This window comes from Rhizobium sp. BK251, assembly GCF_004345245.1.
Taxonomy (GTDB): Bacteria; Pseudomonadota; Alphaproteobacteria; order Rhizobiales; family Rhizobiaceae; genus Rhizobium.
The window spans coordinates 569,048-623,900 of record NZ_SLUQ01000003.1 but is presented as its reverse complement, the minus strand read 5'-3'; the positions used below and the strand labels follow the sequence as shown (position 1 = coordinate 623,900).

General features: G+C 60.5%; 53 protein-coding genes, 5 tRNA genes and 1 pseudogene (1 of these 59 only partly in view). 34 read left to right on the top strand and 25 right to left on the bottom strand.

Annotation, left to right across the window (positions count from 1 at the left end; all coding sequences use genetic code 11):
- The first annotated feature begins 506 nt into the window (after positions 1 to 506).
- On the top strand, positions 507 to 737 hold the full coding sequence (locus EV286_RS10050) for a hypothetical protein (RefSeq protein WP_132956867.1): 231 nt from the start codon (positions 507 to 509) through the stop codon (positions 735 to 737).
- A 943-nt stretch (positions 738 to 1,680) separates the two neighbouring features.
- Here EV286_RS10050 and EV286_RS10040 read toward each other — a convergent pair.
- The 5 genes and pseudogenes from EV286_RS10040 to phaC all read right to left on the bottom strand — a co-directional run bounded on the left by EV286_RS10040 (position 1,681) and on the right by phaC (position 7,297).
- Positions 1,681 to 2,922, bottom strand: a complete 1,242-nt coding sequence (locus EV286_RS10040) for a site-specific integrase (protein WP_132956866.1) — start codon at positions 2,920 to 2,922, stop codon at positions 1,681 to 1,683.
- Between the two features lie 184 nt (positions 2,923 to 3,106).
- Positions 3,107 to 3,808, bottom strand: a pseudogene (gene radC / locus EV286_RS10035) (DNA repair protein RadC); the annotation flags it as partial.
- A 12-nt stretch (positions 3,809 to 3,820) separates the two neighbouring features.
- The gene (gene map, locus EV286_RS10030; protein WP_132956864.1) at positions 3,821 to 4,651 is read right to left on the bottom strand and encodes a type I methionyl aminopeptidase; all 831 of its coding nucleotides are present in this window, start codon (positions 4,649 to 4,651) and stop codon (positions 3,821 to 3,823) included.
- A 9-nt stretch (positions 4,652 to 4,660) separates the two neighbouring features.
- Positions 4,661 to 5,404 (bottom strand): DNA/RNA nuclease SfsA, encoded by a 744-nt coding sequence (gene sfsA / locus EV286_RS10025; protein ID WP_132956863.1) that lies wholly within the window; start codon positions 5,402 to 5,404, stop codon positions 4,661 to 4,663.
- A gap of 45 nt (positions 5,405 to 5,449) precedes the next feature.
- Positions 5,450 to 7,297, bottom strand: a complete 1,848-nt coding sequence (phaC, locus tag EV286_RS10020) for a class I poly(R)-hydroxyalkanoic acid synthase (protein WP_132956862.1) — start codon at positions 7,295 to 7,297, stop codon at positions 5,450 to 5,452.
- A gap of 201 nt (positions 7,298 to 7,498) precedes the next feature.
- Here phaC and EV286_RS10015 point away from each other — a divergent pair, with 201 nt between their 5' ends.
- The 9 genes from EV286_RS10015 to EV286_RS31920 all read left to right on the top strand — a co-directional run bounded on the left by EV286_RS10015 (position 7,499) and on the right by EV286_RS31920 (position 16,798).
- Positions 7,499 to 7,864, top strand: a complete 366-nt coding sequence (locus EV286_RS10015) for a hypothetical protein (protein ID WP_245500660.1) — start codon at positions 7,499 to 7,501, stop codon at positions 7,862 to 7,864.
- Positions 7,865 to 8,087: 223 nt separating this feature from the next.
- Positions 8,088 to 9,305, top strand: coding sequence for an LL-diaminopimelate aminotransferase (locus tag EV286_RS10010; RefSeq protein ID WP_132956860.1), 1,218 nt, complete (start codon positions 8,088 to 8,090; stop codon positions 9,303 to 9,305).
- 51 nt (positions 9,306 to 9,356) lie between these two features.
- Positions 9,357 to 10,682: a homoserine dehydrogenase gene (locus EV286_RS10005; protein WP_132956859.1), complete on the top strand. Its 1,326-nt coding sequence runs from the start codon at positions 9,357 to 9,359 to the stop codon at positions 10,680 to 10,682.
- Positions 10,683 to 10,828: 146 nt separating this feature from the next.
- Positions 10,829 to 11,041, top strand: coding sequence for a hypothetical protein (locus EV286_RS10000; protein WP_132956858.1), 213 nt, complete (start codon positions 10,829 to 10,831; stop codon positions 11,039 to 11,041).
- A gap of 86 nt (positions 11,042 to 11,127) precedes the next feature.
- Positions 11,128 to 12,933 carry a single-stranded-DNA-specific exonuclease RecJ gene (gene recJ / locus EV286_RS09995; protein ID WP_132956857.1) on the top strand — a complete coding sequence of 602 codons (1,806 nt, stop codon included), beginning with the start codon at positions 11,128 to 11,130 and terminating at the stop codon, positions 12,931 to 12,933.
- Between the two features lie 122 nt (positions 12,934 to 13,055).
- Positions 13,056 to 13,487: a hypothetical protein gene (locus EV286_RS09990; protein WP_132956856.1), complete on the top strand. Its 432-nt coding sequence runs from the start codon at positions 13,056 to 13,058 to the stop codon at positions 13,485 to 13,487.
- Position 13,488: 1 nt separating this feature from the next.
- The gene (locus tag EV286_RS09985) at positions 13,489 to 14,748 is read left to right on the top strand and encodes a hypothetical protein (RefSeq protein ID WP_132956855.1); all 1,260 of its coding nucleotides are present in this window, start codon (positions 13,489 to 13,491) and stop codon (positions 14,746 to 14,748) included.
- Positions 14,749 to 15,224: 476 nt separating this feature from the next.
- Positions 15,225 to 16,499 (top strand): methylamine utilization protein MauJ, encoded by a 1,275-nt coding sequence (gene mauJ / locus EV286_RS09980; protein ID WP_132956854.1) that lies wholly within the window; start codon positions 15,225 to 15,227, stop codon positions 16,497 to 16,499.
- Between the two features lie 155 nt (positions 16,500 to 16,654).
- Positions 16,655 to 16,798, top strand: a complete 144-nt coding sequence (locus EV286_RS31920) for a hypothetical protein (protein ID WP_165932814.1) — start codon at positions 16,655 to 16,657, stop codon at positions 16,796 to 16,798.
- A gap of 53 nt (positions 16,799 to 16,851) precedes the next feature.
- Here EV286_RS31920 and EV286_RS09975 read toward each other — a convergent pair.
- From EV286_RS09975 to gloA, 5 genes are all read right to left on the bottom strand, one after another.
- Positions 16,852 to 16,926, bottom strand: a tRNA-Glu gene (locus tag EV286_RS09975).
- Between the two features lie 215 nt (positions 16,927 to 17,141).
- Positions 17,142 to 17,216: transfer RNA gene (locus EV286_RS09970), tRNA-Glu, on the bottom strand.
- A gap of 71 nt (positions 17,217 to 17,287) precedes the next feature.
- Positions 17,288 to 17,362: transfer RNA gene (locus EV286_RS09965), tRNA-Glu, on the bottom strand.
- A 221-nt stretch (positions 17,363 to 17,583) separates the two neighbouring features.
- On the bottom strand, positions 17,584 to 18,648 hold the full coding sequence (locus EV286_RS09960; protein WP_348633533.1) for a D-Ala-D-Ala carboxypeptidase family metallohydrolase: 1,065 nt from the start codon (positions 18,646 to 18,648) through the stop codon (positions 17,584 to 17,586).
- Between the two features lie 152 nt (positions 18,649 to 18,800).
- Entirely contained in the window at positions 18,801 to 19,241 is a 441-nt protein-coding gene (gene gloA / locus EV286_RS09955; RefSeq protein ID WP_132956853.1) for a lactoylglutathione lyase, read from the bottom strand.
- Positions 19,242 to 19,433: 192 nt separating this feature from the next.
- Between gloA and EV286_RS09950 the strand changes: the two genes are divergently transcribed.
- From EV286_RS09950 to EV286_RS09940, 3 genes are all read left to right on the top strand, one after another.
- Positions 19,434 to 20,012 (top strand): cold-shock protein, encoded by a 579-nt coding sequence (locus tag EV286_RS09950; protein WP_132956852.1) that lies wholly within the window; start codon positions 19,434 to 19,436, stop codon positions 20,010 to 20,012.
- A complete protein-coding gene (locus EV286_RS09945) occupies positions 20,012 to 20,503 on the top strand; it encodes a DUF192 domain-containing protein (RefSeq protein ID WP_132956851.1) in 492 nt (163 codons plus the stop codon). The genes EV286_RS09950 and EV286_RS09945 overlap by 1 nt, the downstream gene beginning before the upstream one ends.
- Before the next feature lie 164 nt (positions 20,504 to 20,667).
- The gene (locus tag EV286_RS09940) at positions 20,668 to 21,405 is read left to right on the top strand and encodes a DUF1194 domain-containing protein (RefSeq protein WP_245500659.1); all 738 of its coding nucleotides are present in this window, start codon (positions 20,668 to 20,670) and stop codon (positions 21,403 to 21,405) included.
- A gap of 96 nt (positions 21,406 to 21,501) precedes the next feature.
- On the opposite strand, the gene EV286_RS09935 is transcribed toward EV286_RS09940, so the two are convergent.
- The 8 genes from EV286_RS09935 to EV286_RS09900 all read right to left on the bottom strand — a co-directional run bounded on the left by EV286_RS09935 (position 21,502) and on the right by EV286_RS09900 (position 27,401).
- Positions 21,502 to 21,963, bottom strand: a complete 462-nt coding sequence (locus EV286_RS09935; RefSeq protein WP_132956850.1) for a cupin domain-containing protein — start codon at positions 21,961 to 21,963, stop codon at positions 21,502 to 21,504.
- A 302-nt stretch (positions 21,964 to 22,265) separates the two neighbouring features.
- Positions 22,266 to 22,342, bottom strand: a tRNA-Arg gene (locus EV286_RS09930).
- 74 nt (positions 22,343 to 22,416) lie between these two features.
- Positions 22,417 to 22,722: an ETC complex I subunit gene (locus tag EV286_RS09925; RefSeq protein ID WP_132956849.1), complete on the bottom strand. Its 306-nt coding sequence runs from the start codon at positions 22,720 to 22,722 to the stop codon at positions 22,417 to 22,419.
- Positions 22,723 to 22,812: 90 nt separating this feature from the next.
- A tRNA-Pro gene (locus EV286_RS09920) sits at positions 22,813 to 22,889 on the bottom strand.
- Positions 22,890 to 23,121: 232 nt separating this feature from the next.
- Entirely contained in the window at positions 23,122 to 23,895 is a 774-nt protein-coding gene (locus EV286_RS09915; RefSeq protein WP_132956848.1) for an amino acid ABC transporter ATP-binding protein, read from the bottom strand.
- Positions 23,896 to 23,914: 19 nt separating this feature from the next.
- Complete coding sequence (locus EV286_RS09910) at positions 23,915 to 25,069, bottom strand: amino acid ABC transporter permease (protein WP_132956847.1); 1,155 nt, start codon at positions 25,067 to 25,069, stop codon at positions 23,915 to 23,917.
- Position 25,070: 1 nt separating this feature from the next.
- Complete coding sequence (locus EV286_RS09905) at positions 25,071 to 26,270, bottom strand: amino acid ABC transporter permease (protein WP_132956846.1); 1,200 nt, start codon at positions 26,268 to 26,270, stop codon at positions 25,071 to 25,073.
- Positions 26,271 to 26,375: 105 nt separating this feature from the next.
- The gene (locus EV286_RS09900; RefSeq protein WP_132956845.1) at positions 26,376 to 27,401 is read right to left on the bottom strand and encodes an amino acid ABC transporter substrate-binding protein; all 1,026 of its coding nucleotides are present in this window, start codon (positions 27,399 to 27,401) and stop codon (positions 26,376 to 26,378) included.
- A 373-nt stretch (positions 27,402 to 27,774) separates the two neighbouring features.
- Here EV286_RS09900 and EV286_RS09895 point away from each other — a divergent pair, with 373 nt between their 5' ends.
- On the top strand, positions 27,775 to 28,965 hold the full coding sequence (locus tag EV286_RS09895) for a cystathionine beta-lyase (protein WP_132956844.1): 1,191 nt from the start codon (positions 27,775 to 27,777) through the stop codon (positions 28,963 to 28,965).
- Between the two features lie 9 nt (positions 28,966 to 28,974).
- Here EV286_RS09895 and EV286_RS09890 read toward each other — a convergent pair whose 3' ends face one another.
- On the bottom strand, positions 28,975 to 30,138 hold the full coding sequence (locus EV286_RS09890) for an FAD-dependent monooxygenase (RefSeq protein WP_132956843.1): 1,164 nt from the start codon (positions 30,136 to 30,138) through the stop codon (positions 28,975 to 28,977).
- Positions 30,139 to 30,166: 28 nt separating this feature from the next.
- The gene (locus tag EV286_RS09885) at positions 30,167 to 30,412 is read right to left on the bottom strand and encodes a zinc-finger domain-containing protein (RefSeq protein WP_132956842.1); all 246 of its coding nucleotides are present in this window, start codon (positions 30,410 to 30,412) and stop codon (positions 30,167 to 30,169) included.
- 196 nt (positions 30,413 to 30,608) lie between these two features.
- On the opposite strand from EV286_RS09885, the gene EV286_RS09880 reads away from it, so the two are divergent.
- Positions 30,609 to 32,018: an adenylate/guanylate cyclase domain-containing protein gene (locus EV286_RS09880; protein ID WP_132956841.1), complete on the top strand. Its 1,410-nt coding sequence runs from the start codon at positions 30,609 to 30,611 to the stop codon at positions 32,016 to 32,018.
- A gap of 124 nt (positions 32,019 to 32,142) precedes the next feature.
- Complete coding sequence (locus tag EV286_RS09875; protein WP_132956840.1) at positions 32,143 to 32,928, top strand: alpha/beta hydrolase; 786 nt, start codon at positions 32,143 to 32,145, stop codon at positions 32,926 to 32,928.
- 32 nt (positions 32,929 to 32,960) lie between these two features.
- On the opposite strand, the gene EV286_RS09870 is transcribed toward EV286_RS09875, so the two are convergent.
- Positions 32,961 to 33,737, bottom strand: a complete 777-nt coding sequence (locus tag EV286_RS09870; protein WP_245500658.1) for an enoyl-CoA hydratase-related protein — start codon at positions 33,735 to 33,737, stop codon at positions 32,961 to 32,963.
- A gap of 126 nt (positions 33,738 to 33,863) precedes the next feature.
- Here EV286_RS09870 and cysE point away from each other — a divergent pair, with 126 nt between their 5' ends.
- The 5 genes from cysE to clpA all read left to right on the top strand — a co-directional run bounded on the left by cysE (position 33,864) and on the right by clpA (position 39,002).
- The gene (gene cysE / locus EV286_RS09865) at positions 33,864 to 34,697 is read left to right on the top strand and encodes a serine O-acetyltransferase (RefSeq protein ID WP_132956838.1); all 834 of its coding nucleotides are present in this window, start codon (positions 33,864 to 33,866) and stop codon (positions 34,695 to 34,697) included.
- Between the two features lie 144 nt (positions 34,698 to 34,841).
- Positions 34,842 to 35,045 carry a DUF3126 family protein gene (locus tag EV286_RS09860; RefSeq protein ID WP_132956837.1) on the top strand — a complete coding sequence of 68 codons (204 nt, stop codon included), beginning with the start codon at positions 34,842 to 34,844 and terminating at the stop codon, positions 35,043 to 35,045.
- Between the two features lie 433 nt (positions 35,046 to 35,478).
- The gene (locus EV286_RS09855; RefSeq protein WP_132956836.1) at positions 35,479 to 35,847 is read left to right on the top strand and encodes a phasin family protein; all 369 of its coding nucleotides are present in this window, start codon (positions 35,479 to 35,481) and stop codon (positions 35,845 to 35,847) included.
- A 253-nt stretch (positions 35,848 to 36,100) separates the two neighbouring features.
- Positions 36,101 to 36,454, top strand: a complete 354-nt coding sequence (gene clpS, locus EV286_RS09850; protein WP_132956904.1) for an ATP-dependent Clp protease adapter ClpS — start codon at positions 36,101 to 36,103, stop codon at positions 36,452 to 36,454.
- Between the two features lie 10 nt (positions 36,455 to 36,464).
- Positions 36,465 to 39,002, top strand: coding sequence for an ATP-dependent Clp protease ATP-binding subunit ClpA (gene clpA, locus EV286_RS09845; protein ID WP_132956835.1), 2,538 nt, complete (start codon positions 36,465 to 36,467; stop codon positions 39,000 to 39,002).
- Between the two features lie 99 nt (positions 39,003 to 39,101).
- On the opposite strand, the gene EV286_RS09840 is transcribed toward clpA, so the two are convergent.
- From EV286_RS09840 to EV286_RS09825, 4 genes are all read right to left on the bottom strand, one after another.
- Positions 39,102 to 39,539 (bottom strand): HIT family protein, encoded by a 438-nt coding sequence (locus EV286_RS09840; protein ID WP_132956834.1) that lies wholly within the window; start codon positions 39,537 to 39,539, stop codon positions 39,102 to 39,104.
- Positions 39,540 to 39,587: 48 nt separating this feature from the next.
- Entirely contained in the window at positions 39,588 to 40,778 is a 1,191-nt protein-coding gene (locus tag EV286_RS09835; RefSeq protein WP_132956833.1) for a GNAT family N-acetyltransferase, read from the bottom strand.
- Between the two features lie 79 nt (positions 40,779 to 40,857).
- The gene (locus EV286_RS09830) at positions 40,858 to 41,577 is read right to left on the bottom strand and encodes a glycerophosphodiester phosphodiesterase (protein ID WP_132956832.1); all 720 of its coding nucleotides are present in this window, start codon (positions 41,575 to 41,577) and stop codon (positions 40,858 to 40,860) included.
- Complete coding sequence (locus EV286_RS09825) at positions 41,574 to 42,041, bottom strand: RidA family protein (protein WP_132956831.1); 468 nt, start codon at positions 42,039 to 42,041, stop codon at positions 41,574 to 41,576. The genes EV286_RS09830 and EV286_RS09825 overlap by 4 nt, the downstream gene beginning before the upstream one ends.
- Before the next feature lie 134 nt (positions 42,042 to 42,175).
- Between EV286_RS09825 and EV286_RS09820 the strand changes: the two genes are divergently transcribed.
- The 13 genes from EV286_RS09820 to EV286_RS09760 form a co-directional block, all read left to right on the top strand.
- Positions 42,176 to 43,015 (top strand): cell envelope integrity EipB family protein, encoded by an 840-nt coding sequence (locus EV286_RS09820; protein WP_132956830.1) that lies wholly within the window; start codon positions 42,176 to 42,178, stop codon positions 43,013 to 43,015.
- Between the two features lie 191 nt (positions 43,016 to 43,206).
- Complete coding sequence (gene rpsB, locus EV286_RS09815; RefSeq protein ID WP_132956829.1) at positions 43,207 to 43,971, top strand: 30S ribosomal protein S2; 765 nt, start codon at positions 43,207 to 43,209, stop codon at positions 43,969 to 43,971.
- A 232-nt stretch (positions 43,972 to 44,203) separates the two neighbouring features.
- A complete protein-coding gene (gene tsf, locus EV286_RS09810; protein WP_132956828.1) occupies positions 44,204 to 45,130 on the top strand; it encodes a translation elongation factor Ts in 927 nt (308 codons plus the stop codon).
- 94 nt (positions 45,131 to 45,224) lie between these two features.
- The gene (pyrH, locus tag EV286_RS09805) at positions 45,225 to 45,947 is read left to right on the top strand and encodes a UMP kinase (protein ID WP_132956903.1); all 723 of its coding nucleotides are present in this window, start codon (positions 45,225 to 45,227) and stop codon (positions 45,945 to 45,947) included.
- A gap of 55 nt (positions 45,948 to 46,002) precedes the next feature.
- Complete coding sequence (frr, locus tag EV286_RS09800; protein WP_132956827.1) at positions 46,003 to 46,563, top strand: ribosome recycling factor; 561 nt, start codon at positions 46,003 to 46,005, stop codon at positions 46,561 to 46,563.
- A gap of 47 nt (positions 46,564 to 46,610) precedes the next feature.
- Complete coding sequence (locus EV286_RS09795; RefSeq protein WP_132956826.1) at positions 46,611 to 47,354, top strand: isoprenyl transferase; 744 nt, start codon at positions 46,611 to 46,613, stop codon at positions 47,352 to 47,354.
- On the top strand, positions 47,354 to 48,187 hold the full coding sequence (locus tag EV286_RS09790; RefSeq protein WP_132956825.1) for a phosphatidate cytidylyltransferase: 834 nt from the start codon (positions 47,354 to 47,356) through the stop codon (positions 48,185 to 48,187). The genes EV286_RS09795 and EV286_RS09790 overlap by 1 nt, the downstream gene beginning before the upstream one ends.
- Before the next feature lie 26 nt (positions 48,188 to 48,213).
- The gene (rseP, locus tag EV286_RS09785; protein WP_132956824.1) at positions 48,214 to 49,347 is read left to right on the top strand and encodes an RIP metalloprotease RseP; all 1,134 of its coding nucleotides are present in this window, start codon (positions 48,214 to 48,216) and stop codon (positions 49,345 to 49,347) included.
- A gap of 196 nt (positions 49,348 to 49,543) precedes the next feature.
- Positions 49,544 to 51,868 (top strand): outer membrane protein assembly factor BamA, encoded by a 2,325-nt coding sequence (gene bamA, locus EV286_RS09780; RefSeq protein ID WP_132956823.1) that lies wholly within the window; start codon positions 49,544 to 49,546, stop codon positions 51,866 to 51,868.
- 51 nt (positions 51,869 to 51,919) lie between these two features.
- Complete coding sequence (gene lpxD, locus EV286_RS09775) at positions 51,920 to 52,984, top strand: UDP-3-O-(3-hydroxymyristoyl)glucosamine N-acyltransferase (RefSeq protein WP_132956822.1); 1,065 nt, start codon at positions 51,920 to 51,922, stop codon at positions 52,982 to 52,984.
- The gene (gene fabZ / locus EV286_RS09770) at positions 52,977 to 53,444 is read left to right on the top strand and encodes a 3-hydroxyacyl-ACP dehydratase FabZ (RefSeq protein ID WP_132956821.1); all 468 of its coding nucleotides are present in this window, start codon (positions 52,977 to 52,979) and stop codon (positions 53,442 to 53,444) included. Before lpxD ends, fabZ begins: the two co-directional genes overlap by 8 nt.
- Positions 53,441 to 54,259: an acyl-ACP--UDP-N-acetylglucosamine O-acyltransferase gene (gene lpxA, locus EV286_RS09765; RefSeq protein WP_132956820.1), complete on the top strand. Its 819-nt coding sequence runs from the start codon at positions 53,441 to 53,443 to the stop codon at positions 54,257 to 54,259. Before fabZ ends, lpxA begins: the two co-directional genes overlap by 4 nt.
- Positions 54,260 to 54,263: 4 nt before the next feature.
- A protein-coding gene (locus EV286_RS09760) for an LpxI family protein (protein ID WP_245500657.1) crosses the window boundary here: on the top strand, positions 54,264 to 54,853 show its 5' portion. The gene runs 292 nt beyond the window's last position; only the first 590 of its 882 coding nucleotides appear in the window; it begins with the start codon at positions 54,264 to 54,266; its stop codon lies off the right edge, out of view.

The following is a 54,853-nucleotide window of genomic DNA, read 5'->3' as shown; positions in this document are numbered from 1 at the left end:
GCCCACTAATTGACGGTGCGGTCCGCACATCCGGATGGCCGGGGCTCGCCGATAAGAATATTCAAGAAGAGGCGGGCGAGCCCTGTAAGAAACCGCTCACTCGACAATCCTCCATTGATACGAACCCGTACCATTGAGCTTTTGAGGCGTTTCGGGAACCCCATTGCGAAGAAAGCGGCCCCACGCTGAGCCGTGCGCCACGAACGATGAGCCGTCGAGGTCTTTTAGTTAGGGCAGCGTCAATGTGGAAGCCTGCCAGTCACTGCAGGCCTCCTCGTTGTATGCGATCATGGCCTCCATCAACGCTCTCGCGGGGGCAGGAAGCCTTTTACAGTCGATACGTCGGGCCACCGCAGCACAGTCTCGCCATCCACGCGCCTCAGCCGCAGTTCGTAGAACGCCGGAGATGCGCGCTCGCTCACCCGAAAGGCCATTAGTTTTCCACCGATCCTTGACACCGCCCTCTATAGCATCATTTGTTCGCAGGTGCAGCAATGGAGGCCAACATGACCCCAGCTCGCTTCAGCGAATGTCTTCTGCGTATCCGGTGGACGCCGATAAATCTGGCTAGCGCACTGCAGTGCGACCTTTCATGGATCGAAGCGCTGGAAGAAGGAAATTCTGTTGTACCACAGGCGCTCGCAGCATGGCTGGAAACTTTGGCCCAATGCCATGAGGCGGCCGGGGTGCCTATGTGCTTTCGCGGCGCGAGCATGATTAACATCAAGAACTTTTAGGCGCGTTCTGTGAGACCGCCGCCAGTTCCGACTAGATGTTCGCGGCCCTGTAGATCTCGAACGGCAGAATGTGCTGCGAGACCATCGGCGTTCTGTGCGTATCCAGAGCTTCGGCCATTGCCGGACAAGCGTGTCGCCAAGTTGCTTGGCAGGATGTGAGAGAACCCCCTTGATCACGCCGTCCGCAAGCCCGGCACGGGTCTCGTTCGTCAGCTCGTGAGCGACCACGATCAGGTTTTTGGCGACGAGACCGTCATCTGATGGATCACCACCAGATGAGCGAACGGCGGGCGTGTACGGAAACGCGAATGCGATCGGCGTTGCCACGATTCGATTTATCGTCGCCATCTGCTGTCTCCCTTTACTCTTTACGCTGAAAGCAGAACGCATGGCGGAATTCGAGAATACCGGCTCGGCGATCGGGTGAGGCTGAGAGGTACAACGCATGGTACGGCCTCAAGGCCTGGCAAAACGCGCGACGCATCCAGTTGTCGATGCTGTACGAACGATGCCTTCAATCCGAGATCGTGACTTAGGCCGCGCTCGTGAACCGCCGCATTCCACATCGCGGTGACTGGGCTCTGTTCGTCGATCCGGGCAATCATGAGAGCGTGTGTCGGCCGCACCACAACGGTCTGATCCGGCGCGAGGAGAAGCGCGGATATGCCATCGGATGCGACATCGATGGGCGATCAATCGAGCGTCAGCACCCTCGGAAGAGGGCCGGAGGGGGCAGTTGACGATCTCCCGCGGTTCAGCCTCCGTACCCGCGTCCCACGTGCGTACGCACCGCGAGCAAAATGGATTTTATCGGTGCACCCAACATGATTCGACCCTGTGACCGTTGGAGGCGGAGTACAATGAAGCAAGCCGAAAGTTCTGACTTAAGGCGCGTAAGCATTCTACGCAGAACTCCACCCTCAGCGAATCGTCCAAATGATACCTAGGCCGCGTTCCTGAGTTTGTTCTTGCCGAGCATCGCACGCACGAACTTATCCCATTTTGCCATACCGGCGCGCTTCTCTGGCATGTAGTTCCAGCGGTCGTAGTTCTTGGAGCTGACGTCCTGCAGGGCGTGGTTCTGAAGTCGGTCGCGGATCTCTTTGGAGACACCGGCTTTGCCGGCGAGCGTCTTGAACGTCCGGCGAAGGTCTCGGTTTGTGGCGTGCGGGATGACCCCTCGGTCGCGCTGGCGCCAGACGAAGCTGTAGAGCGTTCCATGGCTGACCGGGATTGACGGATCTTTGGCAGACGGGAAGAACCATCCGTATTCGTTCGGTTTGATCGACTCGATCAGCTCGGCCGCAAGCGATGGCACCGGAACGGCGTGCGGCTGCAGGTTCTTGGTCTTCGACCAGTCGATGATCCGCTCCTTTGCGTCCCACTGGTCAATATGCAGGCGGGCGATTTCCTCGACCCGCTGTCCTGTCAGCATGATGAGCTGCACCGCGCGCAGGTAGGAGGGATGAACCGGTGTGTCCGGGCATTCGAGCCAGCGATAGAGCCGCACGAACTCCTCCTCGCTGAGCCAGCGGGTGCCCTGGACCTTCGGCTCGGTTGGAATGCCTGCAGCTGGATTGTAGGGAATGCGGAAGCGGCGAGGGGAGGTGTTGCGATAGTCGTTGTCGGACTTCATTCCCCAGCTGTAGGCCGCATGAATGTAGCCTCGCACATGGTCCGCCATCGATCGGGCGCCACGCTCATAGATCGGCCGGATCAGTTCGACGATTTCTTCCGACTCGATCTCGCGGGCGAGGCGACTGCGCCCTAGCGTGTCGGCAATCTTGTTGAGACCCTTTTCCGTTTCTTTCCAGGATGGCTTGCCCGCGGCCTTCAGGGATGCGACATAGCCCTGGAAGAGATCGGCGACGGTACCGGGGCGGGTGTCGGTGGCAATCTTGATGCTGCGACCCTTCTGGATGACATCGGCGAAGTCGCGCTTGAAGATCTCACGCGCCTGGGCAAGGGACATCGAGGGATAGGCGCCGAGCTTCTTCTTGGTCCGCTTTCCATCACGCCACTGCTGAGCCATCCAGTCGGCGGTCACCCGCTTCGGCATTGGCTTGAGAACCAGGACCAGGCGACCGGTGCCGCGACCTTCGCCATCGGCGAGGTTCTCCTGCTTGCGGCTGCTCTCCACGCGCTTCAGCGCTTGCCGGATGCCGGCATCGGTAAGGCTCGACATCGCGTTTTCCCCTCGCGGCAACTGGGATCGGTCGAGGAAACAGGGATCGGCGCTCGGGATCTGGAGGCCGTCCGCTACCCCTTCAACAGCCCCAGTTTGCCAAAGCGGCACCCACTACGCAAGTGAATAAAAGCATGATGTTTCAATGTGCTTGAGTGTGATCCAGCGTGTTCGAAACGGGGGTAGTGGGGTGGTTATGGACGAGGATGATGGCCGTTGCAGACAGCTCAAGCGCCCGCCTGACCACCTCGCGCGGATAGACTGGTGTGTGATCGACCGTTCCTCGCCCCTGGATTTCGTCGGCGATCAGCGCGTTGCGCTTGTCGAGGAAGAGCACCCTGAATTGCTCTCGCGTTTCGTAGGCCATGGATGCATGGCAGTAGTCGATAACGGACGACCAGGACGCGAGTACCTGCTTGCCACGGATCTCGCTCTTCAGCATGCGGTGCGCGACCGTGGAGATCAGCTTGATGTCCAGCGCGACGGCTTCGCCCACGCCTTTGACCTCCTGCAGCAGCGACGCCGGTGCGCCGAAGACGCCGTTGAGTGTTCCGAACCGGTCGAGCAGGGCCTTTGCGATCGGTTTCGTGTCGCGCCGGGGGATCAGGCGGAAGAGCAGCAATTCCAGTATTTCGTAATCGGCAAGAGCCGTATCGCCGATCTCGCGGAAGCGTGCGCGCAGCCTGTCGCGATGGCCATGATAATGAGCCTCTCCGTTGGGCGTTGCCGGCACTGCGGTTGGCTTGCCGAGGGTTGAAGCCTTGGCCGGGCGCTCCGCGAAGAACAGCCTCTCATCCGCTTCCGGCCCAGGCCCGTTTGCACCCCTTGCAATGTCGTCGAACGGAAGCTCACCACTCTCCACATGCGTCACGGGGCGTTTCGCCATCGGCGGCCGGTCCTAAAGAGGGGGAAGGCCGGGGCGGTCGAGACCGCCCGGCGACAGCGTGAATATCTCGCAGCCTGTGGCCGTCACACCGACCGTGTGCTCATATTGAGCCGAGAGCGAGCGATCGCGCGTGACCGCCGTCCATCCATCGGCGAGAACCTTAACATGCGGGCGGCCGAGATTGATCATCGGCTCGATCGTGAAGATCATGCCCTCGCGCATCTCCGGCCCTTCATTGGCTCGGCCATAGTGGAGGATGTTCGGCGAGTCGTGGAAAAGTCGGCCGACGCCGTGGCCGCAGAAATCCCGGACCACGGAGCAACGCTCGTTTTCGGCAAAGGTCTGGATGGCCTCTCCGATCGCGCCGGTACGCGCGCCGGGCCGTACGGCCGCTACGCCGCGCATCAGCGCTTCATATGTCACTTCCAGCAGGCGCTCGGCAGCGCGCTTGACGGTTCCAACCGTATACATGCGGCTGGAGTCGCCATGCCAACCGTCGAGGACGTAGGTGACGTCGATATTGACGACATCGCCTTCGCGCAGCGGCTTGTCGTTCGGAATTCCGTGACAGACGACGTGGTTGATCGAGGTGCAGGAAGACTTGGTGTAGCCTCGATAATTCAGCGTCGCCGGATAGGCGCCGTGGTCCATGCCATATTCGAAGACGAAGCGGTCGATCGCGTCCGTTGGCAGGCCTGGCTTCACGATCGCCGCCAGTTCGTCGAGGCAGCGGGCGGTCAGCTGGCAGGCGCGTCGCATTCCTTCGAAGGCATCCGGCCCGTAGAGCCTGATGGCGCCCGTATTCTTCAAGGGCGCGGAAGATGCTTCGATGTAGTTCACCATGATGGAGCCTTAAGCGGAGATTGTCTTATCAGTACATAATGCAGCTATGCCGGGTTCGTCTATCGGGATAAGCCGCGAAGCTGCGATTTCGCGCGACGATACGCGGCATTTCAGGGCAAAAGCCTCGACGCCACGCTGCAACGCCCTCCTGAAGGCGGTCGCATAGACGGGGTCGAGATCACCAGAGATCCTGAAGCTCTCGCAGTCGTGCCGCTGGATGACGAAAAGCATCACCGCGCGATGGCCGGCCTCAGCCATGTCTCCAAGTTCTTCCAGATGCTTCGCCCCGCGCGCCGTTACCGTATCCGGAAATTCCGAGAGGCCGTTCTGCCGCATGAAATGGACGTTCTTGACCTCCACATAGGCATTGCCCCTTGCCGGATCAACCAGCAGGAGGTCGATGCGGGAGTTGCGTCCGTACTTCTGCTCCCTGCGCATCGTCGAATAGCCGGCGAGCGGCGGCACGAGCCCCGCCGCGATCGCTTCTGCCGCGATCCGATTGGGCATGGCTGTGTTGACGCCGACGACTGTGCCGTCGGCCTCGACCAGTTCGAGGACATGCCGATATTTGCGCGTGGGGCTCTCGTGGATGGACATCCAGATGCGTGAGCCGGGTACATTCAGGCCGCGCATCGATCCCGTATTCGGGCAAGAGCCTGTGATGATTTCGCCGGTTTCGAGCTCGGCGTCGAAGAGAAAGCGCTTGTAGCGCGCGATCAGGCGGCCAGGAACGAGAGGGGTTTCGAAGATCATCCAGCTACTGTTTTTCCGGGGTGGAGGGCCGACGGGATCTGCGGGTCAGGCGCGTTCCATGACGAAAGAGCCGGGCGCTTCCTCGATGGCATTGAGAGCTCCGCCGCCCGGCACGCGTGCCGGCACGCGCCTGCTGTCGTGGGATTCTATCCAGCCATGCCAATGTGGCCACCACGAACCCGGCGTTTCCGTGGCTTTTGCCATCCAGTCCTCGAAGGTGCCGCTCGACAAGGTCCCGGTCCAGTATTGGTACTTGTGCTTGTCGGGCGGATTGACGACGCCGGCAATGTGACCCGACCCGGTGACCACGAGGTCGACAGGGCCGCCGAACAGGCCGCTGCCCAGGAAGACCGATTTGGCCGGCGCGATATGGTCTTCACGGGTTGCGAGATTGTAGATCGGTATCTTGACGTCCTTGAGCGATATCGTCTTGCCGTCCAGCTCCATCTTTCCCTGGCTCAGTGTGTTCTTGAGATAGCAGTTGCGGAGATAGAAGGAATGGTTCGCAGCCGCCATCCGTGTGGAATCGGAGTTCCAGTACAGGAGGTCGAAGGGCAGGGGCTCTTGCCCCTTGAGGTAGTTGTTGACGAAATACGGCCAGATGAGTTCCGAAGCGCGCAGCATGTTGAAGGCGATGGCCATCTTCGAGCCGTCGAGATAGCCCGACACATTCATCTGCTTTTCCAATGCGTCGAGCTGATCCTCGTCTACGAAGACCTTGAGATCGCCCGCATAGGTGAAATCGACCTGCGTCGTGAAAAGCGTTGCCGTGCGGATGCGCCGGTCCTTCTCCTTCGCGTGGAGCGCAAGCGTTGCAGCGAGCAGCGTGCCGCCCACGCAATAGCCGATCGCATTGACTTCCTTCTCGCCGGTCGCTTTCTCGATCGTATCGAGGGCGAAGCCGATCCCTTCACGCGCATAGGCCGTCCAGTCCTTGGCCGCATGGCGGGCATCGGGATTGACCCATGAGATCACGAAGACCGTGTGTCCCTGGTCGACGCACCACTTGATGAAGGACTTCTGCGGGTTGAGATCCAGAATATAAAACTTGTTGATCCAGGGCGGGCAGATCAGCAATGGGCGCTTCAACACAGTTTCCGTCGTCGCATCGTACTGGATGATCTGGCAGATCTCGTCCTGCGCAATCACCTTGCCGGGTGTGAGCGCCATGTTCTTGCCGATCGCGAACTTCGTCATGTCCGTCTGGCGCAGCCTCAGGCCGCCGCCGCCGGCCACAATGTCCTCTGCCAGCATCTTCATGCCGCGCACCAGGTTCTCGCCGTTTGCTGCCACCGTTTCGCGATAGAGCTGCGGATTGGTGGCGATGAAGTTGGCAGGCGAAAGCGCAGCTGTGATCTGCTTCACGTAGAAAGACGCCTTGTGCTTCGTATGCTCGTCCAGTCCGTCGGTCTCGGCGACGAGCTTCTCGATCCAGCCGGTGGTGACCATATAGGCCTGTCGGAGGAAGTCGAAGAACGGGTTCTTGCGCCATTCCTCATCGGCAAAACGCTTGTCGCTCTTTGGCTCTTCGGTCGTTGGGATGGAATTGTCACCGCCCATCCTCTGCACGGTCTGCATCCAGATGCCGAAATAGCTTGAAAGCAGCTGCGTCTGCGCCTCCAGGGTGCGGCGCGGATCGGAAAGCCAGTATTCGGTAACCTTGGAAAGCGTCTTGACCATATCGGTCACCGGATCGGCGATCGTATCGGTGACTTCGCCGCGCTCCCGTGGGGCAATCCAGGCGGAAGCGGCCTTGCCAAGGCTCTCCAGCGCCCGCGCGAAGTTCATCGCCATCGCCTCGGGATCCTTGACGATATAGGGCTCGACCGATTTGGGGTCGAAGCCGGCGTAGTTGCCGCCCGCTTCGTTGCCTTCCTGCTTCTTGTCGGTCACACGCTTCCTCCGCTGAAGGCACTCTTTTTGTTTTCCGTTTGTACATCTTGCACGAAAAAGAATACAAGTCCCAGTGCGGGTGGGAACCCCTATTGCTTTGGCGTTGCGACAAATCTAACAGTCGCAATGCATCGGGTGAGGCGCGAGTCAGGCATGGTAACGGGCGGCAGCATCAAAGTGGCGAGACTGGATCGATTCGCGATGGCTTGCGTCGCCATGACGCTTGTCCTGAGCGGCTGTGCCTTCACACCTGAGGAGCGGGCAGCCCGTGCCGCGCATCGGGCGGCACCGACGGCCGTGGTAATGAATTCGCCGGACGCCGCAGCCAATCAGCCGCAGCACATAAAGTCCCCCGACGGATATCCTACATTTGCGGGTCCGCTGACGGCCGCCAATGTCCAGATGAGCGACGAGCAGGCGGCGAATCAGCAACAGCAGCTGAGCGCGCTCACTTCCGCCCGCCAGGCAGGAACGATAACCGAGGCCGAATACCAGAAGCGGGTCGAGGAAATGCGCAAGCTTGCTGCCGAACACGGCCCGGATGCGCTGTCGCAGATCAGCAGATAACCCTTGCGTTTCATGCGTTTTGGACGCAAAGCGTTCTTGATAAACGCAATGCATGCACATCTGGCCCGCTGAACCAGCAATTGTCGGTAATCCGTCAAAGATTTACCGCATCCCTCCGGCCAGATGACGACGGTGCCGCGATCTTGGAGTTCGTGTCGCGAGCCACCTGACGAGGACGAACTTCATCGCGGCTTGAATGGTCGCCTGTTCCACGGGGAATGAGATGGAAGAGTTTCACAAAGTCCGGCGTTTGCCGCCTTACGTTTTCGAACAGGTCAATCGTTTGAAAGCGAGCGCGCGAGCGGGCGGGGCCGATATCATCGATCTCGGCATGGGAAACCCGGACCTGCCCACCCCAAAGGCGATCGTGGACAAGCTGTGCGAAGTGGTCCAGGACCCACGCACGCATCGTTACTCGTCCTCCAAGGGCATTCCCGGCCTTCGCCGCGCGCAAGCGGCCTACTATGCTCGCCGTTTTGGCGTGAAGCTCAACCCGGATACGCAGGTCGTGGCGACCCTCGGCTCGAAGGAAGGCTTCGCCAACATGGCGCAGGCGATCACCGCGCCGGGCGACGTCATCCTCTGCCCGAATCCGACCTATCCGATCCACGCCTTCGGCTTCCTGATGGCGGGCGGCGTGATCCGCTCCATGTCGGTCGAGCCGGACGAGAGCTTCTTCCCGCCGCTCGAGCGCGCTGTGAAGCACTCGATCCCGAAGCCGCTGGCGCTGATCCTCAACTATCCGTCCAACCCCACGGCCTATGTCGCGACGCTCGACTTCTACAAGGACGTCGTCGCCTTCGCAAAGAAGCACGACATCATCGTGTTGTCCGATCTCGCCTATTCGGAGATCTACTTCAATGATGCGCCGCCGCCGTCCGTCCTGGAAGTGCCGGGCGCGATGGACGTGACGGTCGAGTTCACCTCGATGTCGAAGACCTTCTCCATGCCCGGCTGGCGCATGGGCTTTGCGGTCGGCAACGAGCGCCTCATTGCAGCACTGACGCGCGTCAAGTCCTACCTTGATTACGGTGCCTTCACGCCGATCCAGGTAGCAGCGACCCATGCGCTGAATGGCGACGGCTCGGATATCGCCGAGGTCCGCAGCATCTACAAGCGTCGCCGCGACGTCCTGGTCGACAGCTTCGGAAAGGCCGGCTTCGATGTGCCGCCGCCGGAGGCGACGATGTTTGCCTGGGCGAAGATCCCGGAGAAATTCCGCCATCTCGGCTCGCTCGAGTTTTCGAAGCTGCTGGTGGAAAAGGCGGATATCGCAGTTGCTCCCGGGATTGGCTTCGGCGAGCAGGGCGACGACTATGTGCGCATCGCGCTCGTCGAAAACGAGCATCGCATCCGTCAGGCTGCCCGCAATCTCAAGCGCTTCCTCTCGACGGCCGACGAGACCATGCACAACGTGATCTCGCTGAACGCCCACCGTTAACAGGGGCCGCCGGTTCACGGCTGCCCGTCACAGACATATTCAGGATTGAACATGGCAGATGCCCTTAGAATCGGCATTGCGGGCGTGGGCACCGTTGGTGCTTCGCTCGTCCGCATCATTCAGCAGCGTCAGGACGAGCTGATCGCGACTTGCGGCCGGCCGGTCGAGATCGTGGCCGTTTCGGCCCGCGACCGCAATAAGGACCGCGGTATCGACCTGAGCGGTATCGAATGGTTTGGCGGTCCGGTGGACCTTGCGCAGAAGGCCAATATCGATGTCTTCGTGGAGCTGATGGGCGGGGCGGAAGGCGCGGCCAACGCTTCCGTTAGGGCTGCGCTGGCACGTGGTCTCCACGTGGTGACAGCCAACAAGGCGCTGCTTGCCTATCATGGCGTCGAGCTTGCCGAGATCGCCGAGGAAAAGGGCGTTCTCCTGAACTTCGAGGCTGCGGTCGCCGGCGGCATTCCGGTGATCAAGGCGCTGCGCGAATCCCTGACCGGCAACACGGTCTCGCGCGTCTACGGCATCATGAACGGCACCTGCAACTACATCCTCACGAAGATGGAGAAGGAGGGCCTTTCCTTTTTGGAATGCCTGACGGAGGCTCAGCGACTGGGCTATGCGGAGGCCGACCCCGCATTCGACATCGAAGGCAATGACACTGCCCACAAGCTTGCCATCCTGACGACGCTCGCCTTCGGCAACAGAATTGCGGCCGACGATATCTATCTCGAGGGCATCACCAACATTTCTATCGAGGATATCCGCGCAGCTGCCGACCTCGGCTATCGGATCAAGCTCCTCGGCGTCGCGCAGCGCACCGATACGGGTATTGAGCAGCGCGTCCATCCGACGATGGTGCCGCTTGAATCCGTCATCGCCCAGGTGGACGGGGTCACCAATGCTGTAGCGATCGAATCTGACGTGCTCGGCGAACTCCTGATGGTTGGACCGGGCGCCGGGGGCAATGCTACTGCCTCGGCCGTGCTCGGTGACATAGCGGATATTGCCAAGAGCCGCCCGGGCGCGCAGCGCGTGCCTGTTCTCGGCCATCCGGCCAAGGCGCTCGAGCCCTACCGCAAGGCGCAGATACAAAGCCACGAGGGTGGTTACTTCATCCGCCTCACGGTTCTGGACCGCACCGGCGTCTTTGCCAGCATCGCAACGCGCATGGCGGAAAACAGGATCTCGCTCGAATCCATTGTCCAGCGATCGACGCATCACCTTTCGCCTTCGGACCACCAGACGATCATACTCGTGACCTATGCCACGATGGAGGACTCCGTTCGCAGGGCCGTTGCCTCCATCAAGGAGGAGGGCTATCTCGTTGGCGAACCGCAGGTCATCCGCATCGAGCGTCCCAAGGAAGATGGCTGACCGCCCATCGGCGGCGACTTTTGCGCCACACTTAGCCCGCCGCGCGCTTCGCCCGGCGGGCTTTTTTATTTTCTCACTTGTGGAAACCCTGAATCCTATATGAATACTTTCGAAAATATGATGTATGTCGGGAGCGGAGGAGAAATATGGGGGCAGTCCCGATACACTTTGTCGCAAAGCCCGGCAGGCCGTGGGCTGGCGACCGCGGAATTCGGGCCTGGATCGCCGAGCAGGATCCCGACGAAGGGTTCGAAGGCGATGAATATCACGCGCGGAACGGGGCAGTCGTCATAACCGTCTTTGCCGCCACGCTCGCGCATATGGTCGGCGGCAGCTTCTTCCTGTGGGCTATTCTCTGATCCGCCCGGAATGTTCCCGAACGGCCTCTGTTCTATTCGCCGCACTCCTGTAAAAGATCAGGCGGACAGGAGTGGATTGTCGCGGCATGACGACGGAACCGGCAGATCCCGTGCAGCGGGCATTTTTGGGCGTGGAACGGTCGGTTCTCGGCAACCGCTGGGTTTCGCGTCTCGATCAGGCCGGGCAGAACCGCGCGCTTGCCATGACCCAGCAGCATGGACTTCCAGACCTTATCTCCCGCGTACTTGCAGGGCGCGGCGTCGCCGCCGACGATGCGATCGCCTTCCTCGACCCGACGATCCGCAACCTCATGCCTGAACCCTATCTGCTGACCGATTGCGAGAAGGCGGTGTTACGCCTCGCGCGCGCCATCGGCAGGCGGGAGAAGGTGGTGATCTTCGGCGACTATGATGTCGACGGAGCGGCTTCCTCTGCCTTGCTCCACCGCTTCCTGTCCCATTTCGGCGTCGATGCCAGCATCTATATCCCGGATCGTATCTTCGAGGGCTATGGCCCGAACCCCGCCGCCATCAACCAGCTGATCGATGGCGGGGCACAGCTCATCGTGACAGTCGATTGCGGCTCGACCAGTCACGAATCCCTCGCGGCTGCGGCCGAGCGCAACGTCGATGTCGTCGTGATCGATCATCATCAGGTCGGCCACGAACTGCCGCCCTGCCATGCCCTGGTCAATCCAAATCGTGAGGACGATCTCTCTGGGCAGGGGCATCTATGTGCGGCCGGCGTCGTCTTCATTGTACTGGTGGCCGCCCTGAGAAAGCTCAGGCAGGACGGGGACAGGCGCGCTGCCAATCTCGACCTGCTCGCCTGGCTGGATATCGTGGCGCTCGCTACGGTCTGCGATGTCGTGCCGCTCAGGGGTCTGAACCGTGCCTACGTGGTGAAGGGACTGATCGCCGCGCGTCACTTCGGCAATGCCGGTCTGGCGGCGCTGTTCCGCAAGGCAGGGCTTGGCGGACCCGTGGCCCCCTATCATCTCGGCTTCCTGATCGGTCCACGCATTAATGCCGGCGGGCGCATCGGGGACGCCGCGCTCGGCAGCCGGTTGCTGACGCTGGACGATCAGGCTGAGGCCGAAACGATCGCGGAGCAGCTCGACAGTCTCAACCGGGACCGGCAGGCGATGGAGGCAGCCATGCTCGAGGAAGCCGAGGCCGAGGCGCTGGCGGAATATGGGGATGGCGAAGGGGCATCGGTGATCGTCACCGCGCGCGAGAAGTGGCATCCCGGCATCGTCGGCTTGATTGCAGCGCGATTGAAGGAGCGGTTCAGGCGTCCCGCCTTCGCGATCGCTTTCGACGCGTCCGGCAAGGGCACTGGCTCTGGCCGCTCCATTAATGGCTTCGACCTTGGCCGGATGGTGCGGGCTGCCGTGGATGAGGGATTACTCCTCAAGGGTGGTGGTCACGCGATGGCCGCCGGCCTCACGGTCGAGCGGGCCAATCTCGGACGGCTCAGGGCCTTCTTCACCGAGAGGGCGGAGAAGGCAGTGCAATCGCTTGTCGCCAACGAGACGCTGAAGATCGACGGCGCGCTCGGTGCGAGCGGCGCGACCGTCGAGCTCTTCGACCAGATGGAGACGGCAGGACCCTATGGTTCGGGCCATGCACAGCCGCTCTTTGCTATTCCTGCGCATCGGCTGCGCGATTCGCGGCCGGTCGGCCAGTCACACATTAAGATCACGCTTGAGGCAATGGACGGAACCCGCCTTGACGGCATCGCTTTCCGCGCCGCCCAGACGCCGCTTGGCGACCTCCTGCTGAACGGGAGGGGTTCTCAGCTTCATGTTGCCGGTTCGCTCAGCGCAGACCACTGGCAGGGGACGCGGCGGATACAGCTGCGTGTGACCGACGCGGCGGTAGCGCGCTGATAGTCGGCTGGCCTGGCCACTTACGCGACAATGATGGACAGGAGGGCCGCTTGGGCGGATAGTGAGTGGGACGGCCGCTTGGCCGCCATGCGGGCATTGACCACCGGAGGGAGGAGCAAGCGATGTCCGGGACCATACCCAGCACGAATGCCCAGTTGAAAGTGGCAATAGAAGTACCGGCGCAGGACGGGGCGAAGTTGAAGGCCCTGCTTCCTGAAGGTGCGTTCGTTTCCCAGCACGAAGTCATTCCCGATGTGCCAGGGCTTGGCCGCGCCAACGTGATCGGTGCCGTCGAGGTCACCGCTCTCATTTCGATCGTCTGGCTGGCGGAGCATATCTACGATCGTTATTTGCCGGCAAAAGCGTCGGGCGTGCTGCTCGATATCAGCGGCAAGGTGCCGAAGGTGATCGTTGTCGACGGCATTCCGCACGACTTCATCGTCGTTAAGGACGCCACAGGTAAGGCGACGGCGATTGCCAAGGCGGAAATCAAGAGTTCGAAACGGCTCTCCGAGCTCCTGGTCGACCTGCTGAAAGGCTTCATCGGAGGCTAGCATGGCCGCGCATTTCGACTACCTGACAGGTGTCGTCAGCGTCGCGACGCCCCTACCGACCGAGCTTGCCGACGATCTGATGCCGTTTTTTGAGGCGCCCAACGATCCGCGCTGGCGCGATGCGCTCAGCCGCACCCTCTATCATGAGACGCTGCACTTCTGGCAGCTTCTCTCTTCCGGCTATCTCGCCAATATCGCCGGTGAGGAATGGGCGCGGATGAAGTCGTTCGAGGAGACCGGCGCGGTTCCGCCAATCGGAGACATGTCGGCTCGCGTGCGGGAAGTCCCCGATGGTTTCCCCTTCGACGCCTTCCGGCTCATGGAAGGCTGGACGCGGTACTGGGACGTGCATACCGGGGGCGCAGCGGGAAGCCTGACAGGTCGTGCCGGCGAGGAGGGCTTCAGCAAGGATCCATATGGTGGCATAGCATTTGACCAGGTGGTCATGAGCGAGCCGGGGAGCGAGTATTACGGTGCGGTCTACCGCTGGATGTTCGAAATCACCAAGGGGGACAGCCGCTTCATCGTCCTGGTGTTCCCGATTCTCGCCTTTGCGGCATTCCAGACGCCGGATCCGGTCAGAATATTCTGTATCGCCTTTGAGCGCGCATGGAACTCCGACTTCATTCGCTCGGAGGTCCAGAAGAATCGGGCCGGGCTCGTCAACATCGATTGGTGCGTCCATTGGGGAGGGCCCCTGCGCCAGGCAGTCGACGATGCCAAGCGTGAAGTGCGCGATACCCGCTTCTCGAGCGGTTTCGACGTCATTCACCGCGGCCTGCTGGCCGATCACCCCGTCTACGCCGACTATCTTTCGCGCAGCCATGTGCTTGACGGTCGCATCAAGCTCCTCCCGGCTTTCGAGGATTGGCCACCGGCCCGGATGCAGCAGGTTTTCCGCAGCATGACGCTTGGACTGCCCGTGGCGCCCGGCGAAGGCGACGGGCTGCTGGAGCCGCTGATGATCTACAACGCGAAGGCTGATCACCGCATCGTCTTCGGACTGCCGGGACAGCCGACATTTCGCTGGCTGCTCGGAAAGGTGCTACCTCCACCACGTGTCCGCTTCAGCGACGCGGTGCGCGACGCCGACTACTCCACCCTCACCAAGCTTCAATATCTGAACGAAGGACGTTCGCCGGGCGACTATGGCGCTATGATGGACAATTGGGAGGCCCGCGCGGCGGCCTTCCAGAGCGCAGAGGCGGCAGTGCGTCTCGGATTGCCGCCGGACGCGTTTGCGCAACCGAAAGCGCCTTAGACTTGGCTATGCATGGATCTGTCCAAGGGAAGGGAAGTGGCACGCCCTAGGGGCGTGCCATTTTTGTTTGCTTTCAATGGCTTGGAAAAGTGAGTCACAAATGAAAATGCCCGGATTTCCGCCGGGAGTCACAAAATCACGTTCCGCTTTGTTCTCCCTGAACTTTCCCGCATGCGCATGTGGTGGCATATTTCGGCGCATGCCCGAGACTGCCGCCTCACAATTTCAATCGATGGTTCACGGCCTCTTGGCGACGACCGACGGATCGCTCCGCTCAATCGCCAAAGCCGCGGGCGTGCCCCCGGCGACGATCTCCCGCGCCAAATGCGGCGACGCCCATAATCCAAGTGCCGAGGTCTTCCATCGTGTCGAACGCCTGTGGACCGAGGCCGGAAAACCGGTTGTAAGATAGGCCGAGTGCTAGGCCAACGTGCACCCACAATGCTATGACCGACAAGGCAATAGCGGAGGGGTTCATGCGGTGTGTCGCCAATTTTGAGATAACGTCTGACGTCTCGGTGGTCACCGACGACCTTGTGCTGACGATCAAGGATCCGCGGGGGGCGTTCGAGGCGCGGATCAGGAACATCCCGCGTTCCGAGTACACGACGCCCTTCCTGCTTTCCCTCCACCTCTACTTTGAAGCGCCAAGCCTGACGGAGGCCAGCGACGTTGCCGATGAACTGCTGGCAACCTGCCTGAACATGCTGGCCTTTACCGTGGGCTCCAGTTTCCGGAAGCACAGGATCCGGCAGATCGTGGACGCTGAACCTGCGCAGGGAGCGATGCGGGACGTCCACTTGTGGAGCGAAGTCATTGAGCACGATGATCCGCAACCCTTCCTGCGGCCAAAGCATGCCAGCTCGATTGAGCGGTTGTTGGAGTTCGACGTTCCGCCGGCTATCCGGCGCGCGCTCCGCTGGTACAGGCTAGGCATCCACGCGGATTCGCCGGATGACCAGTTTACCTATTTCTGGTTCGCGCTCGAAATTGTTGCCGAGTTTCAGAAGCCGACCGAGAAGGTTCACGACAAATGCCCCCGCTGCAAGTCGGCGCTCTACTGCGAGACATGCGGAGAGCACCCCGAGCACAAGCCCTATGCGAAGCAGGCCATCCGGGCGTTGATGATGGCGGCAGACGAGAAGTGTGATGAAGCGACCGTTAGCTTGCTCGACAAGACCCGCAACAGCCTTATGCACGGATCAACACTCAGAGAAATTGAGAGCACGCTACCCGATCCGCACGAAAGCGTTGTCGACATCTTGGGTAAACTCCTCTTCAACGCCCTCGTCAGGCAGTTCCCGAAGGAGTTGATTAACGGCGCATACATGGGCCTGCCTTCGACTTATCTGCACTACAACGTCAATGCCTACGGCCATCTCCAGACCGTTGTGCCAGTGGATCAGGAGGGGTTTTTCGATCTCAATTTTAGCGGGTTCAAGATGACGATGGTGCCGCCCGGGCCACCTCAGAGCGCCTTGCCGTCACAGATCAGGATGACGCCCGAGCAGTATGAGCGGCTACGCACGCTCAGCTTCTCACCCGGCGACCATCAAGAAATGCTCAAGCGCATCCGAGTCCAGGAGCATGGGGGCTATGTTTACGGGCTTGTGATGGCAACTGACATGTTGCGAATCCGGCAGGCCGTGGAAAAGAAGGAAGGGGGGGCATGGCAGGACCTTTTCCGCGAGATTTTCCAACCCGTCGGCCAGAACGCCGAAGAGACCCCAGAGTCCGCTGATCCCGAGTAGAAACGGTCGGCCAACGAAAACCGGGTTAATACATAACCCGGTTTGAAGGCGGGCATACAAGGCTATACGCTTCACGGTTTGCGCGCCGCACGTTCGCGAGCGAGATCGCCGAGGGTGCCGACGGCGAGCGGGATCTATTCGCCATTCAGAAAGCAATGGGACACAAGAGCCCGAACACGACGATCATTTATTTGAACGATCTCGACGCCGATCCAATGGCGTTCCGTGCCGTCAAGGCGGCGACCAAGCGGGCCGCACAGGTCAAGCGCCTGAGAGCTGCCGACAAGGCGAATAAGTGAGTCACGAATTAATTCGTGCATCGCGTTTGTAAGCTATTGATTTTATTGAAAAGTGGCACGCCCTAGGGGAGTCGAACCCCTCTTCCCAGAATGAAAATCTGGTGTCCTAACCGATAGACGAAGGGCGCCTGCGCTTCGTGTGGCGCCCTTATAGTCAGGCGATTTCACTGCCGCAAGCGCTAAATCGGCCTGATCCCGGATTTTTCTTGGAGCAGTGACAGAGGTCCTGTGGAAAACGGAAAGTCGACATGCCGCCCAAGGCTTTGCGCAACGATCTTCGATGCTTAGCGCAGGCAGATATCACGCGCCTGAGAGACTGCGGCCGGTCGACCGCACGATGCAGTGGTACGCCCTAGGGGAATCGAACCCCTCTTTACAGAATGAGAATCTGTTGTCCTAACCGATAGACGAAGGGCGCATGACCGCGACCGATTGAATCGGAAACCACCAAAGCTTTACCAAGAGAGTATAATGCAATTTGCAAGTAAATGGCACGCCCTAGGGGAGTCGAACCCCTCTTCCCAGAATGAAAATCTGGTGTCCTAACCGATAGACGAAGGGCGCCTGCGCTTCGTGTGGCGCCCTTATAGTCAGGGGAAGAAATTCCCGCAAGCGCGAAGTTCGATTTTCTTCAAAAAAATGACAAAGACGTGCATCTGCTGTCACGAAGCAGATTTATGAGTTATATTCAACAACTTAGATGGTCTGTTGATAGAGGCGCGGCCTTGCTTAACGCAACGTGATGTGTGGCGGACGGCGCGGGGCTACCCGCAACCGGTGCGGACCTAGACGCCTCGTCCCGCTGATTGCCCGGCAAATGGTGAGCGGCAGGCGCGGTTCCAATCACGGGCGGTGCCCGTATCGAGATGGATAGCCTCCGTATTGCAATAGGTACCTACACCGCCGCGGCCCGGCAGGCTTCGAATATAGGAGGCGAGGTCCCATTTCGACACGCCGTCCATGCGGATGTCGGCTGCGTCGCAGGATTTATGAAGAGATTCGTCTGCGCCGCCGACGGCACGGTTATGGTTCTCGTCGCGATAGCCCGATGTGACCACGACCGCCCTGCCGAAATGCGCTTCGGCATTCTTTATCATCGCGAGCAGGCCGGGCTTGAAGCAGCTGACCTGCACCTCGTCCGTCTGCATATGCAGGCCCTTCGGGGCAACGCGCGTAACCCCGGGGAGGGAAGCTTTCTGGAGCAGTCCCGCAAGGAAGTTCGTCCGCGCTGGCCGCGGCGCGCTGTACAGGGCTGTCATTGCCCCGCCGGAAAGGCGCGAGCTATTGCCACCTGTGGGCTCGGCTGCGGCTTGCGGACCAGGGGAAGGACTGTTCGGGGATGGCGGCGGCGGCGCAGCTTTCTGTCCTGCCGGCGAAGAAGGAGGATAAGTGGTGCTGTAGACGCTGCTCGAGGTCGGATTGATTCGCGCCGGCGAAGCCGCCTGAGGTGCGATCGCGCCGGTGGCAGCGCCGCTCCCATCGGCAGCGACCGCCGGACCCGGAGTGGAAAAGATGCTCATGGCCTGAGCGTTGACGCCGGTCGGCTGCATGGCAAGGCCGGCAATGCTCGCTGGCGCCGTCGCCGCGGAACCAGGCAGAGGCGGGGTTGTCTGGGCTGTTTGCTGTGGAGCGGTTCCGGCGACATTGGTAACGAGGGGGTCGCGGTATCCCTTTGCGGATCCGTCGGCCGCAACGGCCCGCGACGTCTCCTGTACGGAAGTGGTATCCGATGCCGCCGGTGCTGCTTCGTCGGGGCCCTTGCCGGTCGACACGCAGCCGCCCAGCAGCATCAGCGATGCCCCGATCAACAGGGCACCGGCAAGAGAGAGCGGCTTGGGCAACGTCAGCAAACGATCGATCTCCGGGGGATGCCTGGCGCCAAATCATCTGCGCCAAGCTTGAAGTCGACCGACATTGCCCGAGCGAATCTGCCGCCGGCAAGTGCGAATGGGCCTGGTGGCCCGCAATTCGCATATCCGGCAAGCTACGCGAAAGCCTCGCTTTACCAGGCGCCCGTATTGGGCATGGAGACCCAGGGTTCTGCCGGCGCCAGGCTCGAGCCTTTCTGCAGGATCTCGATCGAAATCCCGTCCGGTGAGCGCACGAAGGCCATGTTGCCGTCGCGGGGAGGACGGTTGATGGTGATGCCGCTATCCATCAGATGCCGGCAGATTGCGTAGATGTCATCCACCTCATAGGCTAGGTGACCGAAATTGCGTCCGCCTGTATAATCCTCTGTATCCCAGTTGTAGGTCAGCTCGAGGCACGGTGCCTTTTCGTTCCTGGCGGCCTCCAGATCGTCACGGGCTGCAAGGAAAACGAGGGTGTAGCGGCCCTTTTCGTTTTCGTGGCGGCGGATTTCCGTGAGGCCGAAGAGCGTGGTGTAGAAATGAAGCGAAGCGTCCAGATCTTTGACCCGGACCATAGTGTGCAAATAACGCATTTTGTTTCCTCTCTATGTTGTGACGGCCTCGCAATGAGAGGACGTCAGGTTCAGGCAAGACATCGCGCTATAATCGGCAACTGGAAATATTCGAAAACTGGGACTTGCGCTTTTCCATTACCAAGATGTTAATCTTGATCGCAAGAATCAGTTAACCGTAACAGTGTGACGCGTAATCGAAGGGCTGACGAAATGGCTGACAGGATTTCACCTAAGGAATTCAGCGGGCTGGGAGAGCTGTCGGGCGATGCCGTCGACCTTATCGAGATTACCGGCGTCGTAAAGTGGTTCGATGTCGCAAAGGGATTTGGGTTCATTGTTCCGGACAACGGCATGCAGGACGTGCTCTTGCATGTAACATGCCTGCGTCGGGACGGCTATCAAACGATTCTTGAAGGGACCCGCATCGTCGCCCTCGTGCAGCGTCGGGAGCGCGGGTACCAGGCATTCAAGATCCTGTCGATGGACCAGTCCACTGCCGTTCATCCCTCGCAGCTGCCGCCGGTCCGGACCCATGTGCAGGTGACGCCCACCAGCGGCTTGGAGCGGGCCCTCGTAAAGTGGTTCAACCGAACCAAGGGCTTCGGCTTCCTGACGCGCGGTGAGGGCACCGAGGACATCTTTGTCCATATGGAGACGCTGCGCCGCTTCGGCCTGACGGAATTGCGCCCGGGCCAGGTCGTGCTGGTTCGATTTGGCCACGGCGAGAAGGGTCTGATGGCAGCGGAAGTCCATCCCGACGTACCAAGCCCCGCCAATCGGTCGCACTGATGCGCGTCGTCGCTCGTCCGAACATTCTGATGAGCGCCATTGCGGCGCTTTTTTTCTTGGTGGCGCATGCGGTCGTCGCCGAGGAAGCGATGCAGTTCGCCAGGGAGCCGCTTGCGATCGAGACGGTAGACGGTCGAAACCTGCCGTTCACGGTCGAGATCGCCGCCACCCCGGACCAGCGGGCGCACGGATTGATGTTCCGCAAGAGCATGCCTGCCGACGCCGGCATGCTCTTTGCCTTCGGCGCTCCCCGCCCCGTCACGATGTGGATGGAAAACACACCGCTGCCCCTCGACATGCTTTTCATCGACAGCGCCGGGATCATCCGGCACATCCATGCGAATGCCGAACCCTTCTCGCGGGCGATCATCGATTCGCGTGGAGCGGTCGAGTTTGTGATCGAACTGAACGGCGGGACGGCAGCCAAGCTCGGGATCAAGCCCGGAGACCATGTCAAAAGCGCGACGATTGAGAGAGACACCGCGCAATAGCGCCCTCCGCGGCGCCTCACGATCTTTGCCACGCAAGCTCAAAGGTGCCTCTGGCGCCAGCATGAACGCCAATACCCGCGTGGAAGCCATCAGTTCTATTCGCTTGGACGTGAAGCATCGGAGGCGTATTATCTGTTCGGTGTCGCATCGGACGGGAGGGGACCGTGCGCACGCTCCCAATGCTACTGCTTGTCATTCTTTGTCATGTCGGCGGCGCGCATGCGGCGGACGTCGACGTGGCGATCGTATTTGCCATCGACACCTCGGCCTCGGTCGACCCGGTCACTGCGAAGCTGCAGCGCGAGGGCCACGCCACGGCACTCTCCGAGCCTGAGGTGATCGCCGCTATCTCGTCGGGCCTCAATAGATGTGTTGCCGTAGCCTATCTCGAATGGGCGGGGCCCGGACAGACGAAGATAATTCTGCCCTGGACGCCGATATGCGATCTCGCGGGTGGGCTTGCCGTGGCGAACGCGATTCGCAGCCACGGCAGCGACGGTGACCACTGTCCCGGCTATTGCAGCACATCCATATCTCTTGCCCTCGAGGCGAGTGGGGCGCTTCTCGATGCGTTTGCGGGCACCACGACGCGGCGGGTCATCGATATTTCGTCAAACGGCAAGAACAACGACGGGCCGCCACTCGAGGAGAGCCGGGCGAGGGCTCTGGCGGGCGGCAGCACCACGATCAATGCCATCATCATCCCGCAGCTGAGGAAGGGCGTGGCCTATCACCTTGTGGATTATTTCAGCACCAACGTGATCGGCGGCCCGGGCGCCTTCGTCGTGGAGCCCAGTGTCCCGGAGGATTATAGTTCGGCAATTCAGCGAAAGCTTGTGCGGGAGATCAGCCAGGCTGGGGAATTGCCGCCGGCCGACGGGAATGTTCCGCGCATGCCATGACCAGCTTAGCCGCCGATATGCGCATCACGAGAAGTGAGCTTTTGCTTTTTCATAGCACCGGGGCCCACCTCGGCTCCCTAACGATGCGGGCAGTTCTCAGGACCCGTCAAGAGGCGTTCCGTCCTTGCGGACAAACCGGCCATCGGCATTGGAGCTCATCATATCGATGTCTGAGCAGGTAGTAATGTCGGAGGGCGAGCGGCTGCCGACCTCCAGGTAGATTGCCGTCGACGCCGATCTGTTGATCATGTGGTGGCCGTTGCCCGTACCTTTGGGAAACGCCGCACAGTCACCGGCACGCAAGACGGTTTCCCCGTCGTCTTCGATGAGCGTCAGCTCTCCTTCGAGCACATAGACGAATTCGTCCTCGGCCGTATGCCAGTGGCGCTGGCTCGACCAGTTCCCCGGCGGCAAGTGCATGAGATTAACACCGAAATCAGCGAGACCACCTGCATCGCCCAGTCTCTGCCGCTCTCGTTCGGCGCAAGGCTTATCGAAAGGCTTCGGATAGCCCGAACCGTTGATTTTCGGCACAGCAGCAACGTCAATTCTGGGCATCGCGGTCTCCTTGGGAGCAAGCCTCGCTTTGGACGTTGGTCCGTCGTCTATGTAGCACAATTCGAGGTGCAGCCGTCATGGCGGTGGACGTAGCTGACAGGTTGCTACCTCGGCACCGGCAGGACTTGGCAATGATGCCGCCGGCCGGAAAGTCCATGTTGCCATGAGGAGTCGTCGTGAGAGATAGGGGTGGTCGCCCTTGAGGTCAGTCCACACTTCTGTGAGCAGAAACCAGGCAGATTTAACGCGGACTTTGAGTTGGGCGACGATCCACAGCGGGGATTTGGCGAAATATTGGTGCCTGGCGACCCCTGCAGGATTCGAACCTGCGACAACCTGCTTAGAAGGCAGGTGCTCTATCCAACTGAGCTAAGGGGCCATCTCGGCAATCCACCGCGTGCCGGATCCCCGCACGCGACGGTCTTGTCTTTGCAATGATGCAGCTGCTCCGCCTTAGTGCGTCCAAGGCTGAATGCGACTATAGCGGAAATTGTCGCTGTAGGAGAGGGACTGGCGCACCACCTCCTTCGGCATGATGATGCGGTATTCGATGCCGTTGCGCTGCGCATAGGCCTCGGCCTGCTCCAGCGTCTCGAAGGTCAACTTTACCTGCTGGCGCGTATCCGCAGACGAGGTGTAGCCCATGATCGGGTCGATCGTGCGCGGGGTTTCCTGATCGAATTCGAGAACCCAGAGATTCGTCTTGGCCTTGCCGGACTGCATGGCGGTCTTGGCGGGACGGTAAATCTTGGCAGACATATCCTGAACTGCTCCACTTGAGGGCGGACACCTCGGCACCGCCTATGCCAACTGCTTCCCTCGATGCGACCCTTCACCGGGATGAAGGGGTGGTCGGAGTGGAGAGATTCGAACTCCCGACCCTCTGGTCCCAAACCAGATGCGCTACCAGACTGCGCTACACTCCGAGCCAGCAATGCAGCCGAGATACACGCTTCATCCTAGCCCTGCAACTCCTAAAATCACGTTTCTGCGTGCGAATTGAAGGTAGGCAACGCAAGGTGCCCGAAGGGCCTCAGGCGATCGCCGTATTGCGGCGAGGAAAGCGAAAACAACGCTGCAACATGCGCGGCAACGCACAACAAGCATCCTACGCCTGGTCGTGCGGTGGCGTTCGCGCCGCACGACCGGATTTGTTCGTCAGTGCAGGATCTGGCTCAGGAAGAGCTTGGTGCGCTCGTGCTGAGGATTGTCGAAGAATTCCGCAGGTGAGTTCTGCTCGACGATCTGTCCCTGGTCCATGAAGATGACGCGGTTTGCGACCTGGCGCGCGAAGCCCATTTCGTGGGTCACGCACAGCATCGTCATGCCTTCCTCGGCAAGGCCGACCATCGTATCGAGCACTTCCTTGATCATTTCCGGATCGAGCGCCGAGGTCGGCTCGTCGAACAGCATGATTTTCGGGTTCATGCAGAGCGAGCGGGCGATCGCGACGCGCTGCTGCTGGCCGCCGGAAAGCTGGCCTGGATATTTGCCGGCCTGTTCGGGGATCTTTACGCGCTTCAGGAAGTGCATCGCGACTTCCTCGGCCTGCTTCTTCGGCATCTTGCGCACCCAGATCGGCGCCAGAGTGCAGTTTTCCAGAATCGTAAGGTGAGGGAACAGGTTGAAGTGCTGGAACACCATGCCGACTTCGCGCCGCACCTCGTCGATCTTCTTGAGATCGTTGGTGAGCTCGACGCCATCCACCATGATGTGGCCCTTCTGGTGCTCTTCCAGACGGTTGATGCAGCGGATCATTGTTGATTTGCCCGAGCCTGACGGGCCGGCAATGACGATACGCTCGCCGCGCATCACCTTCAGATTGATATCGCGCAGCACGTGAAAGTCGCCGTACCACTTGTTCATGTTGATGATCTCGACCGCAACATCAGTCGCAGAGACGGTCATCTTCTTTGATTGGGCTTCAGCCATATTTGTTTTCCCTCAAGTCTTATCGTTTGTGGCCGGTGTCGAGATGACGTTCCATGAAGCCGGAATAGCGCGACATGCCGAAGCAGAACAGCCAGAATACGAAGCCGGCAAACACTAGCCCGGTAATCGGCGTTACTGCCGTCGCCCAGTTGGCATCGGAAAAGTTCAGCTTGACGATGCCGAGCAGGTCGAACATGCCGATGATCGTCACGAGCGACGTGTCCTTGAACATGCCTATGAACGTATTGACGATTCCCGGAATCACAAGCTTGATCGCCTGCGGCATGATGATCAGCCGCATCTTCTGCCAGTAGCCCAGGCCGAGCGAATCGGCCCCCTCGAACTGTCCCTTCGGTATTGCCTGCAGACCGCCACGGATGACCTCGGCCATATAGGCCGACGCAAAGATTGCGACACCGATCAGCGCTCGAAGCAGCTTGTCGACCGTCCAGCCGGTGGGCAGGAAAAGCGGCAACATCACGCTTGCCATGAAGAGCACCGTGATCAGCGGTATGCCTCGGATGATCTCGATAAACGCAACGCAGATGATGCGGATGACCGGCATCTGCGACCGGCGCCCGAGTGCGAGCACGATGCCGACCGGAAGCGACACCGCAATACCGACGAAGGAGAGGACGAGGGTCACCATCAGGCCGCCCCAGAGGGGCGTCTCCACGATCTCGAGGCCGAAGCCACCATAGAGCATGAAGAAGGAGAAGACCGGCAGGACGGCGAAGAGAAGGATCGCGTTCAGGCCCTTGCGCGGCACAGACGGGATCAGCATCGGAACGAGCAGGAGAACAAAGAGGATGCCGACGAGGGTCGGTCGCCAACGCTCGTCGAGCGGATAGCGCCCGAAGATGAATTGATCAAACTTCGCGTTGACGAAGGCCCAGCACGCGCCGCTCCAGCCGTCGGGCTGGATGCCGCCCTGCACGGTGGTGGCGCAGAAGGTGCGGTCCGTGCCGGTCCAGACCGCCTGGATGAAAAGCCAGTCGATCATCTTGGGGAGTACCCAGGCGAGCAGGACCACCGCGATGACCGTCAGCACCACGTCCTTGGGCGTGGCGAGAAGGTTGCGCCGGACCCAGGCCGTAATGCCCCTTTCGGTGGCCGGAGGCGGCTCGGCGGCGAGCATCGTATTCCTGACGAATGAAGAGTTTGCCACTGACATCCTATCTCTCCACCAGTGCCATCTTGGAGTTGAACCAGTTCATCAGCAGCGAGGTGATGATGCTGAGTCCGAGATAGACGACCATCCAGATCAATACGACTTCGATTGCCTGCCCCGTCTGGTTGAGAATTGTACCTCCCACGGCAACGAGATCCGCAAAGCCGATCGCGATTGCCAGCGACGAATTCTTCGTGAGGTTCAGATATTGGCTGGTCAGCGGCGGAATGATGATGCGAAGCGCCTGCGGCACGACGACGAGCCGCGTGATGCTGGACGGGTGAAGCCCGAGCGCGCCCGCCGCCTCGCTCTGGCCCTTGGGAACGCCGCGGATACCCGCCCGAACGATCTCGGCTATGAACGAGGCAGTGTAGAAGGAAAGCGCCAGAAAAAGCGACATGAATTCCGGGCCAATGACCGAGCCGCCAGTCAGGTTGAATTTGCCCGCCACCGGCACGTCGAAGGAAAGCGGGATTCCGGCGGCCAGGAATGTCAGAAGCGGTAAGCCGATGATGAGGGCGACTGATGCCCAGATCGTATGAAATTGCTTGCCGGTTCTCGCCTGGCGGGCATGAGCCCATCGCGCCAGGACAACGGCGGCGGCGACGGCTACCAGGAAGGCGACAACGACGGCCCACATACCGGGCTCGAAGATCGGCTTGGGAAAAGCGAGGCCGCGATTGTTCAGGAACATGCTGAGGGGCAGATGCACAGACTCTCGTGGCTGCGGCAGCACCGACAGCACGCCGAGATACCAGAAGAAGATGACGAGCAGCGGCGGAATATTCCGGAATACCTCGACATAGACGGTGCAGAGCTTTGCAATCAGCCAGTTATGGGAGAGCCTTCCGATACCGACGACAAAGCCAATGGCTGTGGCAGTGATGATACCGGTAACGGCCACGAGGATCGTATTTAGGAGGCCGACGACAAGTGCCGCGCGGTAGGTCGAATCGCTGTTGTAGGCGATTAGAGACTGTCCGATCTCGAAACCGGCGCGGCTGTTCAGAAATGCAAAGCCTGAGGCCGTGTTGCTGCGCGCCAGGTTCGTCGCGGTGTTGTGGACAATCCACCAGACGACCGCCACAAGCACGACGATGGTCAGCACCTGAAAGAAAATGCTTCGATATTTTGGGTCATATACCACTGAGCGGACTGTCCAGCCCGGTTGAAGCAGTGGTGTGTTGACAGCCTCTTGCGTCATGCTTCGCCAGTTCCCCTCTATGCCCGTTTCGGGCTTCTTTTTGTAGGTGGAAAGGCGGGGTTGCCGCCTTTCCGGGCGTTTGCTTGGGCGCTAAGCGGCAGGCGCTCAGCGAACCGGCGGTGCGTATTGGATGCCGCCCTTGTTCCACAGGGCATTCAGGCCGCGGGCGATCTTCAGCGGGCTGCCTTCGCCGACATTGCGCTCGAAGACTTCGCCGTAGTTGCCGACACCCTTGATGATGTTGTACGCCCACTCGTTCGTCAGGCCGAGGTCGGTGCCGATCTTCGTGTCGGCCTCGGTTCCGAGGAAGCGCTTGATGTCCGGGTTCGTCGAGTTCTTCATCTCGTCGACATTGGCCTGCGTGATACCGAACTCTTCGGCGTTGATCAGCGCATAGGCGGTCCAGCTGACGATGTCGAACCACTGGTCGTCACCCTGGCGTACGGCCGGGCCGAGCGGTTCCTTGGAGATAATCTCCGGCAGGACCATGTGCTCGTCGGGGTTCTTCAGCGTCAGGCGCGTTGCATAGAGGCCCGACTGGTCGGTCGTGTACACGTCGCAACGACCGGCGTCATAGGCGGCATTGACCTCAGGCAGGTTTTCGAAGACGACCGGATTGTACTGCAGGTTGTTGGTCCTGAAGTAGTCTGCGAGATTGAGCTCGGTGGTCGTGCCCGACTGCACGCAGACTGCGGCGCCGGAGAGTTCGAGCGCGGATTTCACGTTCAGGCTCTTGCGAACCATGAAGCCCTGTCCGTCATAGTAGGTGATCGGGCGGAAGTGGAACCCGAGAGCCGTGTCGCGGTTGATGGTCCAGGTCGTGTTGCGCGACAGCACATCGATTTCGCCTGACTGCAGGGCGGTGAAACGCTCCTTGGCGTTGGTCGGCGTGTACTTTACCTTGGTCGGATCCGCGAAGATGGCGGATGCCAGGGCCTTGCAGAAATCGACGTCGAAGCCTGCCCAGTTGCCGGATGCGTCTGGGGCTGCAAAGCCCGGCAGACCGGTGTTGACGCCGCACTGGACAAAGCCCTTCGCCTTGACGTCCTCGAGAGTGGTAGCCGACGCGGCCGATGCGCCAATTGCAAAGAATGCTGCGCCAATGGCCGCCGACAAAAGCTTGCTGTTCATTTTTCCCAACCTTTATTCGTTGTTCTTATCCGGGGCGGCACGACTGAAGCGAGCCACGCACGAACCCCTCGTCCCGACACCCTCCCGGCGCGAGAAGTTATATCACAGTCGCAAATGTTCCCATGGTCAAGTGTCACGTCTGAGAATTGCGGCATAAATCGGCATTTTGCGAAAAGGCGCCTCCGGCACAGGCATTTGGCTAGACAATGAGCGGCTTTTTGCTGAAAAAACATGCCGAAAGCGCTTTGAACTTGCGCAACGGATACGGAATCGCACTCCATTGAAACCGATCGCCTGCTGCCATGGGTTGACCCAGGCGACGCCGGCGGTCAGAAATCCAATCTTCATGACACTGCCAAAGGCCCCTTCAAACATGACAGAAAAAGAGTTCTCGCTGCAGAGCGCCGGTATCAATACGCGCCTGACCCATATCGGAAATTCACCCTCCGAATATCATGGTTTCGTCAATCCGCCGGTGGTGCATGCTTCGACGGTGCTCTTCAAGGATGCGCGGACCATGGAGACGCGGGCACAGAAATACACCTATGCCACCCGCGGGACGCCCACGACGGACGCACTTTGTGAAGCGATCGATGAACTCGAAGGCTCGGCCGGGACAATCCTCGTCCCGACCGGTCTTGCAGCGGTCACGATTCCATTTCTCGGCTTTCTTTCTGCGGGCGACCACGCGCTCATCGTCGATTCGGTCTATGCGCCGACGCGTCACTTCTGCGACACGATGCTGAGGCGCCTGGGCGTCGAGGTCGATTACTATGATCCGATGATCGGTGCCGGCATCGATGCGTTGATTAAGCCGAACACGAAGCTTGTCCACACCGAAGCACCGGGCTCCAATACCTTCGAGATGCAGGATATCGGCCAGATTTCCGCGATCGCCCACAGGTATGGCTGCATTGTCACGATGGACAATACCTGGGCGACGCCGGTCTATTTCCGGCCGCTCGATCATGGCGTCGACATCTCGATCCATGCAGCGACGAAATATCCGTCGGGTCATTCGGACATACTGATGGGAACGGTCTCCGCCAACGCGGAGCACTGGCCCCGCCTGAAGGAGACCAATATCACGCTCGGTATCTGTGGAGCGCCGGACGACGCCTACCAGATCCTCCGCGGCCTGCGCACGATGGGTGTCCGTCTCGACCGCCACCAGGAAAGTGCGCTTTTGATCGCTGAATGGCTGGAGGGAAGGCAGGACGTTGCGAAGGTGCTCCATCCGGCGCTGCCGAGCTTCCCGGGCCATGAAATATGGAAGCGCGACTTCAAGGGCGCGAGCGGCATCTTTTCCTTTGTTCTCGCGGTGGACGCGCCGGAGAAATTCAAGGCCAAGGCCCATGCCTTCCTCGATGCGCTGTCGATCTTCGGTCTGGGCTATTCGTGGGGCGGCTTCGAAAGCCTCGCGCTGCACGTCAATCTCAATGACCGGCGCATTTGCAAGGCGCCGGCCGAGGGGCCGGTCATCCGCCTGCAGATCGGCCTGGAAGATATCGCCGACTTGAAGGCGGACATTGAAAGAGGCTTTGCCGCAGCAGCCGCGGTCTGATCCCGCCGGTCAGCCGACCGCGCGGTAGCCGTAGAGCCAATCGAAATCGGCCGCGAGACTCTGCGGCGGGCGAAGCGCAAGAACGACGTCGCGCCCGATCCGCAGTGGTCCGCGTGCGTGATAGGCGAAACGGTTGAAGGCGGCGCGCTGCCTCAGCCGGGCAATGCGTGGTTGCCGGCGCGTCTCGAACAGATCGAAGGCTTCGGCAAGCGGGTGCGTGGCGAGCATGCCGGCGAGTTCATACGCATCCTCGATGGCCATCGCCGCGCCCTGGGCGGCGAAGGGCATCATCGCGTGCGCGGCATCGCCGATCAGGATTGTGTCCCGCCCGTTGTGCCAGCGTCCGTTGCCGAGTTCGTAGAGCGGCCAGAAAGTCGCCTGTGCCGCGTCCGCGAGCACCCTGCCGATCTCGGCGTTCCATCCGGCAAACTGGCGGATCAGCATCGTCCGCTGAGCCTCGCTGCCGGCAGCGCCCCACTCGCGAGCGCTACTGCTCCCGGCGGCGATCGCCACGACATTGAAGCCGCCGGTCTCCTTGAGCGGATAGCAGACGAGGTGTGCAGACGGGCCGAGAAAGGCAGTGACGCTTGTCCGGTCGAGGAAGCGTGGCGCGTCCGCCTCCCGAAGAATGAACCGCCAGGCGATGTTGCCCGAAAAGCGTGGTGCGGGGCTCGCGGGGACCTGCGTGCGGGTGCGGGACCAGACCCCGTCCGCGCCAATCAAAACATCGGCGGCGGCCAACCCAGCCTGCGACAGATATTGCAGCGAGGGGTTCGCTAGCAGTGTCGAAAGGTGGAGCGTGCAGAGGGGATTGGCTTTCACCGCATCGACCAACACCCTCTGAAGCGTCGCGCGGTGCAGAACGCCGTAGGGCGCACCCCAGCGGGCCCGCGCGAAACTGCCGCAGGGAACGGACGCGATCCGGCGTAGCGATCGCCCAGAAACGAGGGAAACGTCGCGCGGCTCCAACCAGACTTCTGAGAGCGCCTGCAGCAGCCCAAGCTCGCCCAGAACGCGCGAGGCGTTTGGCGACAACTGCAGGCCGGCACCGACTTCTGTCAGTGTGTCAGCCTGTTCGAAGATGTCGGAGCGAATGCCGTGTCTGGCGAGAGAAAGCGCGGCTGTAAGCCCGGCCACGCCGGCGCCGATGATGGCGGCGCTTCTGATGGACATTTGCGCGCGCGATCCTCCGGAAATGGAATCAGGCTGCCTTGACGTGGAAGACGCAGCCGGCCGGGTTGGTCTGCTCAGGCTTCAAAGACGGATTGTAGCGATAGAGCGTCGAGCAATAGGAGCAGACTTTCTCGTCCTCGTCGCCCATGTCGATGAAGATGTGCGGGTGGTCGAACGGCACCGAGGCGCCGGTGCACATGAATTCCTTCACGCCGACCTCGATGACGCGATGCCCGCCGTCGTTCTGGAAGTGGGGAATATTGTGGCCGGCCATGCTGATCTCCGAATGCTTCTGCGATTGGCGCGGACCTTATAATTCTTCTCCGGAAATGTGTAGTGCCAAATCCACGCATACGGCGACAGATTTCGCACGGGTGATAGTCGCCAAACGCGGTGGGCCAGGATGCGCCATCCAGGCCGCGAGCCACAAAACCGCTGCCTACACGCGGCTTTCGGTGTAGGATGGGAGCATGGATCAAACTCAGCCCTTGTTTGCGGCGCTGCGCCGCTCCGTGACGACCGACATTGTCGAGGCGATCGAGAGGCTTGTCCGGGACGCACCCGACCGCAAGCTTTGCCGCGTCAACGCACTGGCTTTCGCCGCCAATGAAGGGCTTGACGAAGAGAAGACTGTCAACGCGTTCCTGCATGCAGCCCATCTGGGCCTCTTTGATATGTCCTGGAATGTCCTTTGCCCGGGCTGTGGCGGCGTATTGGATGCCAATACGTCTCTGAGAACGGTGCAGAACGAAGAATATACGTGCGCGCTTTGCGCCGCCGGCTACGAACCTACGCTCGATGAGATGGTCGAAGTGACGTTTACCGTCAGTCCGCGCGTGCGGCACATCGGAGCGCACAATCCGCACGAACTGCCGCCGCACGAGTATTTCCGCCAGATCTACTGGGGCTCGGGTGTCGATCTGCCCGATGAGGACTATCTGGAAAAAGCCGACGACTTCATCCTCGACATGCTGGAATTGCCGCCCGGCGAGAAGGCCGTCATCTCACTGCAACTGCCGGCAGAGTTCGTCATCATCTTCGAGCCGGTGACGCATGCAGCGCAGTTCCTCGATGTGCAAGGAGAGCCGACAAAAGAACGAAGAAGCATCTCGCTCGTCTTCGACCGCCAGCACCGCCACAGCGAGACCCTGCGCCTGCAGCCCGGGCCGCTGCGCATCCAGGTGGAAAACCACGCAGAGGTCCGTACCTTGCCATCGGTGTGTCTGGCAAACGATGCGCTTCATGGGCTACTCGGGCGTCGCCGACCGTTCCTCACTGCCAAGCGCCTTTTGTCCAACCAAACCTTCCGCGACATATTCCGGGCCGACACCCTGGACGTCGATCAGCGTCTGAAGATCATCAGCCTGACTTTTCTCTTCACCGATCTGCGCGGCTCGACCGAGCTCTATGAAAGGGTAGGGGACCTCGCCGCCTTCGATCTGGTGAAGACCCATTTCGGCATCCTGAACGAGATCGTCGGCGCAGAGGCAGGCGCCGTCGTCAAGACGATCGGTGATGCGGTCATGGCAACCTTCCCAACGCCCGATCGCGCGGTCATGGCGGCCATGCGGATGCGCGATGCAATGCGCAAGTTGAATGACGACCGTGGCCGCGAGGACCTGCTCCTCAAGATAGGCATCCACGAAGGCCCGTGCATCGCCGTGAACCTGAACGAGCGACAGGACTATTTCGGCCAGACTGTAAACATCGCCTCGCGCGTCCAGCATCTTGCGACATCGCGGGAAATCTTCGCCACCAGCTCCGTTATCGAGGATCCCCGCGCTTCCGATCTCTTGAGCAAGCGCGGCTTGAAACCCATGTCGCATGAGGTGATGCTGCGCGGCATCAGCGACCAGATCAGCATCTTTGCCATTCCCTGAGCCCTGATCGCCCGGTAGGGGCGCGGGCCCTCCAGCACCTTTGAGCAACAGTCGATTTTCCCTCCTGCCGGTCTTCACCCGCATGACTCAATAAAATATGGTCCGCGGCAGGAAGGATCCCGATATGAACTTGAATACGCCTGCCTTTTCCCACTTCTTTCACGACGGCCTGAAGCTCTCCTTTTTCGACGAGGGAGATCCTCAGGGGCCACCTGTGCTTCTGATCCACGGATTTGCATCGACGGCAAACGTCAATTGGGTTCATCCGGGCTGGCTGAAGACGCTCGGCGAGGCGGGTTACCGCGTCATCGCCGTCGACAATCGCGGCCATGGCGCGAGTGACAAGCCGCGCGATATCGAAGCCTATCGTCCATGGGCGATGGCTTCGGATGCGGCTGCGCTGCTGGATCACCTTGGGATCCCGGAAGCCAACGTCATGGGCTACTCCATGGGCGCAAGAGTTTCGGCGTTTCTCGCACTCGATCATCCGAACCGTGTTCGCTCGCTTGTGTTCGGTGGGCTCGGGATCGGCATGACCGACGGCGTCGGCGACTGGGACCCGATTGCCGATGCGCTGCTCGCGCAGTCGCTCGATGATGTCGTGCATGACAAGGGGCGCATGTTCCGGACCTTTGCGGATCAGACGCGCAGCGATCGTGTGGCACTCGCCGCCTGTATCCGCGGCTCCCGCGACCTCATCGCCCGTGAGGACATGGCCCGGATCACGGCGCCGACGCTGATTGGCGTTGGCACGAAGGACGATATTGCAGGCTCGCCGCGGGCGCTTGCCAACCTCATGCCGAACGCCCGTGCGCTCGACATTCCAAATCGAGATCACATGCTCGCCGTTGGCGATCGTGTGTTCAAGAAGGCCGTGCTCGACTTCTATGAGGAAGTCGCTGGCCGGTGACATGATCCGTCGGGCGCCAATGCGCCCTCAAGTCACTGGCCGGTGAATTTCGGTTTGCGGTGCTCCGCGAAGGCAGCGATCCCTTCCGCATAGTCCGCACTATCGAAGGTGGTCGTAGCGAGGACCTCCGCCTCGCCCAACAGATCGGAATCCTGTTCGACGGCAGCCCGGACCGCCGCCTTTGAAGCATGGATGCTGATGGGCGCGTTCCCAGCGATGGCGTCGGCAAGTGCTGCGACCTCGGTGTCGAGAAGGTCGGCGCGCACCGCTTCAAGGAGGAAGCCGGCGGCGACCATCTTGGCGGCCGATATCGGGGCGCCGGTGAAGAGCGCCATCTTTGCCATCTGCGGGCCGAGGGCGCTGACGATATCCTGCACCGCCTCGGCCGGATAAGCGATGCCCAGGCGCGCGGCGGGAACCCCAAAGAGGGCGGTCTCATCGGCAATGCGCAGGTCACAGGCCGCGGCGATGCCGAAGCCGCCGCCGAAGCAGACGCCGCGTATTGCGGCGATGACAGGGATCCTGCAGCGGCGGATCGCGGCGAAAGCGTCGCTGTTATAGCCTTCGTAGATCCGTGCGGTGGCTGCGTCCTTCCTGACGGTCTCGAATTCGTTGATATCGGCGCCAGAGCTGAAATCGGTATTGGCGCCACCGCCGCGGATGATGATGACGCGTGCATGCGCCTCGTCCGTCAGCCAGCGTAGCGCATGGGGGATGCCCCGCCACATGCCGGCCGTAATCGCGTTCTTGCGGAAGCCATTGCCAATCAGAAGAGTTCCAATTCGTTCATGGCAGTTTGCCTTGATCATCCCACCAGCAAAATCATGCCCTGAAACCATTGATTGGAGCCCCATTTATGTCGCGGGAGTTTTACTCTATATAATGCGCCTTTCGGTATACAATGAACCTCCCGACGGGAAATGAGGAGACCGCCAATGGTCGCAAAAAGTGATATTCGGCAAATTGATAGCGCAAATCAGCTTCAGGTCATGGACCCGATTTGGGACAGCATGCGCGAGGAAGCTCGTGCTGCCGTCGAAGAGGACCCGGTTCTCGCGACCCTGCTGCATTCGACCGTTATCAATAATCGTTCGCTCGAGGAATGCGTAATTCACCGCATCTGCGATCGGCTCGATCACCCGGATATGCAGGCGATCGTACTCCGGCAGGCCTTCGACGCGATGCTTGAGGACTGGCCGGAATGGAGCGCCATCCTGCGCGTCGATATCCAGGCGATCTATGATCGCGACCCCGCATGCCTGCGGTTCCTCGAGGCGGTTCTTTATTTCAAGGGCTTCCACGCCATCCAGACGCATCGCCTCGCGCACTGGCTGCTTGGGCGCGGCCGGCGCGATTTCGCGCTCTACCTGCAGAGCCGCTCCTCCAGCGTCTTCCAGACCGACATCAATCCGGCAGCGCGGATCGGCAAGGGGATCTTCCTCGACCACGCGACAGGTCTGGTTATCGGCGAGACGGCAGTCATCGGCGACAACGTCTCCATCCTTCACGGCGTGACCCTCGGCGGTACCGGCAAGGAAGGCAGCGACCGGCACCCGAAGATCGGGAACGGCGTTCTGATCGGCGCCGGCGCCAAGATTCTCGGGAATATCGAGATCGGCTATTGCTCGCGCATCGCCGCCGGTTCGGTCGTGCTGAAGCCGGTTCCGCCGAAGACGACCGTGGCGGGCGTTCCGGCCAAGGTAGTGGGCGAGGCAGGCTGTGCCGAACCTTCTCGGGTCATGGACCAGGTGATCGGCGCCGATATCTGAGGCGTCCTGTAATTGGCCTTGCATTCAAGGCGGCGCATGGGAATGCGGCGTGGACAGAGTTCCGTTCCCGCCGTCCCGGCCTTTACAGGGCCGCTTTTCCCATGCAAGAAGCGGCCAACTCGGAACCGCTGACGGAGATGTACTGTGAAGCCCGAAGAGATCAAGAAGCTCGACGCCTACTTCAAACGCACGTTCAACCCCCAATTCGTCGTGAAGGCACGCCCGCGCAAGAACGATTCCGCGGAGGTCTATGCAGGCGAAGAGTTTCTCGGCGTGGTCTACGTGGATGATGAGGACGGCGACCGCTCCTACAACTTCTCGATGGCAATCCTCGACGTCGATCTCTGATTTTCAGGGGCACGATACAATTGGACGGGCCGGCAAAGACCGGCCCTTTCTTTTGACTGCCGCATCCTTCGGCGAACTCATCCGGGTGCGTTCCGGTGATCTTGGTCGTAAGCCGGAATTCCGGCTGAATTTTCTCAAAAGAGACCGCAGTTCGCGAAAAATGCCGAGCCTTTGGCCGGGCTGAGGCCGAAATCGCCTCAAAAACGCTCTCCGTGATCATTTTTCCGTTATTTTAGCAAAGCCTTTGGTTGCGAGGCTGTGATATATTTCTGCAAAAACAATAGCAAAGAAGCGCCGATTTTTCTCCCGTGGCCGAAAGCCTACCGATTTGCAATCTAAGGTTATGTTGCGTCGCACAAAACGACTTGACTATTTGTGCGTCGCATTTAACCTTCGCTTTTAGGAATGAAGCAGGAAAAGGGACGGGCAACACATGTTCAACTTTGATGATGCGAACAAGAAGAGCAAGGAAGCGATGGACACCATGCTGAAGAGCTATTCGGACGTCGCTAAGGGCTTCCAGGCGATCGCCGCGGAAGCCGCGGAATATTCCAAGAAATCCTTTCAGGATGCTGTGGCTCATGCCGAGACGTTGGCTGGCGTCAAGAGCTTCGAGGCCGCTTTCGAGATCCAGAGCAGTTTCGCCAAGTCGTCCTATGAGAGCTTCGTTTCCGAGGCAACCAAGCTGAGCGAGATGTATGCCGATCTCGCCAAGACGGTCTACAAGCCCTACGAGATTCCGGCGGCCCCGACAAAAGCGGCCGCCAAGGCCGCCGCTGCGGTGACCTCTGCTGCCGCGTGATGGCATGACAGAAATTGGGCTTATGTCCGCTTGAGATTGGGAGACCGGCTGCGATGCCTCGCGGCCGGTCTTCTTCGTTTGGGTCGCCGCCCAGATTCTTTTGGCTTTCGGCGGGTCTAAACCGAATTGTGATTGCAGTGTCCAACGGGGGGCTTAAAATCCCTAGAATATGAACTAAGTTAGTGTCTCGGATGTTCGACGGGGTCGACAGAGGTGCCAACGCCCCACCGATGGACTTGAGGAATGAATGAAGATGATCGCCATGTCGATCCGGATGCAAAACGACAGCGAAAGGAACGGGGATAACGGAAATCGTAGCACCTCGGTAATCACGCGCACCAAGGCGAAAACCAAGAAACCCAATCTGTATCGCGTGCTGCTTCTCAACGACGACTACACCCCGATGGAGTTCGTCATCCACATACTGGAACGCTTTTTCCAGAAGGATCGTGAAAGTGCCACACGTATCATGCTCCATGTACACAATCACGGAGTAGGCGAATGTGGTGTGTTTACATATGAAGTGGCCGAAACAAAGGTGAGCCAGGTCATGGATTTCGCCCGACAGCACCAGCATCCGCTGCAATGTGTTATGGAAAAGAAGTGAGGATCTCCACGTGCCAACATTTTCGCCTAGTCTTGAGAAGGCGCTGCATCAGGCACTGACGTACGCGAACGAGCGGCATCATGAATATGCCACGCTCGAGCATCTGCTGTTGGCGCTGATCGACGACGCCGACGCAGCGGCCGTTATGGGCGCCTGCAATGTCGACCTGGACGCGCTGCGCAAGACGCTCGTTGAATATGTCGATAATGAACTATCCAATTTGATTACCGGTTATGACGAGGATTCCAAGCCGACCTCCGGTTTCCAGCGTGTCATTCAGCGCGCCGTCATCCATGTGCAGTCTTCCGGCCGCGAGGAAGTGACGGGCGCGAACGTTCTCGTCGCGATCTTCGCCGAGCGCGAAAGCCATGCCGCCTATTTCCTGCAGGAGCAGGAGATGACCCGCTACGACGCGGTCAACTACATTTCCCATGGGATCGGCAAGAGGCCGGGCTCCTCGCAGGTGCGCCCCCCGCGCGGCGCCGAGGAAGGTGAGGCCGAAAGCAAGCCTTCGTCTCGCGGCGAGCAGGAAGAAGGCGGTTCGAAGAAGCAGCAGGACGCCCTGAAGGCCTACTGCGTGAACCTGAACGAGAAGGCCAAGAGCGGCAAGATCGATCCCCTGATCGGCCGCCACTCCGAGGTCAATCGTACGATCCAGGTGCTTTGCCGCCGTTCGAAGAACAATCCGCTCTACGTCGGTGATCCGGGCGTGGGCAAGACCGCAATCGCCGAGGGGCTGGCCAAGCGCATCGTCGAAGGCAAGGTGCCCGAGGCGCTTGCCGATGCCACGATCTTCTCGCTCGACATGGGCACGCTGCTTGCCGGCACGCGCTATCGCGGCGACTTCGAAGAGCGCCTGAAGCAGGTGGTCAAGGAGCTGGAGGAATATCCCGGCGCCGTGCTCTTCATCGACGAAATCCACACCGTCATCGGTGCGGGCGCGACCTCCGGCGGCGCCATGGACGCGTCGAACCTGTTGAAGCCTGCTCTGTCTTCGGGCGCGATCCGCTGCATCGGGTCAACCACGTACAAGGAATACCGCCAGTTCTTCGAGAAGGACCGGGCTCTTGTCCGCCGCTTCCAGAAGATCGACGTCAACGAGCCGAGCGTCGAGGATGCGATCGAAATCATGAAGGGCCTCAAGCCCTATTTCGAAGAGTATCATCATCTGCGTTACTCGAACGACGCGATCAAGTCGGCGGTCGAGCTCTCTGCGCGTTACATCTCGGACCGCAAGCTGCCGGACAAGGCGATCGACGTGATCGACGAGACGGGTGCGGCCCAGATGCTGCTGCCGCCATCCAAGCGCCGCAAGCTGATCACCGAGAAGGAGATCGAGGCGACGGTTGCGACGATGGCACGCATCCCGCCGAAGTCGGTGTCCAAGGATGACGAGGCCGTGCTTGCCAACCTTGAGCAGGAACTGCGCTCGGTCGTTTACGGCCAGGACCAGGCTATCGAGGCTCTGGCGACTGCGATCAAGCTCGCCCGTGCGGGCCTGCGCGAACCGAACAAGCCGATCGGCTCCTACGTCTTCTCCGGCCCGACCGGTGTCGGCAAGACCGAAGTCGCCAAGCAGCTTGCTTCGTCGCTCGGCGTGGAACTGCTGCGCTTCGACATGTCCGAATATATGGAGCGCCACACGGTTTCCCGCCTGCTTGGGGCACCTCCCGGCTATGTCGGCTTCGACCAGGGCGGCCTGCTGACCGACGGCGTCGACCAGCATCCGCACTGCGTCGTGCTGCTCGACGAGATCGAGAAGGCGCATCCGGATATCTACAACATCCTTCTGCAGGTCATGGATCATGGCACGCTGACGGACCACAACGGCAAGAAGATCGACTTCCGCAATGTCATCCTGATCATGACGACCAACGCGGGCGCTTCCGAAATGGCCAAGGCCGCCATCGGCTTCGGTTCCTCGAAGCGTACCGGAGAGGACGAGGAAGCGCTCAACCGGCTCTTCACGCCCGAGTTCCGCAACCGCCTGGACGCCGTCATCCAGTTTGCTCCCTTGCCGACCAAGGTCATCCACCAGGTCGTCCAGAAGTTCATCATGCAGCTGGAAGCGCAGCTCTCGGAACGCAACGTCACCTTCGACCTGCACGAGGATGCTATCGCATGGCTCGCAGACAAGGGCTATGACGACAGGATGGGTGCTCGTCCGCTTGGACGCGTCATCCAGGAAAACATCAAGAAGCCGCTGGCGAACGAAATACTGTTCGGCAAGCTCAGGAAGGGTGGCGTCGTCAACGTGACGGTCGGCACCAAGCCTGATGGCGCGACGGGCATTTTGCTGGAAGCCATTTCGGAGACCGCGCCGATCAAGCCGAAGCCGGAGGTTGAGCTTATCGGCCAGGATGTGGAAGACGGCGACGGCGGAAACGTCGGCACCGTTGCCAAGCCCAAGGCAAAGAAGGCGGTGGCTGCGACGACGACGAAGCGTGCTGCGGCAAAGAAGAGTGAGGCAAAGGCCGAGGACAAGGCGTCCAAGGCTTCGGCGCCCCGCAAGGGCAGCACCGTGCCGAAGGTGCCGCGCAAGAAGTAATCGAGACCTCTTGAAAAGAGAAACGGTGCCGGACGGAATGGTCCGGCACCGTTTGCATTTTTAGGAAGCGCAGTCGGCAGCCCGCTCGGCCCTTCTGTGTCAGAGCTCTTCTGCGAGTGCCGCCTTCAGTTTCTCGGCATTGGCGGCAAGGATCGCGCCGTCTTCCATCGTGCCGGAATGCGGCTTCAGCGGCACGCCTTCGTGCCGTGGGATTACGTGGAAATGCAGGTGGAACACGCTCTGGCCGGCCGCCGGCTCGTTGAACTGCACGACCGTCACGCCGTCAGCATCGAAGGCCTCCTTGGAGGCCCTGGCGATCTTCTGGACGATGGGGATGACTTTCGACAGCGTCTGCGGGTCGGCATCCAGCATGTTGCGCGAGGCAGCCCGCGGAACGACGAGCGCGTGGCCGGGGGCCTGCGGCATGACGTCCATGAAGACGATCGCATTGTCGTCTTCGTAGACGCGGTAGGACGGGATCTCGCCGCGCAGGATCTTCGCGAAGATATTGTTGCTGTCGTAGAAAGGGTCGGTCATCTGGAATCTCCTCGTTGACGAGACAGATGCGTCACCCGCAGGGCCGCGTCAATCCTCCTGCTGGCGCTCGCCCTTCCGGAACGGACCTTGCTCCGCCAGCAACTCGCCGATCTGCTCGACCTGTCTGCGCTCGTGCTCGAGATAATCGGCGACGGCTCGCCTCAGCCCGGCATGGGCGATGAAATGGGCCGAATGGGTGGTGACGGGCATATAGCCGCGCGCCAGCTTGTGCTCTCCCTGGGCCCCGGCCTCGACGCGCGCCAGGCCTTTTGCCAGCGCGAAATCGATAGCCTGGTGGTAGCAAACCTCGAAATGGAGGAACGGATGGTCCTCGATGCAGCCCCAGTGACGGCCGTAGAGGGCGTCGGCGCCAATGAAGTTGATCGCACCGGCGATATAGCGGCCGTTGCGCTTGGCCATGACGAGCAGAATGTCGTCTGCCATGCGTTCGCCGATCAGCGAATAGAACTGCCTTGTCAGGTAAGGGCGGCCCCATTTGCGGCCGCCGGTATCCATGTAGAAGGTGAAGAACTGATCCCATATGGCTTCGGTGAGATCGCGTCCGGTCAACCAGTCGATCGTGATGCCGCCTTCGAGCGCCGCACGGCGTTCCTTGCGCAATGCCTTGCGCTTGCGGGAGGCGAGGGTTTCGAGGAATTCCTCGTGGTTGGCGTAACCTGAATTGATGAAATGAAACTGCTGGTCCTTGCGGTGCAGATAGCCGTCTCGCTCGAAGACGAGAGCCTCGTCCTCGGGCAGGAAGGTGACATGCGCCGATGACACGTCGGCGAGCCGCACCACTTCCTTGAGGCTTTCGGCAAGCGCCGGCTGGAGGGCGAGGCGATCAGCGCCTTCTGCCACGAGCAGGCGCGGGCCAGTCGCCGGCGTGAAGGGTATTGAGCATTGCAGCTTCGGATAATACCGCCCGCCGGCGCGCTCGAATGCGTCGGCCCAGCCGTGGTCGAATACGTATTCGCCTTGGCTGTGGTTTTTCAGGTAGGCGGGGATCGCTCCCACCAGTTCTCCCGCCGAGGTCTCCAAAAGCAGATGATGACCGAGCCAGCCAGTCTTGGCCGTCGCCGAACCGGATTCTTCCAGCGAAGAGAGGAAGGCGTGCGAGACGAAGGGATTGTAGTCGAGCTGCGTACCCGTCTTCGACGCCCCGGAAAGGCGTGACCAGCTTTCCGGGGAAATCGCACTGAATGATCGTTCGACGCGTATGGACAAATCGTCTGACATGAAACGGGGGAGGATCTATTGATTTCGTGAAATTCTACTTTTCATTCTGCGCATGATCTTGTCGAAAAAGCGATGAATTTCAGGCTTGGAGCCGTGGGTCGAATCCTTCGAACGTCATCTGGTCGGCGTTTTCGAAAGTGTGGATGCGGGCGGCCTCGTCGCGGACGGTCCAGGTGATGACGGGAATGCCGCGTTTGCGCTGCGCCGTGATGAAGGGATTGGGCAGGTCGCCATAGAAATAGGAGATGAAGTCGAGACCGAGTTGCATCGCCTCGTCATGGACGAAGAACTGTTCGGGCTCATTGCCTCCTGCCGTCAGGCCGACGGGGTAGGGCGCCTCCAGCGACTTCAGGTCCTTGAGCAGCCAGTGGTCGAAGCTCATCAGCGCCACGAGCCCCTTGTAGCCTTCCAGCACTTCGAGGACGGCTTCGGCAAAGCCTTCGTCGTCGCCCTGCTTGCCCTTCAGTTCCAGCACCAGCGGCACCTTGCCGTCGCAAAGCTGGAGGAGCTGCTTCAGGGTGGGAATGCGGTCCTTCGTGCCGCCGACCGCAAGAAGGCCGAGTTCGCCCGAAGTCCGCTCGCGCACGTCGCCCTTGATCTTGCAGAGACGTTCGAGGTCGCCGTCATGGAAGACGACCGGAACGCCATCAGATGCATATTGCAGATCGCACTCGATGGCGAAGCCGGCCTCAATGGCCCGCGAGAAGGCCGAAAGGGTGTTCTCCCAGACCTCCTTGTTCATGTCGTGATAGCCCCGGTGGGCGACCGGGCGCTCAGTGATCCAGGCGAACTTGCTCATTCAGAAACTTCCATGATGGCTTCGATCTCGACGGCAAAGCCGAGCGGCAGTGCCGCAGTTCCAACCGCTGCGCGACTGTGCTTTCCGGCATCTCCCAGCACCTTGGCGAGGAAATCGGATGCGCCGTTGATGACAAGATGCTGCTCGGTGAAATCGGGCGTAGAGGCGACGAAGCCGGTCAGTTTCACAATGCGCTGGATGCGGTCGAGGCTTCCGAGCGCAGCCTTCGCCTGGGCAAGCAGGTTGATGGCGGTGAGCTCCGCAGCCTTCTGTCCGGTCGGAACGTCGACATCCCGGCCGAGATGTCCGCCGACGACCACCTTTCCGTCCACCATCGGTCCCTGACCGGAAATGAAGAGCAGATTGCCCGTCAGGACATAGGGAACATAGTTTGCCGCGGGTGCCGCGGCGGTGGGCAGGGTGACCCCCAGCTCCTTCAGGCGAGCCTCGATGGCGTCTGACATTTTCGTCTCCCGTTTTGTTGTAAGTTCTTCAAAAATCCTGCATCAAGGCTAAAATCTCGAAAGACAGCATTCAGCCTCGATTTGGCCGGAAGAGTTCTTATAACATCGCGTGCGAGTCCAACAGGAGATAATGAATGTTCCGTTCGAGTCTTGCCGCCGTCTTTCTCGCTGGCGTGAGCGCGAGCAGCTTGTCTGCCGCCGCCGCCAACGCGACCATCGCGAGCGGCCTGATACCTCATCGTGCAGTGTACGACCTCGAACTCAAGGACGCGACGGAACGCTCTGGCATTTCCGGCATGTTTGGGCGCATGGTTTATGAGTTCAACGGCTCCTATTGCGATGGCTTCACCACCAATTTCCGCTTCGTGACCCAGATCGATACCGGGGACGCGGTCCGCATGAGCGACCAGCAGACGAAGACCTTCGAGAACCTGGAGGCGCGCAAGTTCCAATTCGAGACGAAGTCCTTCACCGACGATCAGCTCGACAAGGAAGTTCAGGGATCGGCGGAAGATGTGGCTGCCGGCGTAAAGGTGGACCTCAGTCAACCGGCAAACCGGAAGCTCGAATTGGCCGAGAGCCGGTTCCCGACGGAACACATGCTCGACGTCATCGAGAATGCCAAGGCCGGCAGGAAGTTCTTTGAAGCCCGCGTCTTCGACGGCTCGGATGATGGCGACAAGACGCTTGTCACGACCACGGTCGTCGGAAAACAGGAAATGCCGGGACCGAGCGACGCCGACGCGGATAAGGCGGGCGCCTTTGCCAAGACGGCGTTCTGGCCGGTTACGATCGCCTACTTCAACGACAATGAAAAAAATGACGCGCTTCCGGTGTATCGCATGTCTTTCAAGCTCTACGAGAACGGCATCACCCGCGATCTGACGATGGACTACGGCGACTTCGTGCTGACTGGCAAGCTTTCCAATCTCGAGCTGCTCGACGCAAAGGCCGGGCAGAAGACCTGTCAATAAGCCGCGCCGGCGATTGCAATCTTTTTCCCCGCAGCCCTTGATTTTCTTGGCGAGTGGGGGTATGGCCAGCCGCATTCCACACGTAAGGCATGGGATCGTCCGGGAGAAATCCGGATTGTTCCGCCCGGTGGCATCTTCGAAGAGGATGCTGTTCGCCTTGCGGAGGTTCAACCGGAAAAGGATAACAAGGCATGGCATTGCCCGATTTTTCTATGCGCCAGCTTCTCGAAGCAGGCGTCCATTTCGGCCACCAGACTCACCGCTGGAACCCGAAGATGAAGCCGTACATTTTCGGCGATCGTAACAACATTCACATCATCGATCTGGCTCAGACCGTTCCGATGCTGTCGCGCGCCCTGCAGGTCGTCAGCGACACCGTTGCCCGTGGTGGTCGCGTGTTGTTCGTCGGCACCAAGCGCCAGGCCTCGGAGCTCATCGCTGATAGCGCCAAGCGTTCCGCTCAGTACTACGTCAACTCGCGTTGGCTCGGCGGCATGATGACGAACTGGAAGACGATCTCCAACTCGATCCAGCGCCTGCGCAAGCTCGACGAAATCCTCGGTGGCGATGCCCAGGGCTTCACCAAGAAGGAACGTCTGAACCTCGAGCGCGAACGTGAAAAGCTCGACAAGGCTCTCGGCGGTATCCGCGATATGGGCGGTACCCCGGACCTGATGTTCATCATCGACACGAACAAGGAAAAGATCGCGATCGACGAAGCCAAGCGCCTCGGCATTCCGGTCGTCGCCATCATCGATTCGAACTGCGATCCGGACCTGATCGACTACCCGATCCCGGGCAACGACGACGCTTCGCGCGCCATCGCACTTTACTGCGATCTCATCTCCCGCGCAGCGATCGATGGCATTGCCCGCCAGCAGAGCGCTTCCGGCCGTGACCTTGGTGCTTCGGAAGAAGCGCCTGTCGAGCCGGCGCTTGACGAGGCCGGCGCCTGATAGAAGGCGGGCGGATCGCGTATCCGCCTCGCTTGCCGAGATTGGACGAGGCCGCTCGCGACTTTCTGAAGTTACGGCGGCCTTGACCGTTTCAGGTGGTGCTCACGCCCCCTAGGGAATTTTGTTGTGACGCGTCTTCATAACGCTGTCATACATACAGGTACATTTCGTGCCTCAATCCGGTGCCGCGCCGCGATACTCGGCCCACCGTATAACCGACAAGAGGAAGCTTATGACCGAGATTACGGCTGCACTGGTGAAGGAACTGCGCGAAAAGTCCGGCGCAGGTATGATGGACTGCAAGAAGGCGCTGCTCGAAAACAACGGCGACATCGAAGCATCGATCGACTGGCTGCGCGCTAAGGGCATCTCCAAGGCCGACAAGAAGGCTGGCCGCGCCGCCGCTGAAGGCCTGATCGCCATTGCCGGCGCTGGCCACAAGGCTGTTGTCGTCGAGCTGAACTCCGAAACCGACTTCGTTGCCCGCAACGACGCCTTCCAGGATCTCGTCCGCGGCATCGCCAACGTTGCCCTGACGACCGATGGCACGGTTGAAGCCATTGCGGCTGCGACCTATCCGGCATCCGGCAAGCCGGTCGCCGACACCATCAAGGACGCGATCGCAACCATCGGCGAAAACATGACGCTCCGTCGCGCGGCCAAGCTCGAAGTCGAGCACGGCGTTGTTGCGACCTACATCCACAACGCTGCCGGCGACGGTATCGGCAAGCTCGGCGTGCTGGTTGCGCTGAAGTCGATCGGCGACAAGGCTGTCCTGACCTCGATCGGCCGCCAGGTCGCCATGCACATCGCTGCGACCAATCCGCTCGCCATTCGTGCCGAAGAAGTCGACGCCGCCGTTGCCGAACGCGAACGCAACGTCTTCATCGAGCAGGCCCGCGAATCCGGCAAGCCGGAAGCCATCATCGAAAAGATGGTGGACGGCCGTATGCGCAAGTTCTTCGAAGAAGTAGCCCTTCTGTCTCAGGCCTTCGTGATCAACCCCGATCTGACGGTCGGTGCTGCGATCAAGGAAGCTGAAAAGGAAGCCGGCGCTCCGATCGAAGTCACCGGCATGGCCCGTCTTCTTCTCGGCGAAGGCGTCGAAAAGGAAGAGACCGACTTCGCTGCCGAAGTCGCTGCTGTCGCCAAGGGTTGATCGCCCTTCACATGTTACTGGAAACCGAAGGGCATCGCGTGACAACGCGATGCCCTTCGTGTATCGGGCAAGCAAATCAACACGAGGAGTCACGATATTGTCCCAGCCTCTCTACAAGCGTGTCCTGCTCAAGGCGTCTGGCGAAGCCCTGATGGGCAGCCAGGGCTTCGGCATCGATGTCGAGGTTGCCGATCGCATTGCTTCCGATATTGCGGAAGCGCGGGAGATGGGGGTTGAGGTGGGCGTCGTCGTCGGCGGCGGCAATATCTTCAGAGGTGTCGCCGTGGCGTCGAAGGGCGGAGATCGGGTCACCGGCGACCATATGGGCATGCTCGGCACGATCATCAACGCGCTGGCGCTGGCAACGTCGCTGCGCAAGCTGAACATCGATACCGTCGTGCTTTCCGCCATCGCCATGCCCGAGATCTGCGAAAGCTTCTCCCAGCGCGCAGCGGTCTACCATCTGTCGCTCGGGCGCGTAGTGATTTTTGCCGGCGGCACCGGCAATCCGTTTTTCACCACCGACTCTGCCGCCGCGCTCCGCGCAGCCGAGATGGGCGCAGAGGCGATCTTCAAGGGCACGCAGGTCGACGGCATCTATTCGGCGGATCCGAAGAAGTATCCGGACGCCACGCGATTCGAGCATCTGACCCACAGCCAGGTCCTGGAAAAGGGACTGGCGGTGATGGATGTCGCTGCCGTGGCCCTCGCGCGTGAGAATTCCATTCCGATCGTCGTCTTTTCGATCCACGAGAAGGGCGGATTCGCGCAAATCTTGACCGGCGGCGGTCGTAAGACCATCGTATCCGACAATTGAGGGTCCTCGCGTCGCATTTCATGGCGCGGGGCGATATGAGACGGGAGTTTATGACATGAGTGATGGAACCGATCTGAAAGAACTGAAGCGCCGCATGGAAGGCGCTGTCGCCGCCTTCAAGCACGATATCGCCTCGCTTCGCACCGGGCGCGCGTCGGCCAACATCCTGGATCCGGTCATGGTGGAAGCCTACGGATCGCGCGTACCGCTGAACCAGGTCGCCAACATCACGGTGCCCGAGCCCCGCATGCTCTCGGTCTCGGTCTGGGACAAGCAGATGGTGGGCGCCGTCGATCGCGGCATTCGCGAATCGAACCTCGGCATGAACCCGATCGTCGACGGGCAGAGCCTGCGCATTCCGCTTCCCGAGCTCAACGAAGAGCGCCGCCGCTCGTTGGTCAAGGTTGCCCATGAGTATGCCGAGAAGGGCAAGGTTGCGGCCCGCCACGTGCGCCGCGACGGCATGGAAGCGCTGAAGAAGGCCGAGAAGGACGGAGTGGTCGGCCAGGATGAAAGCCGTGTCCAGTCGGACAAGGTCCAGAAAATGACCGATGAAACGATTTCCGAAATTGACCGCTTGCTAGCGGAGAAGGAAAAGGAAATCATGCAGGTTTGAGGGCAACCAGTGCTCGCAATCCTCCGTCGAAACCAACCGGAAGAGAAATGTCAGATTCGCTATTCGTGACCGTGCCGGAGCATGTTGCCATCATCATGGATGGCAACGGCCGATGGGCCAAGGGGCGCGGGCTTCCACGCACCATGGGGCACCGCAAGGGTGTCGAGGCCGTGCGTGAAACCGTCAGGACGGCGGGTGATATCGGTATCAAATACCTCACCCTCTTTGCCTTCTCCTCGGAAAACTGGCGTCGTCCCGAAGCCGAGGTGACGGATTTGCTTGGCCTGCTCAAGGCCTTCATCCGGCGGGACCTCGCGGAGCTGCACCGCCAGAACGTCCGTATCCGCGTGATCGGGGACCGACAAGGCCTGCGCAGCGACATCCTGAACCTTCTCATCGAGGCTGAGGAGACGACGCGCAGCAACACGGCACTTACCCTGGTGATCGCCTTCAACTACGGCTCCCGCGACGAAATCGCGCGCGCGGCGGCCAGTCTGGCGAAGGACGTGGAGGCTGGCCGTTTGCGGGCCCAAGACATCAGTCCTGAACTTATCAATTCCCGGCTCGATACGGCAGGGATCCCGGATCCCGACCTCATCATCAGAACGAGCGGCGAGGAACGTCTCTCGAACTTCCTGCTTTGGCAGGCCGCCTATTCGGAATTCATCTTCCTTCCGGAATACTGGCCCGACTTCAGCCGTGACTTGTTCCTGTCGGCCCTGGAGAAATACGCCTCGCGCGACCGACGTTTTGGCGGGCTTTCGGCCAAGGCCGCGGCAACGGGGTCTTGATGCAGCGGGAACTGCAGCTTCGTATCGTTTCCGGCGTAATTCTCGCCGCCGTGGTGCTGGCTGCGACCTGGTACGGCGGCTTTGTTTTTCGCCTGGTCGCATCGTTGATCGCCTTGCTCGTCTACTACGAGTGGACGTCGATCATCCGTCTTCATGAAAGAGATATCCAGGCGAACGCCATCGGCTGGCTGGGGCAGGTGGCGGTGGCCGCCGCGACCCTGGCCGGTGAGACGGGATACGCAGTCGGTCTTCTGGCGCTTTTTACGGTCGTTACGGTGGCGCGGTCCTTGTTCCGGGCGGGAACATGGTGGTCGCCGGTTGGCGTGGTCTATGCGGGGATGACCGGCATAGCGCTTGCCGAGATCAGAGGGGACGACGCTGTCGGCTTCGTGGCCATGCTCTTCATCTTCGCGGTGGTCTGGGCAACGGACATCCTCGCGTATTTCGTGGGGCGTAGCATCGGCGGCCCGAAGCTTGCGCCTGCCATATCGCCGGGCAAGACGTGGTCGGGCGCGATCGGTGGTGCTGTCTCGGCCGTCATTGCCGGAACGGCCGTCGCCTACGCCTTCTTTCCCAGCGTCGGTTGGGGTATCGCCCTTGTCGCTCTGCTGCTCTCCGTCTGCAGCCAGGCCGGCGATCTGTTCGAGTCATTCATCAAGCGGCGTTTCGGGGTAAAGGACTCCAGTCACCTCATCCCTGGTCATGGCGGCGTGATGGATCGGGTCGACGGCCTCATTTTTGCTTGTTTTGCAGCGTTTTTGCTTGCAATTGTGCTGGCGCTGGCAAAGAACGGTGATGCGGCGTCACTGAGCAGCCTATTGCTCGACGTCTGAAATTCATCGCAACGAAGGCGGTAGACATGGAAGGCTTGGCCGGCATTTTTGGTTTTCTGACGGGCTACATCGTTCCGTTCATCCTGGTCCTGTCACTTCTCGTCTTCGTGCATGAGATGGGCCACTATCTCGTCGGACGCTGGAGCGGCATCCGCATTCTCGCATTCTCGGTGGGCTTCGGGCCGGAGATTGCAGGCTTCACGGACGGGCACGGCACGCGGTGGAAGCTTTCCGCGATTCCCCTTGGCGGCTATGTCCGATTCTTCGGCGACGAGGACGCCTCTAGCAAGCCGGACATGGATCATGTCGCCGCAATGAGCGAGGAGGACAGGGCTCGCTCCTTCGCCGGCGCGAAACTCTGGAAGCGCGCGGCAACGGTCGCAGCCGGACCGATTGCCAACTTTCTCCTTGCGATCGTCATTTTCGCGATCCTTTTCAGCATTTACGGGCGGGCAGTCTCAGATCCCGTTGTTGCCGAGGTGCGGCCCGAAAGTGCTGCTGCCGAGGCCGGAATCCTGCCGGGAGACTTGCTTGTCGCCATCGACGGCAGCAAGGTCGCGACCTTCGACGACGTCCGTCGCTATGTGGGGATCCGGCCGGGCCGCCACATCGTCGTGACCGTAGAGCGCGACGGCAGAAGCGTGGACTTCCCCATGGTTCCCAAGGCGACCGAGGTGACCGACCAGTTCGGCAACAAGATGGAAGTGGGCATCATCGGCATCGTCACGAGCCAGGAAGCCGGGCATTTCCGCGTGCAGACCTTCACGCCGCTGCAGGCACTGCACGAGGGCGTCGTGCAGACCGGCCACATCGTTACCGGCACCTTCCAGTATATCGGCAACTTGCTGACGGGATACATGAAGGCCGATCAGCTCGGCGGACCGATCCGCGTGGCGCAGGCCTCGGGCCAGATGGCCACGCTCGGCATCGCAGCGGTCCTTCAGCTCGCGGCTGTTCTTTCGGTTTCCATTGGGTTGTTGAATCTTATGCCGGTTCCGGTACTTGATGGCGGCCACTTGATGTTCTATGCGGTGGAAGCGGTGAGGGGAAAACCCCTCGGTGCAAGTGCTCAGGAGATCGCTTTCCGTATTGGATTGGCCATGGTGCTGTCGCTTATGGTCTTCGCAACGTGGAACGATATAAGTGCACTGATAGGTTAAGGCAGTTTTTGGGGAAGTTACTGTTTATTTACGCTGTTTCGAAGCTGTCGTGGCGAATGGGTCACGCTTGGAAATGAAGTAAACAGAAATTAACGTGCTGACTTGCTTGTATGTCAAAAGCGGGTAAAACGACACACGCGATCGGAGTCGGGGGCGCCCGGCATCGGTACTTAAGGAACAAAAGGTAAGATTTGAAATGAAGTCTGGTTCAAGATTTTTGAACGCGGTATCGGCGGTGGCGCTGTCTGCTGGTATCGTCGCTTCGGGAGCGGGCGCTCTGACTTTGATCTCCGTAACAGCAGCTGAGGCTGCAGTGATTCAGCGGATTGATGTACGTGGTGCAGGCCGTGTCGGTGCAGACGCTGTGCGCTCCAATCTTACCATTGTTCCAGGCAAGACCTTTTCGAATGCCGATATCGATGAATCGGTAAAGCAGCTGTATGCCACGGGCTACTTCTCAGATGTCAGCATCAACGTGTCGGGTGGCACGCTCGTTGTCTCCGTCAAGGAGAACGAGCTGATCAACCAGGTCGTCTTCAACGGCAACCGCAAGATCAAGGATGACAAGCTCGCGGGCATCGTCCAGACGCATTCGTCCGGTCCCTACAGCGACACGATGATCCAGGCGGACATCGCATCGATCAAGCAAGCCTATGCTGCGATCGGCCGGAGTGAGGTCGAGGTAACGACGCAGGTTGTCCCGGTTGGTGAGGGCCGCGTTAACCTCGCCTTCGTCATCAACGAGGGTGACCGCACCAAGATTTCTGCCATCAATTTCGTTGGCAACCAGGCCTACAGCAGCGGGCGCCTTGCATCCGTCATCAACACGAAGAAGTCGAACTTCCTCTCCTTCCTGACCCGGAAGGACGTCTACAACGACGAGAAGCTTCACGCTGACGAGGAAGCGCTGCGCCAGTTCTACTACAACCGCGGCTATGCGGATTTCCGCGTTGTGTCGGCTGACGCTACGCTCGATGAATCGACGAACGAATATGCGATCACCTTCACCCTCGACGAAGGTCCGCGCTACGACTTCGGTGACATCACCGTCGAGTCCACCGTCGAAGGCGTAACTGGCGACAGTCTGAAGGGGCTCGTCGTCACGCGTGCAGGCGACACCTACAGCGCCAAGGAAGTGCAGAAGTCGATCGAGGCGATCTCCGATCGTGTCGCGGCGGAAGGTTATCCGTTCGCCCGCGTCACGCCGCGCGGCAACCGCAATCTCGGCAACAACACCATCGGCGTGGAATATCTCGTCGACCAGGGCGAGCGCGCTTACGTCGAGCGCATCGAGATCCGCGGCAACACGCGTACGCGTGACTACGTCATTCGCCGCGAATTCGACGTCAGCGAAGGCGATGCGTTCAACCAGACCTTGATCACCCGTGCCAAGCGTCGTCTTGAGGCACTCGGCTACTTCTCGTCCGTGAACATTACGACCGCGCCAGGCACTTCGCCGGATCGCGTGGTGATCGTCGTTGACGTTCAGGATCAGCCCACGGGCTCCTTCGGTATCGGCGCGGGCTATGCGGCCGGCGGCGACGGCTTCCTGCTTGAGGCTTCGGTCGAAGAAAAGAACTTCCTCGGTCGCGGCCAGTACATCAGGATCGCGGCTGGTGGTGGTCAGGACGACTCGCAGACCTACAGCCTGTCCTTCACCGAGCCTTATTTCCTCGGCTATCGACTGGCGGCGGGCTTTGATCTGGCGCACAGCTCGACCGGCAGCAACGACGACTACGACTACGAAGAAACCACGTTCTCGGTACGCCTGACGGCGCCGATTACGGAGGATCTGGCAACGACGTTCCGTTACAACTTCCGGAGCATCGACTACTCGAATGCGTCGAGTGATCTTTCCGATACGTACCAGAACCTGGTCGACAACGGCCCGTGGGTGAAGTCGTCCGTTTCGCAGACGCTGACCTACAATACGCTCGACGACATGACCCTGCCGCGTGAGGGTATCTATGCCACCGCAACGCAGGAGCTCGCAGGCCTCGGCGGTGATTCACACTACTACAAGCTGAGCGGCAAGGCGCGCTATTACAAGCTGCTCTCGGATGATGCGGACATCATCGGTTCGGTCAGCGGTTCCGCCGGCCACGTATTCGGCTTCGGTTCGCTCAACGTCTTCGACCAGTTCATGGTCGGCGGCAATGAAATCCGCGGCTTTGAAAACCGCGGTATCGGTCCGCGCATCACGAACGGCGATCCACTTGGTGCCGAGACCTTCGTCGCTGCCTCGGCTGAAGCGAGTTTCCCGATGCCGGGCCTTCCGCGTGACTTCAACCTGCGCGGCGCCGTCTTCGCCGATGCCGGAACGGCATTCGGCAACGATGTCGATATTCTGGGCACCGACGTTGCCGAGGGCACTGGCAGTTCGCTGCGCGCCTCGGTGGGTGTAGGTGTCGTCTGGCTGTCGCCTTTTGGTGCACTCCGGGTCGATTACGCCGTTCCTGTCGCGAAGGAAGACTTCGACAAGACCCAGAATTTCCGGTTTGGCATAGCCAACCAATTCTGATATCGGCAGTCCAGAACCGCGGACTCGAATACTGTTCTGGAGCTCTTGCTGATGGAGTATAACCACTTTTTTCCGCCCCACGATGGCGTCAGCCTTTCTGCGCTGGCGCTTCATCTTGGAGCGGAGCTCGCTGATGCGAGCGTGGGTGATACGATCATCCGGTCTGTCTCGCCGGTCGCCCGGGCGGGCGAGGGTGATCTCTGTTATATCCTTTCCAGGCGTAGCAAGGAGGACCTGGCGACGTGCCGGGCTTCCGCAATCCTGTGCGATCCTGCGCTTAGGTCGATGATACCGGATCATATACCGGTCCTGCTTTCGTCCAATGCCCATACTGCCTTTGCCGTTGCCGGGGCATTGCTCCATCCCGACGCAATGCGCCCGCAGCGCCTGACCTCGGCCGCTCCCGGCATATCGCCGGCCGCGTTCGTGGATCCGACGGCACGTCTCGAGGCGGATGTCGACGTCGAACCGATGGCGATTATCGGTGCCGGAGCAGAGATCGGCGAGGGTACGCGGATCGGCGCAGGCGCGATCATCGGGCCAAATGTCAAGATCGGCCGCGGCTGCGTGATTGCCGGCGGCTCCAGCGTTCTCTGCGCTCTGGTGGGCAATGGCGTCATCATCCACAATGGCGCGCGCATCGGTCAGGACGGCTTCGGCTATGCTCCCGGGCCGCGCGGCATGATGAAGATCGTGCAGGTTGGTCGCGTCATCATCCAGGACAATGTCGAGATCGGAGCCAACACGACCATCGACCGTGGCGCGATGGATGACACCGTGATCGGCGAGGGCAGCAAGATCGATAACCAGGTCCAGATCGGACACAATGTGCGCATTGGACGGCATTGCGCGATCGTGAGCCAGGTGGGTATCGCAGGCAGCACGAGGCTCGGAGACGGCGTCCAGATCGGGGGGCAGGCTGGGCTCAATGGCCATATCACGATCGGCAACGGCGTTCAGATCGCAGCTATGAGCGGCGTGATCGGCGACATTCCTCCCGGCGAGCGCTACGGCGGCATCCCCGCGCGCCCATTGAAGGATTTTCTGCGCGACATAGCTGATATCGCGGCCCGTTCGGCCAACCGCTCGAAGAAATCTGGAGAAAAAAATGACTGAGGAAGCCAAGAGCACGCTATCTTCGGCAGACATTACCGAGATCATGACGCTTTTGCCGCATCGGTACCCTTTCCTGCTGGTGGACAGGATCATCGAGATCGACGATGACAATTCGGCAATCGGCATCAAGAACGTGACTGCCAACGAGCCGCACTTCACCGGCCACTTTCCCGGCGCTCCGATCATGCCCGGTGTGCTTCTGATCGAAGGAATGGCCCAGACAGCGGGTGCCATCTGTGCGCGCAAGGCGGGTCAGACGGGCAACCTCGTCTATTTCATGACGATCGACAACGCGCGTTTCCGCAAGCCCGTCGTCCCGGGTGATCGTGTCGAATTCCACGTGGTGAAGCAGAAGCAGCGCGGCAACATCTGGAAGTTCCATTGCGATGCCAAGGTTGATAACACGCTGGTCGCGGAGGCGGATATCGGCGCGATGATCGTAAACAGGGACGACGTATGAGCACTATTTCGAAGAGCGCCCTGATCCATCCCCTTGCGGTGGTGGAAGAGGGCGCGGTCGTCGGCGAAGACGTGAAGATTGGCCCGTTCTCTTATGTAGGCCCGCATGTGGTGCTGCATGACGGGGTCGAGCTTCTTCCGCATGCAATCGTGGCCGGCAGGACGACGATCGGGCGCGGCACGCGCATTTTTTCGATGGCGGTTGTCGGTGGCGATCCGCAAAGCGTTCATCACGGTGGCGAGGATACGACGCTCACCGTTGGTGAGAACTGCGTCATTCGCGAGGGTGTGACGATGAATACCGGCACCGCTGGCGGTGGCGGCAAGACGGTCGTCGGCGATAACAATCTGTTCCTCGCGAATTCTCACGTGGCGCACGATTGCCAGATTGGCAACAACGTCATCATGTCCAACAACGTCATGCTGGCAGGCCACGTCACCATCGAGGACCGCGTCATTCTCGGCGGCGGCTCAGCCGTGCATCAGTTTACCCGCGTCGGCCGCCAGGCGTTCGTCGGCGGGCTCTCGGCGGTCAGCTATGACGTCATCCCCTATGGCATGCTCAATGGGAACCCGGGCATCCTCGGCGGCCTGAATGTCGTCGGAATGACCCGAGCCGGCATGGAGCGATCCGTCATCCACACGGTGCGCCGGGCCTTCAAGGCGATCTTCGAGGGCTCGTCATCGATCCGCGACAATGCCGCTGCGATCCGTGATGAATATGCCGATTGCATGCCCGTGCAGGAAATTCTGGACTTCATCGCTGCAGAAAGTGACAGGGCACTGTCCTCGCCGAGCAGAGGTCAGAAAGGCTGATCCTGTGTCGCCTGGGGGACAGAATGCGCTGGGCCGCCTGGCGATCATCGCCGGAAGCGGCCTCTTGCCGTTCCATCTTGCGGCGGCGGCGCGCGTTGCCGGCGAGAACCCGGTCATCATAGCGCTGAAGAATGAGGCCGATCGCAGCTGGGAAGGCTATGACTACGCGGTCATCGGCGTCGGCGACTTCGCGGGGCTCGACGCACTTTTCCGCAAATATGGGGTTGATCGCGTTGTCCTGTCGGGGAGCGTCCGTCGCCGGCCGGAATGGCGCGAAGTGCGCCCCACCTTGAAGACGTTGATGGCGGTTCCGTTCGTCGTGAGGACATTGCTGTCCGGCGGCGACGACAGCGTTCTGCAGATGGTCATAAGGCTGATAGAGGCCAATGGGCGCCGTGTCATAGGTGCCCATGAGATTGCGCCGGATCTGCTCGCTACGGTCGGCCCGGTCGGCGCGCTTTCTCCTTCCGACGAGGACAGGCGCGATATCGTCCAGGCGACGCGGGCAGCCGAAGCTCTGGGGCTTCTCGACGTCGGCCAAGGCGCGATCAGCGTCGGCGGCCGCGTCGTCGCCCTCGAAGGGGCCGAAGGGAC

Bases quoted from the DNA above. Each gene is read 5' to 3' on its own strand.
- EV286_RS10050 (WP_132956867.1), top strand. From the start codon at position 507: ATGACCCCAGCTCGCTTCAGCGAATGTCTTCTGCGTATCCGGTGGACG.
- EV286_RS10040 (WP_132956866.1), bottom strand. From the start codon at position 2,922: ATGTCGAGCCTTACCGATGCCGGCATCCGGCAAGCGCTGAAGCGCGTG.
- map (WP_132956864.1), bottom strand. From the start codon at position 4,651: ATGGTGAACTACATCGAAGCATCTTCCGCGCCCTTGAAGAATACGGGC.
- sfsA (WP_132956863.1), bottom strand. From the start codon at position 5,404: ATGATCTTCGAAACCCCTCTCGTTCCTGGCCGCCTGATCGCGCGCTAC.
- EV286_RS10015 (WP_245500660.1), top strand. From the start codon at position 7,499: ATGGCTTGCGTCGCCATGACGCTTGTCCTGAGCGGCTGTGCCTTCACA.
- EV286_RS10010 (WP_132956860.1), top strand. From the start codon at position 8,088: ATGGAAGAGTTTCACAAAGTCCGGCGTTTGCCGCCTTACGTTTTCGAA.
- EV286_RS10005 (WP_132956859.1), top strand. From the start codon at position 9,357: ATGGCAGATGCCCTTAGAATCGGCATTGCGGGCGTGGGCACCGTTGGT.
- EV286_RS10000 (WP_132956858.1), top strand. From the start codon at position 10,829: ATGGGGGCAGTCCCGATACACTTTGTCGCAAAGCCCGGCAGGCCGTGG.
- recJ (WP_132956857.1), top strand. From the start codon at position 11,128: ATGACGACGGAACCGGCAGATCCCGTGCAGCGGGCATTTTTGGGCGTG.
- EV286_RS09990 (WP_132956856.1), top strand. From the start codon at position 13,056: ATGTCCGGGACCATACCCAGCACGAATGCCCAGTTGAAAGTGGCAATA.
- EV286_RS09985 (WP_132956855.1), top strand. From the start codon at position 13,489: ATGGCCGCGCATTTCGACTACCTGACAGGTGTCGTCAGCGTCGCGACG.
- mauJ (WP_132956854.1), top strand. From the start codon at position 15,225: ATGCGGTGTGTCGCCAATTTTGAGATAACGTCTGACGTCTCGGTGGTC.
- EV286_RS31920 (WP_165932814.1), top strand. From the start codon at position 16,655: ATGGGACACAAGAGCCCGAACACGACGATCATTTATTTGAACGATCTC.
- gloA (WP_132956853.1), bottom strand. From the start codon at position 19,241: ATGCGTTATTTGCACACTATGGTCCGGGTCAAAGATCTGGACGCTTCG.
- EV286_RS09950 (WP_132956852.1), top strand. From the start codon at position 19,434: ATGGCTGACAGGATTTCACCTAAGGAATTCAGCGGGCTGGGAGAGCTG.
- EV286_RS09945 (WP_132956851.1), top strand. From the start codon at position 20,012: ATGCGCGTCGTCGCTCGTCCGAACATTCTGATGAGCGCCATTGCGGCG.
- EV286_RS09935 (WP_132956850.1), bottom strand. From the start codon at position 21,963: ATGCCCAGAATTGACGTTGCTGCTGTGCCGAAAATCAACGGTTCGGGC.
- EV286_RS09925 (WP_132956849.1), bottom strand. From the start codon at position 22,722: ATGTCTGCCAAGATTTACCGTCCCGCCAAGACCGCCATGCAGTCCGGC.
- EV286_RS09915 (WP_132956848.1), bottom strand. From the start codon at position 23,895: ATGGCTGAAGCCCAATCAAAGAAGATGACCGTCTCTGCGACTGATGTT.
- EV286_RS09910 (WP_132956847.1), bottom strand. From the start codon at position 25,069: ATGTCAGTGGCAAACTCTTCATTCGTCAGGAATACGATGCTCGCCGCC.
- EV286_RS09905 (WP_132956846.1), bottom strand. From the start codon at position 26,270: ATGACGCAAGAGGCTGTCAACACACCACTGCTTCAACCGGGCTGGACA.
- EV286_RS09900 (WP_132956845.1), bottom strand. From the start codon at position 27,401: ATGAACAGCAAGCTTTTGTCGGCGGCCATTGGCGCAGCATTCTTTGCA.
- EV286_RS09895 (WP_132956844.1), top strand. From the start codon at position 27,775: ATGACAGAAAAAGAGTTCTCGCTGCAGAGCGCCGGTATCAATACGCGC.
- EV286_RS09890 (WP_132956843.1), bottom strand. From the start codon at position 30,138: ATGTCCATCAGAAGCGCCGCCATCATCGGCGCCGGCGTGGCCGGGCTT.
- EV286_RS09885 (WP_132956842.1), bottom strand. From the start codon at position 30,412: ATGGCCGGCCACAATATTCCCCACTTCCAGAACGACGGCGGGCATCGC.
- EV286_RS09880 (WP_132956841.1), top strand. From the start codon at position 30,609: ATGGATCAAACTCAGCCCTTGTTTGCGGCGCTGCGCCGCTCCGTGACG.
- EV286_RS09875 (WP_132956840.1), top strand. From the start codon at position 32,143: ATGAACTTGAATACGCCTGCCTTTTCCCACTTCTTTCACGACGGCCTG.
- EV286_RS09870 (WP_245500658.1), bottom strand. From the start codon at position 33,737: ATGATCAAGGCAAACTGCCATGAACGAATTGGAACTCTTCTGATTGGC.
- cysE (WP_132956838.1), top strand. From the start codon at position 33,864: ATGGTCGCAAAAAGTGATATTCGGCAAATTGATAGCGCAAATCAGCTT.
- EV286_RS09855 (WP_132956836.1), top strand. From the start codon at position 35,479: ATGTTCAACTTTGATGATGCGAACAAGAAGAGCAAGGAAGCGATGGAC.
- clpS (WP_132956904.1), top strand. From the start codon at position 36,101: ATGATCGCCATGTCGATCCGGATGCAAAACGACAGCGAAAGGAACGGG.
- EV286_RS09840 (WP_132956834.1), bottom strand. From the start codon at position 39,539: ATGACCGACCCTTTCTACGACAGCAACAATATCTTCGCGAAGATCCTG.
- EV286_RS09835 (WP_132956833.1), bottom strand. From the start codon at position 40,778: ATGTCAGACGATTTGTCCATACGCGTCGAACGATCATTCAGTGCGATT.
- EV286_RS09830 (WP_132956832.1), bottom strand. From the start codon at position 41,577: ATGAGCAAGTTCGCCTGGATCACTGAGCGCCCGGTCGCCCACCGGGGC.
- EV286_RS09825 (WP_132956831.1), bottom strand. From the start codon at position 42,041: ATGTCAGACGCCATCGAGGCTCGCCTGAAGGAGCTGGGGGTCACCCTG.
- EV286_RS09820 (WP_132956830.1), top strand. From the start codon at position 42,176: ATGTTCCGTTCGAGTCTTGCCGCCGTCTTTCTCGCTGGCGTGAGCGCG.
- rpsB (WP_132956829.1), top strand. From the start codon at position 43,207: ATGGCATTGCCCGATTTTTCTATGCGCCAGCTTCTCGAAGCAGGCGTC.
- tsf (WP_132956828.1), top strand. From the start codon at position 44,204: ATGACCGAGATTACGGCTGCACTGGTGAAGGAACTGCGCGAAAAGTCC.
- frr (WP_132956827.1), top strand. From the start codon at position 46,003: ATGAGTGATGGAACCGATCTGAAAGAACTGAAGCGCCGCATGGAAGGC.
- EV286_RS09795 (WP_132956826.1), top strand. From the start codon at position 46,611: ATGTCAGATTCGCTATTCGTGACCGTGCCGGAGCATGTTGCCATCATC.
- EV286_RS09790 (WP_132956825.1), top strand. From the start codon at position 47,354: ATGCAGCGGGAACTGCAGCTTCGTATCGTTTCCGGCGTAATTCTCGCC.
- rseP (WP_132956824.1), top strand. From the start codon at position 48,214: ATGGAAGGCTTGGCCGGCATTTTTGGTTTTCTGACGGGCTACATCGTT.
- bamA (WP_132956823.1), top strand. From the start codon at position 49,544: ATGAAGTCTGGTTCAAGATTTTTGAACGCGGTATCGGCGGTGGCGCTG.
- lpxD (WP_132956822.1), top strand. From the start codon at position 51,920: ATGGAGTATAACCACTTTTTTCCGCCCCACGATGGCGTCAGCCTTTCT.
- fabZ (WP_132956821.1), top strand. From the start codon at position 52,977: ATGACTGAGGAAGCCAAGAGCACGCTATCTTCGGCAGACATTACCGAG.
- lpxA (WP_132956820.1), top strand. From the start codon at position 53,441: ATGAGCACTATTTCGAAGAGCGCCCTGATCCATCCCCTTGCGGTGGTG.